The sequence below is a fragment of the Streptomyces sp. NPDC037288 genome, from assembly GCF_055603265.1.
The window spans coordinates 1-55548 of record NZ_JBVJVY010000005.1 but is presented as its reverse complement, the minus strand read 5'-3'; the positions used below and the strand labels follow the sequence as shown (position 1 = coordinate 55548).

Here is a 55548-nt window from a genome sequence, read left to right as displayed (position 1 = left end):
TGCCGACCGTCAAGGACGTCTGACCGGCCGTCCCGGCCAGGCCGCCCGGGGCATGACGCGGCACGGCCACCCGGGTGACCATGGCATGATCGGGCACATGCGTGAACGTGTGGTGGCCGCGTGCGACGGGGCTTCGAAGGGAAACCCGGGACCGGCCGGATGGGCGTGGGTGATCTCCGACGACGAGCGGACCGCCGCCCGCTGGGAGGCGGGCCCGCTCGGCCGGGCCACCAACAACGTCGCCGAACTCACCGCCCTGGAGCGGCTGCTCACGGCCGTCGCGCCGGACGTGCCGCTGGAGATCCGCATGGACTCCCAGTACGCGATGAAGGCGGTCACCAGCTGGCTGCCCGGCTGGAAGCGCAACGGCTGGAAGACCGCGGCCGGCAAGCCCGTCGCCAACCAGGACCTGGTCGTCCGCATCGACGCCCTCCTCGACGGCCGGACGGTCGACTTCCGCTATGTCCCGGCCCACCAGGTCGACGGTGACCCGCTGAACGACTTCGCCGACCGTGCCGCCAGCCAGGCGGCCACCGTGCAGGAGGAGGCCGGCAGCGCGCTGGGCTCCCCGGAGCCGCCGCCGTCGCCCGACACCCCGAAGGCGGCCGCCCCGCGCAAGAAGGCGCCCCGCCGTGCCGGCGGCGGGGCGTCCTCCCGCACGATCAAGGCGAAGTTCCCCGGCCGCTGCCTGTGCGGCGGCTCCTACGCGGCCGGTGAGTCCATCGCCAAGAACGCGCAGGGCTGGGGGCACCCGGACTGCCGGACCGCCGAGGCCTGACCGGCAGCCTTCAGCTGTCGAAGGTGTAGAACTTCGTGTGGTCCAGCAGATCCGCCGGGCGCACGTCGTTCCACGGCTTCATCGTCTCGTTCAGGTCCACGACGTCCGGCGTGCCGCCGGCCGGCACGTACGCCGCGCCCGGATGGCGCCGCTGCCACTCCGCCCACAGCTTGTCGACGAAGGCGTGGTGCAGCCAGAACACCGGGTCGTTGGGGGAGACCCCGGTGGCCATCTGGCCGCCGACCCAGACGTGGACCCGGTTGTGCAGATTGACCCCGCGCCACCCCTCCAGGTGGTTGCGGAACCCGTCCGAGGCGCTGTTGTACGGCGCCATGTCGTACGCCGGTAGGGACAGCACCGACTCCACCTCCGCGCGCGTCGGCAGCTCACGCACGCCGGTGCCGAGCGAGCGGCGCAGGAAGCCACGGCCGTCGACGCGTATGTTCATCGGCCAGTTGCCGGCGGAGTCGGCGAACGGGCCGTCCATCACCCGGCCGTCGCTGCTGCGCCCGGTGCCGCCGAGGAAGTCCGGCGCCCACAGCGCGGCACGCACCGTGCGGTCGGTGCTCCAGTCCCAGTAGGGCAGCGCGACCGAGGGGTCCACCGACTGCAGCGCCTGTTCGAAGTCGAGCAGGAATCTGCGGTGCCAGGGCAGGAAGGACGGCGAGCGGTGGCCGGTCCGCTCGCCGGTGTCGGTGTCCGACATGATGAACGCGTTGTGCGTGCGGACGAACTCGTCGTAGCGTCCGTTGCGCTTGAGTTCGAGGACGGCACCTACGAACCGGCGCTTCTCGTCGGTGGTCAGGGTGGCCTGGTTCTTGCGTACGGTCATGGTGCGCGGTGCTCCGGAAGTCCTTGCGAGGGCGGTCAGTTGGCGGGGAAGGGCAGCAGCGGGGCGCCCTGCAGCTCGTCCACCGCGGCGCGGGCGGCGGCGCGCGGGGTCGGTACCGGGTCGTAGTGGCTGACGACGCTGATCCAGCTGCCGTCGGCGTTGCGCATCAGGTGCAGCTGCACGCCGTCGATCAACACCTCGTAGCCGCCGCCGTGTTCGTGGTGGTGGCCGCCTCCGCTCATCGGACGGCCCTGTATCCGGCGGCCCTTGTAGACCTCGCCGAAGGTGTCCGGCATCGGCATGGTGTGGTCGTGTCCCGCGGCCGAGGCCGCGGGTGCCGCGAGGGCGGTGACGGTGGCCGTCGCCGCGAGGGCTGCCGTCGCGGTGAGCGCGCGGCGCCGGGTGAGGTCGGGCATGCGGGTCCTCCTGGAGGGTGTTCCGGTGGTGACGACGCATGCCTATCGGGGGCTCGGTGACGGGGGGAAATCTCCCGGAACCGGTTCGCTCCGATCCGGACAAGTGGTTACATGTCGTATAGCGTTGAACGAAGATGATCTTGTCGTGTCCGGGTGGCGATCCGCTCCGGAACGGGGAATTCCTTGCCGGGGCGACCGCGTTTCGGCTGATCCTTGCCGTCCGCCGGCCGTCCGAGTGGCCCGGCTCACCGCGCCAGACTGACGCGATCGGGTGACCTGACGGGCCCTGCCGGCATCCGCACGGCCGGCTGCACGGGAGCGTGCCGATGCCGTCGGCGCTCACCGGCCGGGCGGCGGGGCTGACCGCCGACGCCTTCGCGCCCGCCTTGGACGGCATCCGCGACCACTTCATGCGCACCTGTCCGACGGCACTGGAGAGGAACTTCGACCGAGAGCTCCCCCATCTGCTCGGGGCACTGGGTGAATGGCCATTCACCAGCTAAGGTGAATTGTCATTCACCTCGCCGTGCACGCCGACCGCTGGAGCGCCGATGGACCAGCCCGCCCCGATATCCAGGCCCCCGGCCGGACCGGCCCCGCTGCGCAGCCGGCTCGCCATCCCGGTGCTGGCGTCGGGCGGCATTCTCATGGCGGTCATGCAGACCGTCGTCGTCCCCCTGCTGCCGGACCTGCCCCGGCTCACCGGCGCCTCGGCAGCGACGGTCTCCTGGACGGTCACCGCGACCCTGCTCTCCGGCGCCGTCCTCACCCCGGTGCTCGGCCGGGCCGGCGACATGTACGGCAAGCGCCGGGTGCTGATCTGCGCACTCGCCCTGATGACCATCGGCTCGGTGCTGTGCGCGCTGTCCTCCGACATCGGCGTGCTCATCACCGCCCGCGCGCTCCAGGGCTCCGCCGCCTCCGTCGTACCGCTGTCGATCAGCATCCTGCGTGACGAACTCCCACCCGAACGCCGGGGCTCGGCGGTGGCGCTGATGAGCTCCACGGTCGGCATCGGCGCCGCGCTCGGCCTGCCGCTCGCCGCGCTCGTCGTCCAGTACGCCGACTGGCACACCATGTTCTGGCTCACCAGCGCCCTCGGCGCGCTCGGCGTCGCGGCGACCTGGTGGGCGGTCAGGGAGTCGCCCGTGCGCGAATCCGGCCGGTTCGACGTGGTGGGCGCGCTGGGTCTCGCCGTGGGCCTGGTCTGCCTGCTGCTGGGCGTCTCGCAGGGCGGCACCTGGGGCTGGCGGAGCCCCCGGGTCCTCGGGCTGTTCCTCGGGGCGGCCGTCGTCCTCACCCTGTGGTGCTGGCAGCAGCTGCGCGCCGAACGGCCGCTGGTCGACCTGCGGTTGGCCGGCCGGCCGCGCGTGGGCCTGTCGCATGTGGCCGCCCTGCTGACCGGGTTCGCCTTCTACGCCAACTCACTGGTCACCGCCCAGCTGGTGCAGGCGCCGAAAGCCACCGGCTACGGCCTCGGCCTGTCGATCGTCGCCACCGGTCTGTGCCTGCTGCCCGGCGGTGTGACCATGCTGCTGTTCTCCCCGCTGTCGGCCCGGATCTCGGCCGCGCGCGGCCCCCGGACCACCCTCGCGCTGGGCGCCGCCGTCATCGCCTGCGGTTACGGCGTCCGCATCGCCGACAGCCGCGACCTGTGGATGATCATCATGGGCGCCACCGTCGTGGCGACCGGGACCACGCTCGCCTACTCGGCGCTGCCGACCCTCATCCTGCGGGCCGTCCCGGCCGCGCAGACCGCCTCCGCCAACGGCGTCAACGTCCTCATGCGCACCATCGGCCAGGCCACCTCCAGCGCGGCCGTCGCGGCCGTGCTCGTGCATCACAGCAGCCCGGTCGGCGGCGTACCGATCCCCACCCTGAACGGCTATCTGCTCGCGTTCGCGATGGCCGGCGCCGTCGCCCTCGCGGCCTGCGCCGCCACCCTGACCATCCCCGGCGACGGCCCCTCCGGCCGCACCCGCCGCGCCGAGAGCACCCCGCGCGGCGCCCGCGACCAGGCCATGGAGGGAGCATGAGGGGCGTGAGCACTCCATCCGCACCGGGCATCTCCGCCCGCCGTGACGCCGAGGCCACCAAGGCGGCCATCCTCAAAGCGGCCCGCCACCTCCTCGCCCGGCACGCGCACGCCGACATCACACTCAGGGCCGTCGCCGAACGGGCCGGTGTCAGCCCGCCGCTGATCGTGAAGTACTTCGGCAACAAGGACGCCCTGTTCGCCCGTGTGATGTCCTTCGACACCGACGCGGACGCCCTGCTGGACGCGCCGCTCGCCGACCTCGGCCTGCACATGGCCCGGCACGTGCTGTCCAGCCAGCGCGAGCGCGGCGCCGACCCGCTGCTGCGTATCGCCTTCGCCCCCCTGCACGGCGACCACGGCGACATCCTGCGCACCAACTTCCGCACCCAGGTCACCGAACGCCTCGCCGCCCGGCTCACCGGCCCCGATCCGGGCCTGCGCGCCGAACTCGCCGTCGCCGCGCTCGTCGGCCTCGGCGTGATGTACGGCATCGCACGCGGCCCGCACCTGCGGGAGACCGACGTCGACACCATCGCCGAGCACTACGGGCCGCTCGTCCAGGCCCAGTTGACGCCGAGCGGCTGACTCGGCGAGCCACGTCCGGCTCTGTGAGCAGGGCCAACACGGTCCTGCGGAAGGACAAGGCCAGCCGGCCGTCGCGGGCGCCGGTGGGCGGGGCGATGTGGCTGGGTTCGATGCCGTGCGGCGGGATGGTGGTGGGGCCGGGTCGGGTGCGGGTGCCCGGGCGGGGCGCGGCGGTCGCCGGTGACTGGCCTGATACGACGGGTCTGCGGTGGACCGCCTCGCCACGGAGGAGGACGGGCCGGCCCCGGGCGCCCACCGGACCGCATCCGAGGAGGCGGGCGTCCCGTCGGCCGATCCCGGCGTGCGGACCTCACTGGTCCGGTTCGCGCCGAGCGCGCACGGTCGCGGGACCAGGCCTCCGTGCCGCGCCGGAAAGCGATCGCCGGAAGGGTGCCGCTCCGGGGCATCGCCGACTCGGCGGCCGGCCTCCGGATGTGCCCGTCGCCGGGATCCCGGCCGAGCGCGCCGCCGAGCACTTCGGTTCCCCGCGTGGTTCGCCGGTGTCGACAACCCCACGTCGAGCGCGCTGACCCGCAAGCCGCCCCGGTGGGAGCGGGGCCTCCTCGCGGACCTGGGCGAGGGCGCCTGCTTCTGGGCCTGAAGAGGTCCGGTCGGCGCAGCAGCCGGTCCAGGAAGGCGTTGCCGGACACCCGGTCAGGGCCCAGGCGGTCGAGGGCCGCGACCGCTTCCGCTCACACCTGTGGCCCGAAGGCGCCGGGTACGGCCGTGCCCGGCACCCCGGCGTCGCTCCAGGCGGCGTCCGCCGGATATGCCCAGCCCTCGGCCCACTCCACCGGTGCGAGGCGGGCCCACCGGATCGCGACCGGGGACCAGCCGTGCGCACAGCCCCGCGCGCAGGTCCACAGCCCGTCGGCGGCGATCTTGCCCCCGGTTGCGGTACGCCGAGCGCTACAGCCCCACCTGCGCCGGAAACCCGGGGCGTTCGGCAGCGGCCACCGCCGGGTCGGCCGAGCGGGCCCGAAGCGCCCCGAGGGGAAGAGGGGAAGGAAGGATCCGTTGGTGCTCCGGCACCGGATGACAGACTGGCGCCATGGACGAACGCGCATTCCGCAGGTCGGGTCAGTGGGCATCGGTGGTCGGTCTCGGCACATGGCAGCTGGGTGCCGACTGGGGCGACGTGGACGACAAGGCGGCCCTGTCCGTCCTGGAGGCGGCGGCCGAGGCCGGGGTCACCTTCTTCGACACGGCCGACGTGTACGGCGACGGACGCAGCGAGGAGACCATCGCCTCCTTCCTGCGCGGCCGGCCCGACCTGCATGTGCTGGTGGCGACCAAGATGGGCCGCCGGGTCGAACAGATCCCCGAGAACTACGTCCTGGAAAACTTCCGCGCCTGGAACGACCGTTCGCGCCGCAACCTCGGCGTCGACCGCGTCGACCTGGTCCAGCTGCACTGCCCGCCGACGCCCGTCTACTCCTCCGACGCGGTGTTCGACGCCCTGGACACCCTGGTCGAGGAGGAGCGCGTCGCGGCCTACGGGGTGAGCGTGGAGACCTGCGCCGAGGCGCTCACCGCGATCGCCCGGCCGAACGTGGCGAGCGTGCAGATCATCCTCAACCCCTTCCGCATGAAGCCCTTGTACGAGGTGCTGCCCGCCGCCCGCGAGGCCGGCGTCGGCATCATCGCGCGGGTGCCGCTCGCCTCCGGCCTGCTGTCCGGCAAGTACACCAAGGACACGGTGTTCGCGGCCAACGACCACCGCACCTTCAACCGGCACGGAGAGCAGTTCGACCAGGGCGAGACCTTCTCCGGCGTCGACTACGACACCGGGGTCGAGGCCGCCGCCGAGTTCGCCGCGCTCGCGCCCGAGGGATGCACCCCGGCCCAGCTGGCCCTGCGCTGGATCATCGAGCAGGACGGCGTGACCACGGTGATCCCCGGCGCCCGCAACCCGGAGCAGGCCCGCGCGAACGCGGCAGCCGCCAAGCTGCCGCCGCTGCCCGAGGAGACGCTCACCGCGATCCGTGAGCTGTACGAGCGGCGGATCAGGGACCAGGTCGAGCACCGCTGGTAGTCGTCGGGGCACGCGTCGTTTGAACGAACGGCAGGGCGGTTACACGCACCGCATGACGCAGGAAGGACGGCGCAGGGGGCGGAACGAGACCGAGGAGGAGCGGGCCGACCGGATGTGGGTCGAACTCATCCAGGAGGTCCGGGTCGCCCAGACGGGCGTGCAGATCCTGTTCGGCTTCCTGCTGACCGTCGTCTTCCAGCCGAAGTACGCCACGCTGCCCCGCGCCGACCAGGTCATCTACATCGTGACCGTGGTCCTCGGCGCCTGTGCGACCGGCGCCCTCATCGGACCGGTGTCGCTGCACCGCCTGGTGTCCGGCCGCCGGGTGAAGCCGCAGGCGGTACAGCTCGCGTCCCGGATGACGTTCGTCGGCCTGGTCATGCTCCTGGTGACGATGGCGTCCTCGCTGCTGCTGATCCTGCGGGTGGCCACCCACGACGGCTATGTGCCGTATCTGGTGACCGCCGTCGTCGTCTGGTACCTGGTCTGCTGGTACGGCCTGCCGCTGTGGGCCCGCCACCGGCACACCACCCGCTCGTCCGACGGCGCCGCGCACCCGGGGCCGGGCGGCGGCACGCCCGGCCGGGGACGGACGTAGGACCGGCGCCCCTTCGCCGCCGCGTGCGTACGCCTGCTCAGCCCGCGGAGAGGATCTCGGCCACCAGCTCGTCGACCGGGACGCGTTCGCGGCCCGGCGGGACGACCCGGTGGGTCTCCCGCAGGAACGCGGCGACCGCGGGCGCCCAGGCGAACACCACCGCGCGGTGCCGGCTCCCGTCCGGCCGGACGTCCCCGAGGAACTCCATGCACAGCTCGTGCCACGCACCGGTCGCGGCCGGCCGCAGCCGCACGTCCCCGGTGCCGACCGGCCGGACCAGACCGTCGGAGAGCATCTCCCGGTCCAGCCGCCAGCAGGCCAGTACCCGGCCGTCGTGGCCGAAGACGGCGGTGACGGCGAACGGGTCGTCGGCGTCGTAACTGAGATGGGCCAGCACGGGGCACCGGCCGGTGCCTTCCGCGCGCAACTGCACCACCAGGGTCTTGTGCACGAACGCGGTCATGCGAGGGCCTCCGGCAACAATCGGCGTAGAGCCCTCTAGTACCCCGGTGCCGCCCGGGATGCTCACCCGTGCGACTGATTCCCCGGATTCCCGCCGGCTCCGCGTAGCGCGGCCAGGCAGCCCCCGGCGGCCTGCTGGAGTTCCTCCAGCCGCCGGACCATGTCGTAGCACTTCGTCCGGCGCTCCTGGACGCGCAGGCCGGGGCCGGCCCCGACCGCCTCGGCGACGAGCGACTCCATCTCCTGCGAGGAAGCTCAAGGGGCCGCACCCGGGAGCGGGCGTGGACAGGAAAGCCCGTAGGCACCCATGGGCCGGTTTGTCAGCCGAAGGCCTCCCGCAGGGCGGGCAGCAGGGTCTTCGCCGACCAGTCCAGGAACTCCGGCTGCGCGTCGCCGCCGATCTGCACGAGCGCGATCTCCCCGAACCCCGCCTCGGCGTAGGGGCGGACCGCCTCCACGAAGGCGTCCGGGTCGTCGCCGCACGGGATCGAGGAGGCGACGTCGTCCTCGTCCACGAACTGGGTCGCGGCCTCGAAGGAGTCCGGGTGCGGCAGTTCGGCGTTCACCTTCCAGCCGAGCCCGAACCAGCGGAACTGGGAGTGGGCGCGCTTGACCGCCGTGTCCCGGTCGGGGTCGTAGCACACCGGCAGCTGCCCGACCCGGGGCTTTCCGCTGCCGCCGTGCCGGTCGAAGGCCTCCAGCAGCCCCGGCTTCGGCTCGGTCGCGATGACCAGGTCGGCGAGGTGTCCGGCGAGCTTGCAGGACTGCTCTCCGGAGACGGCGATGCCGATCGGCGGCGGCTGGTCCGGCAGATCCCACAGCCGGGCCGACTCCACGTCGTAGTGCGGTCCGTGGTGGGTCACGTGGCCGCCCTCGAACAGCGCGCGGATGATCTCCACGGCCTCCTCGAGCATCTCGTGGCGCACGTCCACCGGGGGCCAGCCGCCGCCCACCACATGCTCGTTCAGGTTCTCGCCCGCGCCCAGCCCGAGCCGGAACCTGCCCTCGGACAGCAACTGCACGGTGGCCGCCTTCTGCGCCACGATCGCCGGGTGGTAGCGCAGGATGGGGCAGGTCACGTAGGTCATCAGCGGAATCCGCGAGGTGGCCTGGGCGGCGGCGCCCAGCACGCTCCACGCGTACGAGGAGTGGCCCTGCGAGCGCAGCCACGGAAAGTAGTGGTCGGAGATCACCGAGAAGTCGAACCCGGTCTCCTCGGCCCGCACCACGTGGTCCACCAGCTCCCGGGGACCTGCCTGCTCGGTCATCATCGTGTATCCGATTTGCACCATAAGAGGTGAGTCCCCGGGTCGGCGGCCCGAAAACGGGCCACGGGCGCCGGTCAGCCCGCCGGCGTACGGAACGTCTGCAGGAACGTCTTCAGCGCCAGCCGGTTGGCGGTGTCGTTCCAGGTGGCGGCCGGGGTGGTGAAGCGCAGGGAGAAGCCGTCGCCGCCGCCCGTCAGGAAGCCGCGCCCGAAGGTGTGCACCCGCCCGTCCCCCGTACCGGCCAGCCACTCCAGGTCGGCGGCCTCGTGGCCCCGGTAGGTGGTCGCGCGGACGGTGCCGACGCGGTGGTAGCCGGGCAGCCGCCGCAGATCCGGTTCGACGTCGTCCCGCCAGACGGCGACCGGGTCGGCACCCACGTGCTCGCTGTGGGTGACGGCCAGCGTGGGGGAGGCGCCGTCCCGGCCGAAGGTGACGCGGTAGGCGCCGGTGGCCCGGCTGGTGATCAGCCGCTTCCAGCCGCCGGGCAGGGCCACGGAGAAGCCCTCCGGGGCGGTGTAGGGGCGGTAGCCCGCCGGGAGGGCGGGCGGGCTGCTCGGGGTGGGACTCGCGGAGGGCGTCGCGCTGCCGCCGCCGGTGTGTCCGCCGGTGGGAGCGGCCGAGGCCGAGGGACGGTCCGGTGCCTGCGCGGTGCCGGTGCCCGGAAGCTGGTGGGTCGCGGCCAGGACGGCGGCGGTGACGGTGAGGACGGCCAGCGCGGTACCGGCCGCCAGGGCCCGTCTGCCGTGCTCCCGCCCGGCGAGGCGCACACCCGCGTACGCGCCGCGCAGCCGGGGCACGGGGGCCGGCTGCCGGTCGGCGTCGGCGTCCTCGTCGAGGGTCCGGATCAGGGCCTCGCGGACCACCGGCCGGGTCAGCCGCTCCCGCGAGTTCTTCCGCAGCAGCCCCTGCACGGCCTGGGTGAGCGGGCCCGCGCGCAGGGGGGTGCGCAGTGGTAGCCGGTCCACGGCCTTCAGGGTGGCGTCGGGCCGGCCGCGGTCCCGGAACGGCGGCCGGCCCTCCACCATCGTGTACAGGAGCGCGCCCAGTGCCCACAGGTCGGCGGCCGGCCCGATGCGCTCGTCGCGGGCCTGCTCGGGCGAGGCGTACGACGGTGCCGTGAGCCGGGGCACCAGTGTCGCGCCCGCCAGCCCGAACCCGGTGACGACGACGGGGCCGCTGTCCCGTACGAAGACCTGGCCGGGGCTGAGCTCGCCGTGGGTGATCCCCTCGTCGTGCGCGGCCTGGAGCACATCGAGCAGCTCCAGGCCGATCCGCGCCGCCCGTGCCGTGTTGAACGCCCCCTCGCGGTCCAGGAGTTCGGAGAGCGGCGTGCCGTCGATCCATTCGGTGACCGTCCACAGCGTGCCGGCCTCCACCACGGCGTCGACGACCGGGGCGACCTGGCCGGGGCACAGCAGCCGCATGGTCTCGCAGGTCCGGATGACGCGGGCCGTGACCCGGCGCGCGGTGTCGTCGGCGGAGGGCTCCGGCAGGGCGGTCTGGGCCACCAGCCGGGGCTGCTCCGCCGCGACGTCCTCGGCGTACCACCACAGGCGGTTCGTCTCCCGGGCGAAGACCTCCAGGAGCCGGTAGCGTCCGGCGACCAACTCGTGTGCGGAGACATGCGCCTTGACCATGGTCATCCCTCGCTGGAACCCCTGTTGTGTGTCTCACAGAGGTACGCGGGAGGCGCGGGGGTGCGTTCAAAGAATCCGTGGATCGGGCCGCCTTCCTGCCTTTTATTCAACTCTTCGAAGCGGCTCGCGGGTTGGGATGGCCGCACCCGACGGTCGTTCGACCTGCGGGTAACCGAGGGTAAATTGCCGGGTGCGGCCGGTCTCAGAGCAGTGCGAAGCTCTCGGCCCAGCCGGTGAGTTCGCGCGGTGTCGTGTTGCCGCCGCACACCACGAGTCCGATCCGGGCGCCGTCGCCGACCCGTGCCACCACCTCGCGGGCCGCCGGCAGCAGACAGCCAGCGGCCGGCTCGGCCCACACCTTGGCGTGGTCGGCGAGGTCCAGGGAGCCCTGCACGGCGTCCCGGTCGGAGACCACCAGCACCTGCTCGACCAGCGCGGACACACGGTCGTACGTCAGCTGTGACACGGCGGGCGGGCTGAGCGGCGTGACCAGGGACGACAGGGGCACCGGCACCGGCCCGCCCGCCTTCAGCGCCGCGGACATGGCCTCGGCGCCCTCGGTCTCCACGCCCCACACCCGCACGCCGGGGCGGGTGGCGGCGAGCGCGGCCGCGACCCCGGCGATCAGCCCGCCGCCGCCGATGCTGACGACGACGTCCGTGGGCGCGTCGGCGTCCTCGACGTCTTCGGCCAGCTCCAGCCCGACCGTGCCCTGCCCGGCGATCACCACCGGGTCGTCGAACGGGTGGACCAGGGTCAGCCCCTCGTCCCGCAGCCGCGCCACCAGCTCGAAGGCGCTGTCCATGCCGTCGGTCAGCCGCACCGACGCCCCTTCCTGCTGCACGATCCCGATGGAACGCGCCGGCGCGGTACGGGGCATCACCACGGTCGCCTTCACCCCCAGGGCCGCGGCCATCGCCGCGAGGGCGATCCCGTGGTTGCCGCCGCTGACCGCGACCACGCCCGCAGCCCGCTCGGCCTCGCTCAGCGACAGCAGCTTCGCCGCCGCCCCGCGTGCCTTGAACGAACCGGTGCGCTGGAGCAGTTCGAGCTTGGCGGTGACCGGGACGCCGAGCAGCGCGGTCAGGCCCGGGCTCGGTACGGTCGGCGTCCGCACGACATGCCCGGCGATCCGCTCCGCCGCGGCTTCGATCTCCGTGATGCCGATCAAGGTGCTTCACCCTTCCGGCGCGGGGGTGGGGACCGCGCCCTCCGCACCCTGACCCGCGGCGACCGGCGAGGTCAACACGGTCTCCCCAGGTCATCACCGGGGCTCACAGCTCGCGGTCCGCCAGGAAGTCCAGCAGCCGGAACAGGTCACCGGTGGCCTCGGCCGCCAGCGGTACGCCCGTCAGCAGCGCCCGGGCCGCGTCCGTGTGCGCACGGGCCCCGGCCAGCGCCGCCGTACGGCCGCCCGCCGCCTCGATCAGCGCGGCGGCCTCCTCGGCCCGCCCCGGGGCGTCGAGCAGCTCGGCAAGCCTGTGGGCCGCCGGGGAGCCGAGCGCGGCCAGCACCGGATAGGTCTTCTTGCGCTCCCGCAGATCGCCGCCCACGGGCTTGCCCGTGACGGCCGGGTCGCCCCAGATGCCGAGCACGTCGTCGACCAGTTGGAAGGCGACGCCGAGGTGCCGTCCGGCCCGGTCCAGCGCGGCCACCGTGGCCTCGGGCGCCCCGCCGAGCGCCGCGCCCAGCGCGGCGGCGCAGCCCAGCAGCGCACCGGTCTTGCCCTCCGCCATGGCCCGGTACTCCTCGGGCGTCACCCGCTCCGGGCCGGTGCAGGGCCGGGCGGCGAACAGCAGGTCGTCCGCCTGTCCGCGCACCAGGTCGGCGAGCGCTCCGGAGAGCAGCCGTACGGCGCCTGCGCCCTGCGGCGCGGCGGCGAGGGTCTCCACCGCCAGCGCGAACAGGGCGTCCCCGGCGAGCACCGCGGGGCCGGTGCCGTACGCCTTCCACACGGCGGGGCGGCGCCGCCGGGTCGCGTCGCCGTCCATGATGTCGTCGTGCAGCAGCGAGAAGGCGTGCACCAGCTCCACGGCGACCGCGGCCGGGATACCGGCCCGCCCGTCGGCGCCCGCCGCCTCGGCGCCGAGCACCGCCAGCGCCTGCCGCACGCCCTTGCCGCCCGGCGCGGCGGCGGGCGCCCCGCCGACCTCGCACCAGCCGAAGGAGTATGCGGCCATCTCGGCCACCCAGGGATGCAGCCGCCCCACCGCCTCCCGCAGCGGCGGCTGCACCAGGTCCCGGCAGCGGGCGAGGACGTCGGCAGCGGCGGGCGGAGCCTGTACGGCGGTCACCGGGCGGCCTCCGCGTCGAGGCCGAACTCCTCCTGGGCCCGGGCCACCATCTCCCGGGCGTGCTTGAGCCCGCTCCGCTCCAACGTCCGGGCCAGGTCGGCGAGTTCGGCAGCCGTCTCGGCGCGGTCGCGGCCCAGCTGTGCCAGCGACTTGGCCAGACCCAGCCGGGCCAGTGCCGCACCGCGCGGCTCGCTCATCGCCCGGAACTCCTCCAGCGCCAGCTCGTACAGGTCCCGCGCCTCGGCGTAACGTTCCGCCCGGTACAGGACGTTGCCGCGCATCTTGTGGTTGTAGGCGAGCGCGCTGGAGAGGTTCATCGCCCGGCAGCCGGCCTCCGCACGGGACAGCAGCTCCAGCGCCCGTTCGGTGTCCTTGTCGCGCACCGAGAGGATGTCGGCGAGTCCGCGCAGCGCCCAGGCGTGCCCGCGCCGGTCCTCCGCCCGCTCGGCTATCTCCGCCGCCTCCTCGAACAGCGCGTACGCCCGGTCGTGGTCGCCGGAGTTGCGGTGCATCTGCGCGATGCCCTCCAGTGCCCACACCGTGTGCCGGGCCTCACCGCGCCTGCGGGCCTCGGCCAGCAGCTGCTCGTGCAGCCGGCCGACCGCGTCGTAGTCGCCCTGGATGCGCCCGGTCTCCGCGAGACCGGCCAGCGAGTACCCCCGGCAGACGATGTCACCGCCCCGCTCCCCGAGTTCGGCCGCGAGTCCGAGCAGCCGCCAGGCGAGCGGGAAGGCCCCGCGCTGCCGGGCGAGGGTGCCGCCGCTCCACAGCGCCCACGCCATCGCCGCGGTGTCGCCTGCCTCCCGGGCGGCGCGGTAACTGGCCTTCCAGGCCCGGTCGGCGTCCCCCACATGACCGAGTCGCCGGTGCGCCTCGGCGACGGCGAGCCCGCAGCGGGCCGCCTCGGCCGGGCGCCCGGACCGCTCGGCCTCGCGCAGCTTCTCGGTGCCCTCAGCCAGCACATCGACCAGCGAGGAGTTCACGGACAGGGTGGTCAGGGTGCCCTGGTACTCCGGGGCGAAAGCCTTGCCGTACATGCGTACCTTTCTATACACGCAGCGTATACATCGCGTGTATAGCACGTCGGAAATTCGCCCCGGCCGAAGGACCGGGGCGTGTCGGTCTGTTGCCGATCAAGACGCAGGCTCGGCGAACGGGGTTGCCCGTGCGACACGGATCACCATGTGAAGTTTCAGTGTTGCTGGGCCTTCTGCGGGGTCAGTTCGCTCGGGCGCACCACGACGAAGCCCTCGCCCTGGAGCATCAGCTGCACGGCCTCGCCGGAACCGCCGCGCAGCATGGACCCGATGGACTGGGAGCGGTGCAGCGAGGTCTGCAGATGCGCCGTCCAGCCCACCACCGCGTCCGTGTCGACGTACACCGGGGACTGCGCGGAGACCGGGATCACCAGCGGATTGCCCTCGCAGACCAGGCCGAGCCGGCCCTGTCCGCTGAACACGCTGTTGAACAGACCGCCGCCGGCTATGCCCGACCCCTTGACCGTCTTGATCTCGTACGTCAGCGAGGCGTCGAAACACAGCACGTTACGGCCGTTGACCGTGAACCGGTCGCCGGCCTCGACCTCGACGAGAAAACAGTTCTGCGCCTCGTGTGCGAACCAGGCCTCGCCCTGCCCGCGCACGGCCATGAGGGGCAGCCCCTCGCCGGTGACCGCGCGCTTCAGCATGCCGCCGACGCCCTGCCCCTTCCGTTCGAACTTCAGTTCCCCGCGATAGGCGACCATCGCGCCCTGGCGGGCGTACATCTCGCCGTGCACCGCGTACTTGATGCACTTCGCGTTCTCGACGGACATGCCCGGCTCCACGGCCGGCTGCACCATGTGCTCACTGGAAAAGAGATCACCCTTCATGCGGGGCATGGTGTCCCGGAGGGTGCCATTCCGCCAAGATCACGGAACGTGCCCGGTCAGCCACCGAACAGCTGGGCCCAGTAGGTGCCGGCCCGGCCGCCGCCCGCGAAGCCGACGCCCAGGTGGCCGAACTCCCGCTTGAGGATGTTGGCGCGGTGACCGGGGCTGTTCATCCAGCCGTCCACGACCTCGGCGGGGGAGCGCTGGCCGCAGGCGATGTTCTCGCCGATCGTGCGCCTGCGGGACCCGGCGGCGCGGGCCCGGTCCCAGGGCTGGGAGCCGTCGGGGCAGGTGTGGTCGTAGAAGTCGCGGGCCACCATGTCCGCGCAGTGCGCCTGGGCGGCGGCCGTGAGCAGCGGGTCCGCCGCCAGCGGGGGCAGTCCGGCCCGGCCGCGTTCGGCGTTGGTGAGCGCGACGACCTCGGCGGCTGTGCCCGACAGTGCGACCGGGGTGAGGGGAGCGGCCCACAGCGCGGTCCAGTACCGGTCGCCGCCGTCGGCGTGGGCCAGGGCGGCGTGCCGGAAGGCCGGGTCGAGCAGGGTGTGCCGGGAACGTGCCGACTGCAGGCAGTAGTCCACGAACCCGGCCGGGGTGCGCGGGCCGGAGACGAGGTGCTCGCCCACGGTGACGTACACGTATCCGGCGGCGGTGATCCGCTGGTGCACCGAGACACCGTCCCGCCCCTCGCCGCCGAGCCGCCCGGCGTCCGCCATGGCCCGGGCGTGCGACCGCGCGGCGGAGAGGAGGCGCGGATCGAGGGCGACGGCCGGGGAACGGGCCTGCGCACGGGCCGAGTTGACCAGGCGCAGGAAGTCGTCCGCGGCGCCTTTTGCGAGCCGCGGTGCGCGGGTGGCGGTCATGGCCGGCCGGGTGGTGTGGCTGCGCGCATCCGGTGCGGCGGACGCCGTCGGCCCGCCGTCGTCCGTGACCTGCACCCCGAAGTCCCGCGCGAGTCCCGCCAGCCCGTCCGCGTACCCCTGCCCGATCGCCCGCAGCTTCCATCCGGTGCCCGGCCGCACATACAACTCGGCGAGCAGCAGCACGGTCTCCGGACCGGGGCGCGGCGGCGCGAACCGGGCCACCGTACGCCCGGCACCGTCCGTGACCTCGAGCCGGGGGGCGGGCAGCCTCCCGAGCGGCGTACCGGGCTCGGCCGCGCTCACCACCACCGTGACCCGGCACGCACCTCCGCGCAGCCGGCCCGGATCGACGGCCAGGGTGTCGCCACTCAGCCGGACACCGGGCGCCTGAGCCTGGTTGTAGAACACGAAGTCCGCGTCGGACCCGACTTTTCCGTCCGCCCCCGTGACGAGAGCGGACACGTCGAAGTCTCCGGCCACCCGCAGCCGCACCATCCCACCGGGCAGCGCCAGATTGCCCCCGGGCACCAGCTCGCTCGTCACGCAATGGACAACGCCCGGCCCCTGTCGGAAGGTTCCACCTCCTCACGGGCATGAGGAACCGCGCGACAAGCCCACACGCTCCCGGACCCGCAACGGTGGACGACCCCCTACCCCTTGGCCGCCCCCTCCCCGCAGAACCCCGCCTCCAAGGCCCCCGCCAACGCATCCGACACCTTCCCGTTGTTGGAGGTGTTGGCGACAGCCGTAACCCTCCGCGAACCGTCCTGCGTGGCGAAGGCATACGTGTAGTACCCCTGCACCACCCCCGTGTGCCCGTACACCGACACCCCGCACGACAGGTCACGCCGCCGCAACCCCAGCCCGTACGCCGTCGTACCGTCGACCGGCGTGAACCGCTCCATCTCGCCGAGCCGCGCGGCGGACAGCAGCCTGCCGCCGAGCAGCGCACCGTAGAAGACATCGAGATCCCGCGCGCTGGAGATGATCGCCCCGGCGCTCTGCGCCCACGACACCGTCTGGTCGGTGGCGTCGACCAACGGCCCACCGCCCTGGTCCGGGGTGAGGTATCCACGCGCGTACCGGCCCGGAATGGCGGTCGAGGGATGGACATAGAACGTGTCCCGCAGCTTCAGCGGCTTGAAGATGCGGTCCTCGTACTCGGTCCGCACGGGGTGCCCGGCGAGTTTCTCGATGAGCATGCCCGCCACGACGAAGTTGGTGTTGGAGTAGGAGTACGCGGCGCCGGGCTCGTTGGTGAGCGGCTTCTTCAGGGAGAGGCCGACCAGCTGGCGATAGGTGAAGACCTTGTTCCGCACCGCCTCGAAGCCGGACACGCTGTCGGCGAACAGGTCGTTGGTGTAGTCGTAGAGGCCGCTGCGGTGGCTCAGCACGTCACGGACCGTGATCCGGTCGTCCGGCAGCAGTCCCGGCAGGTAACGGTTGACCGGCGCGTCGAGCGCCAGCCGGTCCTCGTCGGCGAGCTGCAGCAGGACGACGGCCGAGAACGTCTTGGTGACGCTGCCGACGCGGAAGCGGTCGTCGGCGGTGAGGGCCCGCCGGCTGCTCCGGTCGGCGACTCCGCGCGCCGCCTCGTACGTCCGGCCCGGGTCGTCGATCCGGGCCAGCGCGCCCGGCGCGCCCCGGTCCACCGCCAACCGCAGTGCCGCGGCGAGTCCGGCGGTGTCGGGAGCCGGGAGCGCCGCTGCCGCCGGCGTGTCCGCCTCTGCGGTAGCGGCCCGCGCCGGGACCGCCAGGAGCGACAGCGCGACCGCCCCGAGGAGCACGCCCCGCCCCACCGTTGCTGAGATCATCCGGCACCCACCTTCAGCGATACGCATCCCTACGGCGCTTGATGCGACGTCGGTCACATTCCGGCCCTGGAACCTAGGGGATGGGGACGACGTCTCCACAGCCGACACACAGTTGGTCAGCTACTGATCACTCTGTGGCGTGCATTTGTAAAGGATTGCCCTAGAAGGTCGCGAAATCGATCATTCCGCCTTTACGTGCACATGACTGGTCCGTAAGGGTTGCGCCTCGGGGCCCGACCAGCCCCCGTGACGCCCAACCGCGTCGCGCGCCAAGGCGGTTGGTGATCCCGGCTGCCTTCGAACGAAGGAACCCTGATCAGTGCGTAGACCGCACATACGCAGCGTCGCCGTCGCCATCGCGGTGACCACCGCTGCCACAGGCCTGGCCGGTACGGCCTTCGCGGGTCCCTCCACGGGTGCGGAGCGGTCCACCGCCTCCGCCGTCACGAACGCCACGGCGGTGGTGGAGGCGGCGCGCACCGCGGCCTTCGCCCACGCTTCGGCGACCGGCGTCTCCCAGGGCGACGACCTGCACGCCCAGGACGTGATGCTCGACCCCGAGGGCGCCCGGCACGTCCGGTTCGTCCGCACGCACGACGGTATGCCCGTGCTCGGCGGTGACCTCATCGTCCACCTCGACGACGAGCTGGCCTACGCCGGCGTGACCCGCGCGGCCGGACACACCGTCAAGCCGGCCACCACGCAGGCCAAGCTGACCGCGGACCAGGCCGCCGCCAAGGCCGCCCAGACCGCGAAGGGCGACGCGGGCACCGCCCAGCTCGTCGTCGACGCCCGCGACGGCGCTTCCGCCCTGGCCTACCAGGTGACCGTGACCGGCCAGGACGGCTCCAACACCGTCGTCGTCGACGCCGTCACCGGCAAGGTGCGCAGCAACACGCCCGACAGTGACGAGTTCCTGTCGCCGAAGCTGCTCGAGAGCCTGCGCAAGCACGGTGAGACCGCCGACCCGGCCACCGGCATCGGCTCCGCCTCCCCGGCGGCCGGCCTGCTCGGCTCCGGCGCCACGGCGAGCTACCCGTCGGCCGCCAAGGGCACCGGCAAGACCCTCTTCGTGGGCAGCGTCGGCCTGACCACCACGCAGACCTCGCGCGGCCACTACCAGCTCAAGGACCCGAGCCGGTACGGCACCGAGACGCGTGACGCCAAGGGCTCGACCACCGAGAAGTTCGGCTCGGGCGCGAAGTTCACCAGCACGACCAACGTGTGGGGCAACGGCACGACCGCCAACCGTGCCAGCGCCGCCGCGGACGCCCAGTACGGCATCACCAAGACGCTGGACTTCTACAAGTCCACCTTCGGGCGCAAGGGCATAGCCAACAACAGCAAGGCCGCCCAGGGCATGGTCCACTGGGGCAAGAAGGTCGCGAACGCCTTCTGGGACCCGACCTGCAACTGCATGCTCTACGGTGACGGCGACGGCCAGATGTTCAAGAAGCCGCTCGTCGTCCTCGACGTCACCGGTCACGAGCTGACCCACGGCGTGGTGGACGCCACCGCCAAGCTGGAGCCGACCTACGTCGACCCCGACGGCAACCAGTTCGGTGAGCCCGGCGCGCTGAACGAGTCGCTCGCGGACATCTTCGGCTCCAACGTCGAGTTCTACGCCAAGAACGCCAAGGACACCCCGGACTACCTGATCGGCGAGAAGCTGGGCCTCGCGCAGAAGTTCCTGCGCCGCCTCGACCACCCGTCGCTGGACAAGCTCGAGGGCACGATCGACTACTGGGCGCCGAACGTGTACGACGCCGAGGTGCACGCCGGCTCCGGTGTCTCCTCGCACGCCTACTACCTCCTCGCCGAGGGCAGCGGCAAGAAGACGATCAACGGCGTCAACTACGACTCGCCGACCTACCACCACGCCACGGTCAAGGGCATCGGCCGCACCAAGGCCACCGCCATCTTCTACCGGGCGCTCACCCGTTACATGGTCTCCACGACCGACTTCCACGACGCGCGCATCGCGACGCTGAAGGCGGCCAAGGACCTGTACGGGGCCAGCAGCACCGAGTACAAGACGGTGGACAAGGCGTGGGCCGCGGTCAACGTCACCGCCGCCAACACCCCGTCCCGCCACTGACGGACAGCCGCACCACCGGATGCCCCGCCCCGCGCGGGGCATCCGCATGTCAGGGCTCGCACCCGTCAGGAGAAGACCTACCCGCTTCTGAAGGGGCCTGCGAGCATCACCTATGCTCGGGAACCGGTGCGGGCGCTGTTCGGCAGCCACCGCACGGCGGCCGGGGAACTCGGCGGGGACGCCGAGTACGCCGCGATCGCCGGCGGCCCGCGCGAACGGCTGTACCTGCACGTGGTGAGTCCGAAGACCGGCCGGCTGGAGGAGTGGATGTCCCCGGACGACATCATGACCGGCGCCGCCGCCCTGCTCACCGCCCGCGGCGGGTTCGTCGTGGACCTGCACCGGCGGGACCGGAAACCCACCGAGGTGCGCGTGCGCGGCGTCGGCGGGACCATGACCTCCGTGGGATACGCAGGCACGTCCCGAACGGTCCGCACGCGACCCGGCGGGGCCGTCACACCCCGGGACCTCGCCCCGTGACCGGCCGGCTCGGACGCGTCTGCCGCGTCGTCGCCGCGCTGCTCACGGCCGTCTCCTGCCAGTCCGGGCCCGCCCGGGCGGCCACCCCGCCGCCGTCCGCCGAACGGGCCTCCGGGATCGTCACCTGGGCGGCGAGCGCCGACCGCATGGGCGAGGGCACCACCGATCGGGGCTACCGGCTGATCGTGCACACCAGCGTCGGCGGCACCGGTCTGCGCGTCCGCGTCACCAACGCCTTCGGCGACCGGCCGCTGACCCTGGACAGCGCTTATGCCGGCCTGCGCGGTCAGGGCGCCGCACTGCGCCCCGGCAGCAACCGGCGGCTCACCTTCGGCGGCGCCCGCACGGTCACCGTGCCCGCGGGCGCCGTCGCCTGGAGCGACCCGCTGCCCGGCAGCTGGCCGGCCGGCAGCGACCTGGCCGTCAGCCTGCACGCCCCGGACGCGACCGGCCCGGCGACCGGCCACTGGATGGCCATGCAGACCTCGTACACCGGCCCGGGTGACCACACCGCCGAGGAGAGCGCCCGCGCCTGGGGGCAGACCACCGGCTCCTGGTGGTACCTCGACGCCGTGTCCGTACGGCCGTCCCGCGCGGCCACCGGAGCCGTCGTCGCGCTCGGCGACTCCATCACGGACGGCTGGGCGTCCACCAGCGACGCGGACCACCGCTGGCCCGACTACCTCGCGCGGCGCCTGAACACCGCCCACGCCCCCGTCCAGGGCGTCGCCGACGAGGGCATCTCGGGTAACAAGGTGCTCGCGGACGGCGCCGGGCAGAGCGCCCTGAACCGGCTGGACCGGGACGTGCTCTCCCTGCCCGGCGTCCGTACCGTCCTCCTCTTCGAGGGGGTCAACGACATCAAGGCGCACACCGGCGTCACGGCGCAGGACCTGATCGCCGGGTACCGGCAGATCGCCCAGCGGGTGCACGCGGCGGGGAAGTGCGTGGCCGCCGCCACGGTCGGCCCGTTCGAGGGCTGGCCCGAATGGGACCCCGCCGCCGATGCCGTACGCAGGGAGGTGAACCGCTACATCCGCACCGGCGGGGACTTCGACGCGGTCACCGACTTCGACCGGACCCTGCGCAGCCCCTACGACCCCGCCCGGCTGCTGCCGTTCCTCGACGGCGGCGACCACCTCCACCCCAACGACAGGGGCATGCGCGCGCTGGCCGACACCGTCGACCTCGGCAGTCTCGACTGCACCCGCTGACTCGGCCTGCGGACCCGGTCGGCTCCGGCGCGATCAGCCCGCCCCGGTAGGCGAGCGCCACCGCCGCGTACGGCCGGCGGCGTCCGGCCCGCGTGACCAGCCCCCGACCACCCGCAGCCGCCGACGCCGACGAACCCCCTGTCCAGGAGGCACTCAATCCCGCAACGTCTCCGCCCAGTTCACCGGCACCCGCCCGGCAGGGCCCGGCACCGGCTGTTCGGCGGGATGACTCACGGGCGGCGCCAGTTCAGGCCCCGCGGCGTACAACTCGTCCTTCGCGTAGTTCCAGAACCACTCCTCACCCGGCTCGAAACTCCGGATCACCGGGTGCCCGGTGGCGTGGTAGTGCGCGGTGGCATGCTTCGCGGGGGAGTCGTCGCAGCAGCCGATGTGCCCGCACTGCGCGCACCGCCGCAGATGGAACCACCAGCCCCCGGCCTCCTCGCACTCCACGCATCCCGGACCGCTCGGCGGGACGTCCGGGTCGACTCCGTCGACAGTGCTCATGCGGTTTCCTCCACTTCCTCCGCCGGCGTCTCGGCGGTCAGCGGCAGCAGCACCTGGAAGCGGGTGTCGCCGGGCACCGACTCCACGCGCAGGGTGCCGTGGTGCTTGTTGACGACGATCCGCCAGGAGATGTCCAGGCCGAGCCCGGTGCCCTCGCCGACCGGTTTCGTGGTGAAGAACGGATCGAAGATCCGGTCCCTGACCTCGGGCGGGACACCGGGCCCGGTGTCCCGGAACTCCACCAGCAGCCGCTCGTGGTCGAGCCCGGTCCGCACGGTCAACGTGCCCGTGCCGCCGGCGCTGTTGATGGCGGACACCGCGTTGTCGATCAGGTTCGTCCACACCTGGTTCAGTTCCGCCGGGTACGCGGGCACCGGCGGAACGGTGCGGTCGTACTCCTTGACGACCTTGATGCCGGGACCCCTCTTGCCCGACAGCATCAGCAGGGTGCTGTCGAGGAGTTCGTGCACGTCCACCACGCGGTAGGGCGCCCGGTCCAGCTGCGAGTACTGCTTGGCCGCGTCGACGAGATGCGAGATACGGGTGGTGGAGTCCTCGATCTCGGTCATCAACAGCTCGGTCTCGATGGTGTAGTTGAGCCAGCCCACCGCGCCCGGCAGGATCTCCTCGTCCACCGCCGCCGCGACCTGCTCCAGCCAGTCGACGTCGAGCCCGGCCTGCACGAAGGTGGGTGCCAGCTGCCAGCCGTAGTCGATCCCGTGGTCCTCCAGCCAGTCGGTGAGCGTGTCCTCCCGGTCGCTGGCCTCCAGCGGGCTGAGCACGGGCGCCTTCGCCACCCGCTCCGCGGTGCGCTCCTGGATCTCGATCAGGCTCGCCAACGCGTCACGGGAGAAGGGCCCTTCAGCGATCACCGCGAGTTTGTGCCGCATCTTCGCGACCCGCTCGCGCAGGGTGGCGGTGGCCCGGACCGCTGCTGCCGCGGGGTTGTTCAGCTCGTGCGTGAGCCCCGCCGACAGCGAGCCGAGCGCCAGCAGCCGCTCCCGCTGCCCGATCGCCGCCTGGGTGTTCTTCGACCCGAAGAACAGGCCCTCGAGCAGGTGCGTGGCCATGGGGAACCACTCGGTCATGACGTCCGCGAAGATGTCCGCCGGCAGCACGAAGAACCGCGTCGGCTCCGTCACCCGCATCGAGTTGTTGTAGACCTGCCGCACCCGGTCGCCGAGGTAGGCCTGCATCGCGCCCGCGTACACGCCGCGCTGCGAGGTGCGGGTGACCTCCACGTCGTCGCCGGCGACCCGGCGGGACAGCACGACGGTACCCTCGATCATCACGAAGAAGCAGGTGGCGGCGTCGCCCTCCGTGTACACCGGGCCCGGCTCGAACAGCTCCACCCGCCCTTCGCCGCACAACCGCCCCAGCTGTTCGGGGCTCAGCTTCTCGAAGAGGAAGAGCGAGCTGATCTCCCGGGGACTGCACGGCATGACCCGACCGCTCATGACGTCTCCCCGCTCATGACTGCTCCAGATACCGGTGGACGAGCATCACGGCCATGGCTCCCTCTCCCACGGCGGACGCGACACGCTTGGCGGACTCGGCGCGCGCGTCGCCCGCAACGAACACCCCGGGGACGCTGGTCTCCAGGTGGTACGGCGCCCGGTCCAGCTCCCAGCCGGCCGGCGCCCGCCCGTCGGCGGTCAGATCGGGCCCGGCCAGGATGAACCCGCGCTCGTCGCGCAGCACCGCGTCCCCGAGCCAGTCGGTCAGCGGCGCGGCACCGATGAACACGAACACCCACTGCGCGTCGACCCGTTCGCTCTCCCCGGTCACCGTATGACGCAGTGTCAGCTGCTCCAGGTGGTCCGAGCCGTGCGCCGCGTCCACGACCGTGTGCGGGCGCACCGAGATGTTCGGCGCCTCGTTGATCTGCTGGATCAGGTAGTGCGACATCGAGGCCGACAGGTCGGGGCCGCGCACCAGCAGCGTCACCGACTTCGCGCCCCGGGACAGGTACATCGCCGCCTGGCCCGCCGAGTTGGCGCCGCCGACGATGTAGACGTCCTGTCCCTGGCAGGACGCCGCCTCGGTCAGCGCGGAGCCGTAGAACACCCCGCAGCCGGTCAGGTCGGTGCAGCCGGCGGCCTCCAGCTGCCGGTACTGCACGCCGGTCGCGAGGATCACGCTGTGCGCGGCGATCGCCGAGCCGTCCGCGAACCGTACGACCCGGGCGGCGCCGTTCACCTCCAGCGCCGTCACCTCACGGGCGGTGAGTATCTCGGCGCCGAACTTGGCCGCCTGCCGCCGCGCCCGGTCGGTGAGCTGGGCACCGGAGACCCCGTCCGGGAAGCCCAGGTAGTTCTCGATCCGGGAGCTCTGGCCGGCCTGCCCGCCGGTCGCCGACCGCTCCACCAGCACCGTCCGCAGCCCCTCGGACGCCCCGTAGACGGCCGCGCCGAGCCCGGCCGGTCCGCCGCCGATCACGATGAGGTCGTAGAAGTCGGCCGTCGGGGTCGTCGCGAGGCCGACGCGCGCAGCCAGTTCGGGCGCCTCGGGCTCGACCAGCGCGGTGCCGTCCGGCGTGATCACCAGCGGCAGCCGCTGCCCGTCCTGCCGGGCGGCCGCCAGCAGCCGCTGCCCCTCGGGCTCCTCCACCGAGTACCAGCGGTAGGGCACCTGGTTGCGGGCCAGGAACTCGCGCACGTCCGAGGACCGCGCCGACCAGCGGTGCCCGACGACCTTGGTGCTGGGTACGGGCCGGTAGGCGCTGGTGCGCCAGGCCTGAAGCAGGTCGTCCAGGACCGGGTAGAGCTTCTCCTCCGGCGGGTCCCAGGGCTTGAGCAGATAGTGGTCCAGGTCGACCACGTTGATGGCGTCGATCGCCGCGTCGGTGTCGGCGTACGCGGTCAGCAACACCCGCCGCGCCCCCGGGTAGACGTCGAGCGCCTGCTCCAGGAACTCGATGCCGTTCATCTGCGGCATGCGGTAGTCGGCCAGGATCACCGCCACCAGGTCACCGCGCAGCTTCAGCTCCCGCAGCGCCTCGAGTGCGGACCGACCGGACTCCGCGCGCACGATCCGGTACGACTCGCCGTAGCGCCGCCGCAGATCGCGGGCGACGGCGCGGGAGACTCCCGGGTCGTCGTCCACGGTCAGGATGACGGTCCGCGCTGTGTCGGCGGCCTGTGCCATACGTCTCCCACCCCGAGCGTTGGTTCCACGGGCCGGTGGCGTGGAGACCACCGCACCGGTTCCCAGCCATCGTATGTTCGATCGCACCGGTCCGCCCCGGGATACGGCAGGCACCGCGATCAGCCCCAGCGGTCCGCTCCGGACATGCGTGCGGCCGGCCGACGGCTCGTCGGAGAGATCATCGTGCCCGTGCGCGACCGTGCCCGATAGTGGGCAGCAGCACCACGAGGGAGCGGCGAGGACGAGGAGGCCCACGCATGACACGCCCGATCACGGCAGGGGTGGACGGTACGGAGGAGAGCCTGGCCGCGCTGGACTGGGCCGGCCGGGAGGCCGTACGGCGGGGGCTGCCGCTGCGCGTGGTGCACGCCTGGCGCTACGCCGAGGCGCTCGCCACCGCCGACCGGGACACCCAGCACGGATGGGTCTCGGAGGGCGTGACGGAGGCCGTGCGCGCCGTCTCCGAGCGGCACCCGGGCCTCCGGGTCAGCGTGGACGTCGTCGAGGGCGAGCCCGCGCACGCGCTGGCCGGCGCGGGGGCGGAGGCCGAGATGCTGGTGCTGGGCTCGCGCGGGCACGGGCCGGTGCTCGGGTTCCTGCTGGGCTCGGTCGGCCAGCAGGTGATCGCGGAGGCGACCCGTCCGGTGGTCCTGGTGCGCGCCGGGGACCAGCCGACGGCCGAGGCCGCCGGGCGGGACGTCGTCGTCGGCCAGCACGGCGACGCCGAGGACAGCGCGGCCACCCTGCGCTTCGCCTTCGAGACGGCGGCCGCCCGCGGCGCGACCGTACGGGCCGTACGGGCGTGGACGCTGCCCCCGGTCTTCGCCTACAGCCCCGGCTCGCTCAAGCTCCTCGACGACGCGGGCGGTCTGGAGCCCTACGAGAAGGAGGCTCTGGCCGAGGCCCTGCGGCCGTGGCGGCAGCGGTTCCCCGACGTCCCCGTGGCCGAGCAGGTGGAGATGGGCAGTGCCGGCCAGGTGCTGCTGTCGGTGGCCGGCCGGGCCCAGCTGATGGTCGTCGGGCGCCGGTCGCACCGGACGGCCGTGGGCGCCAGGATCGGCTCGGTCGCGCACGGGATGCTGCACCACGCCGACTGCCCGGTGGCTGTCGTCCCGCACGGCTGAGCTACTCCAGGGCGGCCCGCGCCTTGGGCAGGACGTTCTCGATGTAGTCCTCGACGGCGGTGTCGAGGCCTATGTCGTGCTGGGCGTGCTCGGACAGGTACCAGCGGTGTTCGAGGAGTTCGTGGTAGATCTCGGCGGGGTCCATGGAACCGCGCAGCTGAGGTGGCACGGCCCGCACGGTGGGCCGGAACACGTCCCGCACCCAGCGGTGGGCGAGCACCTCGGGGCGGGCGGCGAGGGGGTCGCCGGGCGCGTAGTCGTCCTGGGTGGCCATCCAGCTCTCCAGGTCGTTCAGCAGCCGCCGCGCCTGGTTCTCCTCGGCGTCCAGGCCGGTCAGCCGCAGCAGCTGGCGCTGGTGGTGGCCGGCGTCGACGACCTTCGGCACGAAGGTGACCGTGTCGCCGTTCGGGGAGTGCTCGATCTGCATCTCGGCCACGTCGAAGCCGAGGTCGTTCAGGCGGCGGATCCGGCGTTCGATGTAGTGGTACTCGCCCGCCGGGTACACCGAGGTGCGGGTCAGCTCCTGCCACAGGCCCTGGTACCGGGTGCAGATCTCGTGCCCGAACTCCACCGGGTCGACGGACGGGTGCAGCGCCCCGGACGCCTCCAGGTCGAGCAGCTCGCCGCTGATGTTCACCCGGGCCAGATCGAGGTCGTACTCCCGCTGCCCGGGGCTCAGCCGGGGGTGCAGGTCGCCGGTCTCGGCGTCGACCAGATAGGCGGCGTAGGCGCCCGCGTCCCGCCGGAAGAGGGTGTTGGACAGCGAGCAGTCCCCCCAGGCGAACCCGGCCAGGTGGAGGCGGACCAGCAGTACGGCGAGGGCGTCCATCAGGCGGTGCATGGTCGCCGGGCGCATGGTCGTCTCGAACATCGAGCGGTACGGCATCGAGCCGCGCAGATGCCGGGTGATCAGGACCGGCTCCAGCGGGCCGCCCGAGCGGTCGGTGCGGCCGGTGACCACCGCGAGGGGGTCGACGGCGGGGATGCCGAGCCGGTCGAGGTCGCGCAGCAGCTGGTACTCGCGCAGCGCGGGCCGCTCGGCCAGCTCCTTGACGGCGACGACCTCGTCCCCGGCGTGCGCGTACCGCACCACGTGCCGGGAGATGCCCCTCGGCAGCGGCACGAGGTACTCCTCGGGCCACTCCTCCAGGGGCACGTCCCAGGGCAGGGCGAGCAGCAGCGCGGGGTGCTCCGGGTTCGTGGCGTTGATCTGCAAGGCCATGACACGAACCCTAAGGCCCGGCCCGGGTGTTCCAGGAGTCCCGGTGTGTTCTAGGAGGCCCGCTCCCGGGCCAGCTCGGCCGCAGCGCGCACCGAGCCCCGGTGCACCGGCCCGTGCCCCGGCAGCAGGGTGTCGCCGTCGAGCGCGCCGATCAGTTCCAGGGAGGCCACGACCTCGGGACGCTCGTGGTGGAAGAAGTCGTGCAGGATCTGCGGGCCCTTGACCCGGGAGGTCGCGTGCCCGCTGACCAGTGCGTCCCCGGAGATCACGATCCCCGCCTCCGGCAGGTGGTAGACGCAGTGGCCGTCGGTGTGGCCGGGGGTGTGCACGGGGACGGGGCGGCCGGGCAGGTCCAGCGGGCCCTCGGCCGGGAACGGCTCGGGCGCGGTGACGGGGTTGTGGTCGGTGCCGCCCGCGCGGATCACGTGCACCGCCCAGGGCAGGACACCCGGCCGCCAGGCGTTGCGCACCACGTCACCGATGGTGGCCTGCTGCAGGAAGTCCCGGCGCGCGTGCGGCACTTCGGCCGGGTGCAGATAGACGGGTATGCCGTGGGTGGCGCGCAGGTACTCGGCCGAGCCCAGGTGGTCGTTGTGGGCGTGGGTGATCAGCACGGCGGCGACCGCCTCCGGTGAACTGCCCACCTCCGCAAGGGACTCCAGCACCCCCTGGCGGTCTCCCGGGTACCCGGTGTCCACCAGTGTGACGGCGTCGCCGTCCTTGAGGATGACCCAGTTGACGTTGTTGCCGTGCACCAGATAGGTGCCGTCGGCGACTTGGTGTACCTCTGCCCGCATGATCTCCCCGAGCCCTGTGCGGCCGATCGTCGGGGACAGCCAACCAGATGTGGCGGTGCCCCGCACCGGCGGGATGCGTCAGTGCACGCCGTGCGGCCGGAACTGGATGCTGATCCGTGGCCCTGCGGCCCTGGTCGTCTTCGGTACGCAGTGTTCCCAGGTCCGCTGGCAGGAACCGCCCATCACGATCAGGTCGCCGTGGCCCAGCGGCCGCCGCAGCGTCGTACCACCGCCGCCCGCCGGGCGCAGCAGCAGGTCCCGGGGTGTGCCGACGGACAGGATCGCCACCATCGTGTCCTCGCGGGCACCCCGCCCGATCCGGTCCCCGTGCCAGGCCACGCTGTCCCTGCCGTCGCGGTAGAAGCACAGCCCGGCGGTCGTGAACGGCTCGCCCAGTTCCTCGGCGTAGTGCCGGGACAGGGCGTCGCGCGCCTCGGTGAGCACGGGGTGGGGCAGCGGGTCGCGCGCCCCGTAGAAGGCCAGCAGGCGCGGTACGGCCACCACGTTGTCGTACATCTTCCGGTGTTCCGCGCGCCACGGCACGTCCGCCGCCAGCTTCTCGAACAGGGCGTCGGCGCCGCTCAGCCAGCCCGCCAGCACGTCGATCCAGGCGCCGGCGCCCAGCTCGGTCCGGCGCAGCCCGTCGAGGGTGCCGAGCCGCAGCTCGTCGGTCTGGTCGAACAGGGAGCCCTGGAGGTGCGTGGACATGAGCCCAGAGTACTCCTTAATCGAAAACGTGTTCCCATCCGATCATGAGTCGTGCGCGACCTTTCGATACATCGGTGTATCGGATACATTCGCGTATCGAACGGAGGGCGGCAGCCGATGCAGGACACCCCCAGACGCGTCACCCGGCGCCGGGTGCAGACCCGTGCCCGGCTGCTCGACGCCGCGTTCCAGGTGTTCGCCGCCAGGGGCTTCGGGCGCGTGTCCATCGAGGAGGTCTGCGAAGCGGCCGGCTTCAGCCGCGGCGCCTTCTACTCGAACTTCGCGACGCTGGACGAGCTGTTCTTCGCGCTCTACCGGGAGCGCGCCGACCTCATCGGCTCCCAGGTGGCCGACGCGCTCGCCCAGGACGGGCCCGGACTCGACGTGCCGGCCGCCGTGGACCGGGTCACCGAGGTGCTGCTGCTCGACGTGGACTGGCTCCTGGTCAAGACCGACTTCCTGGTGCATGCCGCCCGCGACCCGGAGGTCGCCCGGGCGCTGCTGGACCACCGCGCCCGGCTCCGGGAGGCGATCGCCGACCGGCTGTTCCGGGCGCGCGGCCACACCGACCTGCCCGCCGTGCTCCACGACGTGGACGGCGCCGCGCACGCCGTGGTCGCCGCCTACGACGGCGTCACCGTCCAGCTGCTGCTGGACAAGGACGTCGAAGCGGCCCGGGCCTGGCTGAAGCAGCTGCTCACCGCGCTTCTCACCGACGGCAGCAGCTCCCCATCGAGGATCTGAGGAAGGACACAGTCGCCATGGACGCGGACGTCATCGTCGTCGGAGCGGGCCTCGCCGGCCTGGTCGCGGCGCACGAGCTCACCAGCCGGGGCCGCCGGGTGGCCCTCGTCGACCAGGAGAACGCCGCCAACCTCGGCGGACAGGCGTTCTGGTCCTTCGGCGGGCTCTTCCTCGTCGGCTCCCCGGAGCAGCGCCGCCTCGGCATCAAGGACTCCTTCGACCTCGCCTGGAACGACTGGCAGGGCAGCGCGGGGTTCGACCGGCTCGACGACGAGGACTCCTGGGCGGTGCGCTGGGCCCGCTCCTACGTCGAGTTCGCGGCCGGCGAGAAGCGGTCCTGGCTGCGCGGACACGGTATCGAGCTGCTGCCGACCGTGGGCTGGGCCGAGCGCGGCGACCTCAGGGCCGGCGGGCACGGCAACTCCGTACCGCGCTTCCACGTCGCCTGGGGCACCGGCACCGGCGTGGTCGAGCCGTTCGTCCGGTACGCCCGCCAGGCCTCCCGGGACGGACTGCTGACCTTCCACCACCGCCACCGGGTCGACGAGCTGGTCATCGAGAACGGCACGGCACACGGGGTCCGCGGCACCGTACTCGCCGGGGACCGCTCGCCGCGCGGTGTCGCCTCCAGCCGGGACCGGATCGGCGACTTCGAACTCACCGCCCAGGCCGTCGTCATCACCACGGGCGGCATCGGCGCCGACCACGACATCGTGCGCCGCTACTGGCCCGCCCGGCTCGGCACCCCGCCGGCCGAGATGGTCACCGGGGTCCCGGCCTATGTCGACGGCCGCATGCTCGACATCAGCGCCGAGGCCGGTGTCCGGCTGGTCAACCGGGACCGCATGTGGCACTACACCGAGGGCCTGCAGAACTGGGACCCGATCTGGCCCGGTCACGGCATCCGCATCCTGCCCGGCCCGTCGTCCATCTGGCTGGACGCGCTCGGCCGCCGCCTGCCCGACCCCTGCCTGCCCGGCTACGACACCCGCAACACCCTCAAGTACCTGCGCACCACCGAGGACATCGCCGGATACGACCACTCCTGGTTCATCCTCACCCGGAAGATCGTCGAGAAGGAGTTCGCACTCTCCGGCTCCGAGCAGAACCCCGACATCACCGCCAGGGACCGGGGTGCCGTACTGCGCGACCGGCTGCTCGGCAAGGGTGCGCCCGCCCCGGTGCAGGCCTTCCTCGACAAGGGCGCGGACTTCGTGACCGCGGGCAACCTGGAGCAGCTGGTCGGGAAGATGAACGCCCTCACCGACAAGCCGCTGCTGGACCCGGCCGAGGTGCGCCGCCAGATCGAGGCCCGCGACCTGCAGATCACCAACCCCTACAGCAAGGACTCCCAGGTCCAGGGCATCCACAACGCCCGTCGCTACATCGGCGACCGGCTCGGCCGGGTGGCCACGCCGCACCGCATACTCGACCCGGCCGCGGGCCCCCTCATCGGCGTCCGGCTGCGCATCCTGACCCGCAAGACCCTCGGCGGCATCCAGACCGACCTCGACTCCCGCGCCCTCGGCGCCGACGGCACGCCGATCGAGGGGCTGTACGCGGCGGGCGAGGTGGCCGGCTTCGGCGGCGGCGGGGTGCACGGCTACAACGCGCTGGAGGGCACGTTCCTCGGCGGCTGCCTGTTCTCGGGGCGGGCCGCGGGCCGGCACGCGGCCCGGCACACGGGCTGAGACTCAGCCCTTCAGCAGCTCCAGCAGCACCTGCGCGTGGCTCTGCTCCGGCCTCTTGGACGCGGTCAGCAGGGTCACGCGCTTGCCGCGGGCCGCCTTGCGCAGGCCGTCGAGGACTTCGGCGGCCTCGGGAGCGCCGAGTTCCGCCTCGTAGCGGTGGCGGAACTCCTCGTACGAGCCGCCGCCGTGGTACCACTGGCGCAGCTCGGTGGAGGGCGTGATCCCCTTGGGCCACTCGTCGACATGCGCCTCGTCCCTGGCGAGGCCGCGCGGCCACAACCGGTCGACCAGCACACGCAGCCCGTCGTCGGTCTCGGGCGCATCGTAGATCCGGCGCACACGCACGTTCACGGTCGTCACTCCCTTCCGGGACGGCGGACGGTGACGCGAGCGTAACCCGGTGGGACCCGGTCCGCCGGACGGCGACGCGACGAGACTTGACCGCATGAAGAGCGAGGCCCGGGCGCCGGTGCCCCTAGTCTGTGGGCCAGCCGATCACCCGCCACCTCCCGAGGAGCGCCCGTGACGCCACCGTGCAGAAGGCCCGCCCGGCGCCGTACCGCCGTCCTGCGCCGTGAGGCGGTGCTCGCCACCGTCCCCGTCGCCGTGGCGGCGCTCATCGGCGCCACCGGACCCGCGGCGGGCACGGCCGGCGCGGCCGGGGCGGGCGACCCCTACTTCCCGCTCAGCGGCAACGGCGGCTACCACGTCCGGCACTACGACCTGACGCTCCGGTACACGAGCGACGCCCCGTACCTCGACGGCAAGGCCGTGCTCGCCGCCCGCGCCACCCAGCACCTCAGCCGCTTCGACCTCGACCTCACCGGGCTGAAGGTCACCGGCGTCACCGTCGACGGCCGGCCCGCGGCCTACCGGCGCGACGGCCAGGAAATCGTCGTCACCCCGCGCCGCCCGCTGCGCGCGGGCCGGGACTTCCGGGTCACCGTCGCCTACCACGGCACCCCCAAGCCGGTCACCGACCCCGACGACTCGGCCGACGGCTGGATCCCCACCGACGACGGCGCCTTCGTCGCGGGCGAGCCGCAGGGCGCGATGACCTGGTTCCCGGCGAACAGCCACCCCAGGGACAAGTCGTCGTACGACATCACGATCACCGTGCCGCAGGGCCGCACGGCCGTCGCGAACGGCGTCCTGCTCGGACAGCACACCGCGCACGGGCAGACGACCTTCCACTGGCGCGAGACCCAGCCGATGGCCGCCTACCTGGCCACCGCCACCGTCGGAACGTTCGAGGTCGAGCAGTACACCACCCACGACGGCATCCGCGTGTACAACGCCGTCGACCCGCGCGAGGCGAGCGGGGCCGCGCCGGTGCTGAAGAAGCTGCCGTCCGTCCTGGAGTGGGAGAGCAGCCTGTTCGGGCCGTACCCGTTCCGCTCCGCCGGGTCGATCGTCGACCACGCCCCGGACGTCGGCTACGCCCTGGAGACCCAGAGCAGGCCGCTCTACGACTCCGCGCCCGACATCGACACCCTCGTCCACGAGAACGCCCACCAGTGGTTCGGCGACTCCGTCTCGCTGACCGCCTGGAAGGACATCTGGCTCAACGAGGGCTTCGCCACCTACGCCGAGTGGCTGTACGACGAGCAGCACGGCGGCGACAGCGCCCAGGAGACCTTCGACGCCCTGTACGCCCACTCCGCGAGCGACCAGCTGTGGGCCTTCCCGCCCGGCGACCCGGGCAGTGGCGAGAACATCTTCGACACGCCCGTCTACGCCCGCGGCGCGATGACGCTGCACGAACTGCGCAGAGCCGTCGGCGACCGGCACTTCTTCCGGATCCTGCGCGCCTGGGCGACGGAACACCGGGGCGGCCACGGTACGACGGCCCAGTTCGTGCGGCTGGCGGAGCGGATCTCGGGGAAGTCGCTGGACACGCTCTTCCGCACCTGGCTGTACACCAAAGGCAAGCCGGACAACGCCTGAACCCTGACCGTTTCCAAACAAGTGTCGGCCAGGGTCGACACCATGATCCAACGCAGAACCGCCGTCGCGCTCCTCGCCTCCCCGCTGCTGCTCACCGGCTGCGGCGGCGGAGCCGAGGCCACCGAGCGCCGGACACCCCCCACCCCTGACGCCCGGACCACCACCCCCGATGTCCAGGCGGAGCAGGCGCCCCGCGGCATACCCGGCCTCGGCCCCGGAAGGTCGGCGGCGATACCCGGGCGGTGCGGGCAGGCCGTCGTCGTCACCGGGCGCGGGAAGGACTCCCCGCTCTCCACGGTCGTCCTGTACGAACGCACCGCCACGGGCTGGCAGGCGGGCACCGCATGGCCCGCGCACAACGCGCTGCACGGCTGGAGCGCCCATCACCTGCTGGACGACCTGCGCTCCCCGCTCGGCGTCTACACCCTCTCCGACGCCGGCGGCCTGCTCCCGGATCCCGGCAGCAGGCTGCCCTACCACCAGTCCAGCGGATTCCACTCGCCGGGCACCGGCTTCGAGGGCGAACCGCTCGACGGCTGCTTCGACTACGTCGTCGCCGTCGACTACAACCGCAAGCCCGGCACCTCGCCCCTGGACTGGACCCGGCCCCTCGGCCCGAAGCGCGGCGGCGGAGTCTGGCTGCACGTCGACCACGGCGGACCCACGCACGGCTGCGTCAGCGTCGCCAAGGCCCCCATGAAGGAACTGCTGCGCACCCTCGACCCGGCCCGCCATCCGGTCGTCGTCATGGGGTACGCCGACTGGCTGGCCGGCTGAGCCGCCTAGGATCCGAACTCGTGTGCGCACATGTACTGGTCGCCGAGGACGACGAGAAGCAGGCCGAACTGATCCGCCGCTCCCTGCTGGCCGAGGGACACACCGCCACGGTGGTGCACGACGGCGCCGCCGCGCTCGACGCCGCCCGCCGGCTCCGGCCCGACCTCGTGGTCCTGGACCTGATGCTGCCGGTCGTCGACGGCTTCGGCGTGTGCCGGGCGCTGCGCGGCGGCGGCGCCCCGGACATCCCGGTGGTCATGCTCACCGCCCGCTCCGCGGAGGACGACCTGCTGCTCGGCCTCGAACTGGGCGCCGACGACTACATGACCAAGCCGTACAGCCCGCGCGAACTGATGGCCCGCATCCGCACGGTCCTCAGACGCAGCGGGCGCGGCGTCGGCACCCGCGACGACGACCCCGTCGTACGGGCCGCCGGGATCAGCGTCGACCCCGTGCGGCACGAGGTGCGCTGTGACGGCGTACCGGTCGAGTGCACGCCCGCCGAGTTCCAGATCCTGCTGGCCATGACCGGGGAACCGGAACGGGTGTTCACCCGGCGGCAGTTGCTGCACTGCACCCGCGGCTTCGACCGGGCCTCCACGGAGCGGGCCGTCGACGTGCACATCATGAACCTGCGCCGCAAGGTCGAGACCGACCCGCGCCGCCCGGCACGGCTGCTGACCGTGTTCGGGGTCGGCTACAAGCTGAGCGGCGCGCGGCCGTGAAGCGCCGGACACCGGCGGACCGGACGAAACGCCGGATCCCGCTGCGCAAACGGCTGCTCGTCCGGCTGCTGTCCGTCTCCGCCCTGATCGCCGTGTGCTCGGTGGCCGCCACCGCCTGGCTCGCGGTGACCACCACCACCAGCGCCCTGAAGGAGGAACAGGGCCAGGACCTCGCGGCGGACAACAGCATCCTGGCCCGGCTCAGCGGGTACGCCGCCACCCACGCCGGCTGGACGGACGTACGGCGCACCGTGCGGGACCTGGCCGCCGAGACCGGACGCCGGATCGCGCTCACCACCGCCGACCGCACCCTCGTCGCCGACTCCGCGCCCCGCGGCACCCCGCTGCCGCCCCGGGCCTCCGCCACCGTCGACCCGCTGCGCACCGACACCTACAGCGAGACCGGCGCCCAGCTCAGCGGCATCGACCCGCGCGCGGTCGGTCCCTACCGGCTCCCGGCGAAGGAACGCGCGCGCCTGGACACGCTGGCCGCCCGGCGCAAGCAGTGCTACGAGCGCTACGGCGTCCAGGCCACCGTCGTACGGACGGCGAGCGGGCGGCCGGTGCTCAGCACCCCGGACGGCACCGATCCCACCGGCTACGGCGCGACGGTGTGCGAGGACGGGCGGCTGAACACCCCCACACCGACGGAGCAGAAGGCCCTGGACGAGCTGTCGGACCTCGTGCGGCCCTGCCTGAACCGGGCCGGGCCGGACCTCGGCGGGCGGCCGTTCCCCCTCTTCGACCCCAGCGGCAAGGACCCCTTCGGCGGCTATCTCGTCGCCAAGTACGCCCAGTCGGCCGAGGAGGCCACGGCGCGGGCCGCCCAGCACTGCGTCCTGACCGCCCGGCGCACCCAACTGGAGCCCTATGTCGCCCCGGTGGCCGAGCTGTTCCTCGGCATCGGCGACCAGAACCCCTCGCGCTTCGACATGTCCGCCGCGAACAAGGCCAAGGTGATCGGTGCGGCCGGCCTGGTCCTCGCCGTCACCGTCGCCGTGGCCGCCGTCGTCGCGATCCGGCTGGTACGGCCGTTGCGCGCACTGACCGAGGCCGCGCAGCAGCCGCCCGAACTGCACGTACGGGTGCCGGTGACCACCCGGGACGAGACCGGCATCCTCGCCGAGGCCTTCAACGACCTGGCCGAACGCCGCGAACGCCTGGAGGCCCAGCGCAAGGCGATGGTCAGCGACATCGCGCACGAGCTGCGCAGCCCGCTCACCAACATCCGCGGCTGGCTGGAGGTCGTCCGCGACGGGGTCGTCGAGCCCGACCCGCCCCTGCTGGACTCGCTGCACGAGGAGGCGCTCGTGCTGCAGCGGATCATCGACGACCTGCAGGACCTCGCCGCCGCCGACGCCGGCACGCTGCGGCTGCACCGCGAGCCGCTGCGCGCCGGCGACCTGCTGGACCAGGTCGCCGCCGCCCACCGGGTCGCCGCCGGCGCCGCCGGGGTCGCCCTGCGCACCGAGGCCGACGCCGCCGCCTGGCTGGACGCCGACCCGGTGCGGATGCGGCAGGCCCTCGGCAACCTGGTCTCCAACGCGCTGCGACACACCCCGGCCGACGGCACGGTCACGCTCGCCGCCCGCCGGGACGGCCCCGGTGTCCTCCTCACCGTCACCGACACCGGCACCGGCATCGCGCCCGAGGACCTGCCGCGTGTCTTCGACCGGTTCTGGCGGGCCGAGAAGTCCCGCAGCCGGCGCACCGGGGGCAGCGGCCTCGGTCTGCCGATCGTGCGGCACCTGGTCGCCGCCCACGGCGGCACGGCCGAGGCCGCGAGCGCGCCCGGCGGGGGCGCGGTCTTCACCCTGCGGCTGCCCGCGGCGGGGCCGCCCGCCGACGACACCTGATCGCTTCCGATTCCCCGCGTCCCCCAGGGGTACTCCGGTCCCGCGGCGCAGTCGAGGGAGGTCGTGCCATGGGTGCGGAGGAGGAACTGCCGGTCCTGTCCACGCTCGCCGAGGTGGCCCGCCTGGTGGACAGGCACCAGGGCCTGTACGTGCGCTGGTCCCGTGGGCCCGGACCCGACCTCGCCGACGTCTCCAGCACCGACGACCTCACCGGCGTACCCATGCCCGGCCTGTCCGCCAGTCCGCTCGACGTCGAGGACTGGTGGGAGGACCGCTCGGTGGAGCTGTGGGTGGCGCGCCGGCTCTACGACTACGCGCACCTGCCGCACGACAAGGGCCCCGGCGTACGTCCCTGGGTCCTGCGGGGCAGGGAGACGGGCCGGGGCCCCGACAACGAGCCGCTCGTGACCGATGCCGAGCCGTTGTGCTGGATCGCCGACGAGGTGATCGACGCGGCGAAGACCGAGGTGACCCGGCAGACGCGGGAGTGGGGGACCCTGCGCCGCGGTGGACGCTGAGGGCAGGGCCCGTGCGTGTCCCGGCCGGCTGAGCGCAGGGGCCCGTTCCGGTCAGCCGGAGCGCGGACGGGTGCGGGCGCGGCGGCGCAGCGCACGGCGCTCCAACTCGGTCGCCCCGCCCCAGATGCCGATGCCCTGGCCCGTCTCCAGCGCCCAGTCCAGACACTGCTCCCGGACGGGGCAGTGCCCGCAGACCGCCTTGGCGTGCCGCGTCTGCACCTGCGCCGGCCCCGTGGTGCCGATGGGGAAGAACAGGTCGGGGTCCTCGTGACGGCACGCGGCATGGTCGCGCCAGTTGTCCATGGAAGTCTCCTGGATCGGATCGAAGTCGTCCGTGCCTGTCGAATGCGTACGTCGGACTCGGGTGACCGGACGGGACGGTGTGAAACGGCGCATCCGGCAGGGATCGTGTGACGGCCGCGATCCGGTCACGGGCGCGCGCCTACGGCCCCGCACGGGCCGGACGCGCTCAACAGGCCGGGGAGCGGGGCGCGATGGCCACCGGGCCGAGGACACCCGCGCCCGACCGGGCACCGGCGGCGCGGAGCCGGGGGCGAGACCGGGAGGGACCGCCGCCCGCCGCGCCACCGCGCGACCACCGTACTGCGCGGGGCACTTGCGGCGGTGCGAAACGACCGAAACGTGACGCTCCGGTCAGCGGCGCAATTCCTCGGCCGCCGTCGCCGTCACCGCTGCGGCCAGCGCCGCCAGCGCGGGGGAGTCGAGCTTCCACTGCTGCCAGTACAGCGAGACGTCCATCCAGGTGCCGGGCGCGAGCAGCACCAGCCGCCCCTCGGCCAGCAGCGGTTGCGCCTGGACCTCCGGCACCATGCCCCAGCCGAGCCCCGCGGCCACCGCGTCCAGGAAGCCCTCGGAGGTGGGCACATGGTGCCTCAGCCGGCTCGCGGACCCGCGGCCCAGCCGCCGTACGAAGGCGTCCTGGAAGTCGTCCTTGCGGTCGAAGACCACGACGGGCGCCTCGGGCAGGGCGTCCGCGAGCGGCTGTCCGCCGATCCGGGTGCGGCTCAACTCCGGGGTGGCGACGGGCAGATAGCGCATCCGCCCGAGCGGCCGTACGGTGCAGCCCGGCACCGGATCGGACGCGGTGGTCACCGCCGCCATCACCCGGCCCTCGCGCAGCAGGGCCGCCGTGTGGTCCTCGTCCTCCCGGTGCAGTTCGAAGCAGAGTCCCGCCACCCGGGTCAGTGCCGGCAGGAACCAGGTCGCCAGCGAGTCCGCGTTCACCGCCACCGACACCCGCGTCGGCTCACCGGCACCGCTCAGCCCCAGCTCGCCCCAGGCGTCCCGCTCCATCCGGGCGAGCTGCCGCGCGTACCGCACCAGCACCGCGCCCGACTCCGTGGGCCGCACCGGCTTGGTGCGCTGCAGCAGCACCCGGCCGGTGCGCTGTTCCAGTGCCTTGACCCGCTGGCTGACCGCCGACGGGGTCACGTGCAGGGCCGCCGCGGCGGCGTCGAAGGTGCCCTCGTCCACGACGGCGAGCAGCGTGCGCACCTGGTCCAGGGGGAGATCCGTCATCACGTGAGCTAAGGATACGTAAGAATCCTTAGCTGGACGTGGGACGGGACGGCTTCTTAGGTTCGACTGCATGAACCACACCCTGACCGCCGCGGTCGCCGGATTCGGCACCGGCCTGTCCCTGATCGTCGCCATCGGCGCCCAGAACGCCTTCGTCCTGCGGCAGGGGGTGCGCCGGGACGCGGTTCTCGCGGTGGTGGGCATCTGCGCCCTGTCCGACGCGGTGCTGATCGCTCTCGGCGTCGGCGGGGTCGGGGCCGTCGTGGTGGCGTGGCCGGGCGCGGTCCGTGCGGTCGGGATCATCGGCGGCGCCTTCCTGCTCTGCTACGGGGTCCTAGCCGCCCGCCGGGTGCTCAGGCCGGGTGCGGCCGGACTGAGCGCCGAGGGGGAGGCGGCCGGTTCCCGGCGCCGGGCGGTGCTCACCTGTCTGGCGATGACCTGGCTCAATCCGCACGTCTACCTGGACACCGTGTTCCTGCTCGGCTCCCTCGCCGCCGACCGGGGTGCCCTGCGCTGGACCTTCGGGCTCGGCGCGGCGTTCGCCAGCCTGTGCTGGTTCGCCGCGCTCGGCTTCGGCGCCCGGTTGCTCGGCCGCCTCCTGGCCCGGCCGGCGGCCTGGCGGGCCCTGGACGGCCTGGTCGCCGTCACCATGCTGGCGCTGGGGGCCACGCTCGTCGCCGGATCGTGAACAATCCGCGTGCACACGGGTTGCCAAGATAGTTAGGCTCTCGAACCGAAAAGATGTAACGAGCAACCTCTGCCGGCAACAGGACATCAACAGGACACCCGTGGACACGAGCGACAGCAGTACCACCGAACCCGCCTCCGCGACGGCCGCGACGGACGCGGCGGCCCCGCCCCGGCGCGGCTGGCGCCGCTGGGCGATGGACACCCGCCCCCTGCGCATCCCCGCCTACCGGCGCCTGTGGACGTCGACCATCGTCACCGCCGTCGGCAGCCAGCTCACCGCCGTCGCCGTGCCCAAGCAGATCTACGACATCACGCACTCCTCGGCGTGGGTCGGGTACGCGAGCCTGGCCGGCCTCCTGCCCATGGTGGTGTTCGCGCTGTGGGGCGGCGCGGTCGCCGACACCGTGGACCGCCGCAAGCTGCTGCTGGTCACCAACTCCGGCATCGCGGTGACCTCGCTGCTGTTCTGGGCGCAGGCCGTCACCGGGCTGGACTCGGTCGTCGTACTGATGCTGCTGCTCGCCCTCCAGCAGGCGTTCTTCGGCCTCAACGCCCCGGCCCGCAACGCCTCGATCGCCCGGCTGGTCCCGGCCGAGGAGCTGCCGGCCGCCAACGCGCTCGGCTCCACGGTGATGCAGACCGGCCTGGTGGCGGGTCCGCTGCTCGCCGGTGTGCTCATCCCGGTCATCGGGCTGCCCGAGCTGTACTTGATCGACGCGCTGGCGCTGTGCGTGACCGTGTGGGCCGTCTTCCGGCTGCCCGCGCTGCCGCCGCTCGGCGGGGTCGCCGCCCGCCGGGCCGGGGTGCGCGAGATAGCGGCCGGGTTCCAGTACATGTCCCGGCACAAGGTGCTGCTGCTGTCCTTCCTCGCCGACGTCGTCGCCATGGTGTTCGGGATGCCCCGCGCCCTGTTCCCGCAGCTGGCCGCGCAGACGTACCACTCCTGGGGCGAAGGGCTCGCGCTCGGCGTGCTGTTCGCCGGCATCCCGGTCGGCGCGGTGCTCGGCGGTCTGTTCTCCGGCGCGTTCTCGCGGGCCCGCCGGCACGGCTGGATGGTCATCGGGGCGGTCGTCGGCTGGGGCGTGGCCGTCGCCGGGTTCGGGCTGAGCGGCAACCTGTGGGTGGCCCTGGCCTTCCTCGCCGCGGCCGGAGTCGCCGACATGGTCTCGATGGTGTTCCGCGGCGCGATCCTGCTGTCGGCGGCGACCGACGAGATGCGCGGCCGGATGCAGGGCGTGTTCACGGTGGTCGTCGCGGGCGGCCCGCGCCTGGCGGACGTGCTGCACGGCACGGCGGGCTCGGCGTTGGGCCCGCGCGCCGCAGTGGCGGGCGGCGGCGCCCTGGTCGTCGCGGCGATGCTGACCCTGACCGCCGCGGTCCCGGCGCTGCGCCGGTACCGGATCTGAGCTACAGCAGACCGGTGCGGCGCTGGATGGCGTACTGGTCCATGAGCTTGCCGCGGGTCGTCTCCAGGCGGTGGGCGAGGATCTCGGCCACCGTCCGCACCAGCGAGAGCCCGAGCAGCGGATCCTCCACGGACAGCGCGAGCACCGAGGGTCCGTCGAACTCGTAGGCGCGTACGTTGCTGAAGGCCACCGCGCCGAAGTCCCACTGGTACGGCGGGAACAGCCAGGACCAGCCGAGCAGGTCGCCCGCGCCGAGCGTGGCCACCGTCACCCGCTGCCGGGAGGTGACCTGGGTGTCCAGGTGAACCGCGCCCGAACGGATCACCCAGAACCGGTCGGCCGTGCGGCCCGCCTCGAAGATGCGCGTGTCCTCCGGGAACGAGATCTCCTTGGCCAGCTCCATCAGGCGCTCGCGCTGCGCCTGGGGCAGGGCGGTCAGCAGTTTTATCGCTTTGGTCATGGCGCGGGGCTCCTCACCGGAGGCGGTTCGGGTGCTTTCCCTCTCAGCCCATTTCAGCCGCTGCCGCCGCCACGGGCACCTCGGAGGACGTCGGTTTCCTCGCTGCTCGTGCGGTCCGCCGCCGGATTCCGGGCAAGAAAAAGCCCTGGCTGGACGGGGGAGACCAGCCAGGGCCGTATGCGGTGACGCGGGGAGGGCGGAAGGACGGCTCCGGTCCGCTCCGGCATCACGTATGCATGAACGATAAACCATCTGGCGGGCGTTCCGGAAGCGGAAGCGGGTCACGTGACCTGTTTCACGCCTTCTGTCACCGCCGGCGGCCGGCCCGGGCTGACGATCTCGTCCAGGACCCGCAGTACCGCCTCGAACGCCCGCGCCCGGTCCGCCGCCTCCCGCGCGCCGTCCGGATCCGTCGCCGTCAGGCTCTGCGCGCGTTCCCGCCAGGCCCGCTCCTCCTCGGCCGCCCGCTCCCGGCCGCGCTGAATGCGCCGCAACACCTCGTCCGCGTCCACGACATCGGTCATGCCGCTCGGGTACCCACTCGGTCCGCGGTGATGGCATCGGCACCGACCGTGTTTGACAGTGCCCCCAGGGGTCAGTCGAAAGGGGAGAGATTCATGCAAGCCGGGCACCGTTCAGGGAGGAAGGGATGCTCGAAAAGCACCGGACCAGCTCCTCCGCGACGCTGCGGGAACCGTGCCGCCGGCTGCCGTGCCGGCCCGCGGAGGCCCGCAGAACGGTGCAGCGAGTGGTCGCCGAACGCTGTCGGGCCCGCGCCATCTCCTGCGGCGCCGAGGCCATGGAGGACGCCCTGCTCGTCACCTCGGAACTCACCACCAATGCCATCCTGCACGGCGGCGGCATCACCGGTTTCGACGTGGACGTCGACTGCGCCGGGGTGCGGGTTGCGGTGAGTGACCGCAGCGACGAACTGCCGGTGGCCGCCGCGCCCGCCGACGAGCGCGGCCGCGCCCGGCCCGGCGGTCGCGGATGGCCCATCGTGTGCCGGCTGGCCCGGGATGTGCGGGTGGCGGAGCTGCCCTGCGGGGGCAAGCGCATCACGGCCGTCGTACCGCTGCACTGAACCCGTGCGGGAAGTTCCGCCCCTGCGGTGTTTGCTCCCCGGAGCCGGGGGCAGGCGGAGTTTCGTGCTTCGGACCGGAGGCGCGCGCCCAGCGGGAACCGTACGACCGCCCTGGGTCCCCTCCTGGCGGACCGGGCGGCCGGCCCGCGGCGAACCCTGACACCACCGTTCGGGCCAGGCCACGGAACCCTCGTTCCGGCCGTGCGCCCTGAAACCACGTTCAGGAGCGATCCGCATGCTGACCGACATGTCGACAAGCCGTCCCGGCACGCCCACCACGACCGCGGCCGCCGCGACACCCGCACGGCGGCCCCATGACGACGCCCCGGACACCATGGGGCTGTTCGCCCGGCTGGCGGAACTGGACGACGGGCCCGAGCGGGACGCCGTACGCGACGAACTCGTCACCGCCTGGCTGCCCATGGCCCACCGGATCGCCGGGCGCTTCCGCGACCGGGGCGAGTCCGTCGAGGACCTGCGGCAGGTGGCCGCGCTCGGGCTGGTGAAGGCCATCGACCGGTTCGACCCGTCCCGGGGGGCCTTCGAGAGCTACGCGGTGCCGACCATCACCGGCGAGGTCAAGCGGCACTTCCGGGACCGGATGTGGGCCCTCAGGGTGCCCCGCCGGGTGCAGGAACTGCGCAACCGGGTACGGGTGGCCCGCCGGGAACTCACCCAGAACCCCGGCAGCCCCGAACCCACCGTCGCCGAGATCGCCGCGCACACCGGCCTCACCGAGGAGGACGTCACCGCGGGCCTGGAGGCGCTGGAGAGCTTCAGCACCCTGTCCCTGGACGCCGAACTGTCCACCGGTGAGGACGGCTACAGCCTGGCCGACACCCTCGGGGCGGCGGATGCCGCGTACGACGTCGTGGTCGACCGCGAGGCAGCCAGGGAAGGGCTGCGTCGGCTGCCGGAGCGGGAGCGGGCCATCCTCTACATGCGCTTCTTCGAGGACATGACGCAGAGCCGTATCGCCGACCGGCTGGGCATCTCCCAGATGCACGTCTCCCGGCTGATCAGCCGCAGCTGCGCCCGCGTCCGCGACGAGGCCCTGGGACGGCGCACCGGCGGGACCAACCCGGTATGAGCGCGCGGGCGACGCCGCGTCACTTCGTCTCCCGGACCGCCCCCGTGGCGAGGCCCAGCGGCCGGGCGAGGCCCGAGACCGCCTCGTCCAGTCGCTGCAGATGACGCAACACGCGGTCGGTGACCCGTCCGTAGCGCGGAGTACGCAGGGTTCCCGGCTCCAGCATCGAGGCGATGCTGGGGCCGGTTTCCATGTTCGCCGTGGCCCGGGGGTCGGCCACCTGCGCGGCGATCGCCTCGATGTTGTGCACGATCCGCCCGCACGCCCCGCGCAGCCGGGGGTCCGCCGCGATCGACGGATGCGTCGGCAGCAGCTCGGCCGTGGCCGCGAGCGAGCGCCCGTGGTAGGCGCACGTCTCCAGCAGCGCCACCACATACCGGGCGGTGTCACGGCGTGAGCGCAGCGGGGTGATCGGATGCGTCAGCGGCTGGGTGGCCGCCCGCAGATCGGCCAGCGCCTGGTCCAGGTCGCGCGCCTGCTCCACCAGATCGGCGCCCGCCCCGCCGCTCAACTGGTCGACGGCGGCCCGCGTGACCTCCGCGAGCCGGTTCAGGACCGCGACGAGGAGTTCGTTGGTACGGCGGTCGGTGTGGATCGGCAGCACCACCGCCGCCGCGACCACCCCGCAGGCCGCACCGAGCGCCGTCTCCTCCACCCGCAGCACCAGCACCGACATGCTGTAGGTGTTCAGCAACGTGTACAGCAGCCCCAGCATCGCCGTCACGAAGAACGACATCAGTGTGTACGACAGCGGCGCCGTGTAGAACATCGCGAAGATGAACACGAGAACCAGCGCAAACGCCGTCCACGTGTGGTGACCGACCAGCCCCGCCAGGCCGATACCGGCCACCACGCCGAGCACCGTGCCCAGCAGCCGCCGGTAGCCCTTCACCAGGATCTCGCCGGTCGAGGCCGTGTTGATGAAAACGATCCAGCAGGTCAGCACCGCCCAGTACCAGCGCTGACCGGACAGCAGCTCGCCGCCCGCGATGGCCAGCGCGGAGCCGACGGCCACCTGGACCGCGGCCCGTGTCGTGGGCCGCCCGAGACCGGTCGGCTCCGGCTCCTCCGCCTCCCGCTCCTCGCCGGCCTCGATCGCGGCGTCCTCCGCGTCCAGCTCCTCGCGCGAGCGGGTCGTCGCCGGGCTGTCGTCGGAGTCGTCCTGCGGCCCGTCCAGTGCCAGCCGCAGACCCAGCGCGGCGCGGGCGGCCTCGCCGAGCCCGCGGAAGACGTCCTGCACCGCCGGGGCGGCCTTGGGCAGGTTCTCCTCGTCGCGGTAGCCGAGCAGCCGGTTGCGTACCTGGGCGAGCGCGGTGCCCCTGGCCTCGCCGACCGGCCGCAGCATCAGCAGCCGCAGCGCCCGCAGGTCCCGGCGCAGCGCCGCCGTCGCCTCGTCCCGCACCGGCAGCTCACCGCCGGACGGCAGCGCGGCGCCCGGCAGATGCAGCGTGAGGGTGTCGGTCCGCTCGGCGCTGCGCGCGGTGAGCAGCAGCAGGCCGAGCCGCTCGGCGGCGATCTCGGCGTCGGCGACCCGGCGCTGCAGCAGCCGGGCCACCGCCGTGTCGGAGGTGCCGTCCTCCAGCCGTCCCTGGATCATCAGCGCGGTCTCGTGCAGCCGCGCGGTGGCGGTCCGCAGGCCGGCCAGCACCTTGTCCACCTCGTCGGGGCCGGCGTCCAGGAGCTCGGCCTGCACGGAGATCAGCTGGGCGAGCCGGGCACGGAACGCCCGCCGCAGCCGGTCCAGGGTGCCCGCCGGGGTCTGCGGCAGCAGTACGAACCGCGCGGCGGCGCTGCACGCGAACGCCACACAGATGACCCCGTACAGCGCGGGCAGCGCGGCGGCGGTCGCGCGCACGAACAGGGACAGGAAGTAGATCTGAAAGCCGATCAGGCCCAGCGCGGTGCCGCGGTCGCCGAACCGGCGGCCGTAGACCGCGCAGAAGATCAGAACGACGAAGAACAGGTCCCCGACGACGACCAGTTGGTGCAGCAGCGCGCCCAGCGACACCGAAGCCAGTGCCACCGGCAGCCCCAGCGCGAGCGTGACCGCCTGCTGGGCGCGCTGCTTCTCCCGGATGGCGAAGGTCGACACCATCGCCGCCATGGCACCGGCGACCAGTTGCGGCACCGGAACCCGGAGGGCGGCCAGGACGGCGAGGGTGAGCGCGATCGCGGTGACCGTGCGCAGTCCGGCGGTGAGTCTGAGCAGCCCGGGATCGGACGCCGCGAGCCGGTCCCACATCCGTACCCGCCCCGACCGTCCCGCTGTGCCCACGCCGCCGCGCTCTCTCCCGTGCCCGAAATGGATCTACGGTCCAGGATCGCACGACGGCCCGGGCTGCTCGCGCTCCGGTCGCCGGGGGCCCGGCCACCGGAGCGTGGGTCACCTCAGGGGATCACGGTTCCTCCAGGGCCTTGCCCTCCACCCGCGCCCGCACCTGTTCCGGCGTCAGGTACGCGTCGGTGAACTCGAAGTCCTTGAGACGGGCGGGCTTGCGGGCCTGGAAGCCGGTGCGGACGAAATCGTCGCCCGCGAGCGAGTTCAGCAGCCAGTTGGTCATCACACGGGTCTTGGCGACGTTGGTGCGCAGCGCCGACCAGTGGTAGCCGCGGGCCACCGCCTGGGCCGGCACCCCGCGCAACTCGATGCCGAGCGGCTTGGACACGGCGTCCTTGCCGCCGAGGTCGACGACGAGACCCAGGTCCTTGTGCACATACGGCTGCATCGACTGGCCTCGCAGGGTCGCGATGACGTTGTCGGCGACCTTCTTGCCCTGGCGCATGGCGTGCTGCGCGGTGGGCGGGCAGACCGCGTCGTCGCCCTTGGCCAGGTCCGGTACGGCGGCCGAGTCGCCGAGCGCGAACACCCCGTCCTGGCCCGGCAGGCACATCTCCGGCGTGACCGCCAGCCGGCCGCGGACCGTCTCCGCGCCGAGCGTGGCCATCAGCGGGCTCGCGACCACCCCGGCCGTCCAGATCAGCGTGTGCGTCGGCACCACCCGGCCGTCGGTGAAGGTGACCTCCTCAGCCCCGGCCTTGTCGATCGACACGCCGAGCGACACGTCGATGCCCCGCCGCTTGAGGATCTCCTGGGCGCTGCGGCCGAGCTTGTCGCCCAGCTCCGGCATCAGCTTGGGCGCGATGTCGATCAGATGCCACTTGATCAGGCCGGGGTCCAGCCGCGGATAGCGCGTGACGGCGGCGTGCGTCAGCCGTTGCAGACAAGCGGCGGTCTCGGTGCCCGCGTATCCGCCGCCGACCACGACGAACTGCAGTCGCGCGGCCCGCTCGGCCGGATCGTCGCTGGCGTCCGCGAGGTCGAGCTGCGTGATGACGTGGTCGCGGATGTAGGCGGCCTCGGCGAGGGTCTTCATCCCGAAGGCGTGCTCGGTCAGCCCCGGGATGTCGAAGGTGCGGGTCACGCTGCCGGGTGCCAGCACGATGTAGTCGTACGGCTCGTTGACGATCTTGTCGGTGATGGTGCGGACGACACACACCTTCGCCTTCAGGTCCACCCCGATGGCGCCGCCCGGCAGGATCCGGGTGCGGTACTTCCTGCTGCGGCGCAGACTGAGGGCGATCGACTGCGGCGTGAGCACCCCGGAGGCGACCTGGGGCAGCAACGGCAGATACAGCTGATAGGAGAACGGCGTCACCAGGGTGACGTCGGCCTCGGCGGGAGCGAGCTTCCGTTCCAGGCGGCGGACGCACTCGACGCCGGCGAAGCCTGCGCCGACCACCAGGATCCTGGGTCGTGTCACGGTGTTCATCCCTTTCTGCGGCTCCAGGCGGTCAGACTCGACGCCGTTCGCTTGCCCCGGATCGGTGCGCAGCACTCTCGACCCCACCGTGGCCCCAGCCGTTCCGCCAGCTGGGTGCGGCGGGCAGACGAACGCATGGGCACCAGCATGCCCCCACTCCGGTGGGAGTAACCGGTTGTCGCACGGATACACGTCGCACGGATACACGTCGTACACACGGTGCGGTCACCAGGGCAGGAACACGTGGATGTCCTTGCCCTCGTCGTGGACGACCACGCTGACCTGCGTGCACAGCGTGTGCACCAGGTGCCAGCCGATACCGCCGCCGCCCGTGCGCGGATGGAAGGGCCGTGGCTCCGGCCTGGTCGTGCTCGTGTCGCGCATCGTCACATGCACGCCGTCGAAGGTGCGGCGCATCCGCAGACCGAACGGCCCGGGCGCGTACTGGATCACGTTGGCGGCCAGTTCCGTCACCACCAGCAGGATGTCGTCCCAGCACTCGTGCGCGGTCGGCGGCGACCGGGTGGCGAGCGCGCACAGGAAATCCTCCGCCGCCAGCCGCGCCTCCGTGACGTTGCGCAGCTCACCCGCGAAGGAGAAGGTGCGCTCGTACCTGTCCTCCGAGGACGGTGTCTCGTCCCAACGCGGCTCCGTCGCCATCTCGCATTCCCCGGTCCGGGCCGGTCAGGGATCCTGGCGGGTCCCTCGACCAGGACGGTCGTAGGTGCTGGTCTCCTTCTGTGCTTGCGGGTTCCCGTCCCCGCGCGGGCTATCCGTCCGCCCCGGCCCGCGGTCCCCGTGGTCCACCCCCTCAGCGGAAGACGTCGTCCGGCTCGTCCCAGTCCGCCGGCTCCTGCGGACCGCGCGCCGCCCGGGACCGCGCCAGGTACATCGCGTCGATCTCGGCGGCATAGTGCCGCACGATCGCGTCCCGGCGTAGCTTCATCGACGGCGTCAGCAGTCCGTTGTCCGCGGCGAACGGCTCCTGCAGGACACGGTAGACCCTGATCGACTCCGCGTGGGACACGGCGGCGTTCGCCGAGGCGACGGCCCGCGCGATCTCCTCCCGCAGCGCGTTCTCCTCACGGGTCTCCCGCCCCGGACTGTCGCCCTGGAGGGCCAGGGTGGCCCGCCAGTCGGCGAGGAACTCCGGGTCCAGGGTGATCAGGGCGCCCACGCAGGGCCGTTCGTCCCCGATCACGACGGCCTGGTGGACGAGCGGATGCATGCGCAGCCGCTGCTCCAGCGGGGCCGGGGCGACGCTCTTGCCGCCGCTGGTGACGATGACGTCCTTCTTGCGCCCGGTGATCGTCAGATAGCCCTCGGCGTCCAGCCGCCCGATGTCCCCGGTGGCCAGCCAGCCGCCGTGCAGCACGGCCCGCGTCGCCGCCTCGTCGCCGACATAGCCCTGGAACACCGACGGCCCGCGCACCAGGATCTCCCCGTCGTCGGCCACCTGGATTTCGGTGCCCGGCAGCGGCCGGCCCACGGTCCCGGACTTCTCCCGGCCGAGCGGCTGCATGGTGATCCCGCCCGAGGACTCGGTGAGGCCGTAGCCGTCGTGGATGAACATCCCGATGCCCGCGTAGAACAAGCCGAGTTCACGGTTGAGCGAGGAACCGCCGGAGGTGCCGCGCAGCACCCGCCCGCCGAGCGCCGCCCGCAGCCTGCGGTACACCGTCCGCTCGTACAGGGCGTGCTGCAGTCTCAGCTCGAACCCCGGACCCGGCCCCCTGCCCAGCCGGTGGCGCTCCTCGGCCGCGGCGAAGTCCCGGGCCGTCTGCGCCGCCCGCTCGAACAGGGCACCCCGGCCGGCCTGCCCGGCGGTCCGCAGGAACTTCTTGTAGAGCTTCTCGAACACGGACGGCACGCCGAACAGGTACGTCGGCCGGAACGTGCCCACCGCCGAGGCCAGCGCCGCCTCGCTCAGTTCCGGCTCGTGCCCCATCAGGACACCGCCGCGTACGCACATCAGCATGATCATGATGCCGTAGACGTGCGAGAAGGGCAGGAAGGCCAGCACGGACGGCTGTTCGCCCGGCGGGGCCGCGGTGTGCGCCCAGCCGGCCAGCAGCGTGTCGCAGGGGTAGGCGAGACCGCGGTGGCTCAGCGCACAGCCCTGGGGGCGGCCGGTGGTACCGGAGGTGTAGACGACCGCCGCCGTGGCGTCCGGCAGCACGATCCGGCGCAGCGACTCCACGGTGGTGTACGGGACGACCGTGCCCTGCCGGACGAGTTCGGGCAGCGCGCCCGCGTCCAGCTGCCAGACGTGGCGCAGCCGGGACAGCCCGGCACACACCGTGCCGACGGTCATGACGCCCTGTTCGTCCTCCACGAGCACGGCCACACAGCCGGCGTCCCGCAGGATCCACTCCACCTGGTCGCGTGCGGAGGCCGGATGGATCGGTACGATCTCGGCGCCGACGGCCCACAGCGCGTGGGCGAAGACGGTCCACTCGTAGCGGGTGCGGGACATCAGGGCCACCCGGTGGCCCGGTGATATCCCGGCGGCGACCAGGCCCTTGGCCAGCTCCACCACCTCGTCCCGCAGCTCTATGGCCGTCACCTCCTGCCACACGGTGGCGGCGGCATCCCCCCGGTGCGCGAGCACCGGCAGTGTCGGATCGCGCTCCGCGGTCTCGAAGACGCTGTCGGCGAGGCCGCCGGTGAGCGGCGGGGAAACGGCGGGAGCGAGGGCGACGTCGCGCATGCGCTGCTCCTGGGTGTACGGAGGGTCACACCGCCGATCGGCTCTGTGTCGGCGGTGCTCGAATGTAGCCCAGCGGAGCGCGTTCGGTGCTGGGAACGGGGAAGTCGTGATCGGTTGATGATGTGGGCGTGTCCTGGGGACTCGGCAGACATGAGTCATGTGAACCCTGATCCGGAACCAGAACGCACCACCGGGCTGGAGCCCGGGGGCTCGGTGCCGCCGGGCGAGACCCCGCCCGCCGAGAGCAGCCTGCCCGAGGCCGGCCCCCGGGAACCGCACGTCCAGCGCAGAGGGTGGGCGAAGGCGCCGATGACGCTGATCATCGTCCTCGTCGTGCTGATCGCCGCCTTCTTCCTGGCGTACGCCATCGCCCTGATCCTCTGACCGGCCCGCTCAGCCCTGGGTGTGCCGCACGCACTCGGTGACGACGTCCCGCAGGCTGCCGGTCCGCTCCAGCAGCCGGCGCTGCCGACGGGCCCCGTTGCCGTGCCGCAGCAGCTCCGCGACGCCCTGCTCGGCGCGCTCCGCGTCGCCACAGGCGTCGAGCGCGTCCCGGGTGTGCTCCAGCAGCGAGCGCAGCACCCGCGGGGCGGGTACGGGCCGCATGGTCAGCGGGTCGAGCAGGTTCTCCTCCAGACCGAACCGGGCTGCCTGCCAGTCGGCGAGCCTGAGCAGGCTCACGCTGTGGCCGGACGCAGGCCGTCCGGCCCGCCAGTCGCGTGCGGCCGTCTCGACGAGTGCGCGGCTGAGCGTCGCGATCAGCGCGGCGGTCTCCGCGCTGAGGCAGACGTCCGACACACGGATCTCCACGGTCGGATAGCGGGCGGACAGCCGCGCGTCGAAGTAGACCATCCCCACGTCGAGAATGGCGCCGGTGGCCACCATCTCCGTCACCCGCCGGTGATAGCGCTCGGCCGACTCGAACAGCTCCGTCGGCCCCGCCGACGGCCAGCGGTTCCACACCTGGCTGCGATAGCTGGCGTAGCTGGTGTCCTTTCCCTGCCAGAACGGGGAGTTGGCGCTGATCGCGCGGAGGACCGGCAGCCAGGGACGGAGCCGGTCGAGGACGGCGATGCCCTCCTCGTCGGACTCCACCGACACATGCACATGGCAGCCGCACACCAGCTGCTCCCACGTGGGTATCCCGTACCGCTCGGCCAGCCACTGGTAGCGCTCGTTCACGCTGAGGGCGGGACTGACCGGCAGGGGGGAGGTGGCGAGCGCGACGACCGCACTGCCGATCTCGCCGGCGTGCCGGGCCGCCTCCTTGCGCCAGCGCACGATCTCCTCGCCGAGGGCCGCCATGTCCGCCTGGGGATGCGTGGCGAACTCCAGCATCTGCCCGAACAGCTCCTTCTCGAACACGTGCTGCCCGGGGTCGTCATGGGCGACACGGGCCAGGACGGCCGCCGCCAGCGCCTTCGGCTCGCCCGTGTCCGGGTCGACCAGAAGGAGTTCCTCCTCCACTCCGACGGTGCGCAACGTGGTGCCACCCTTCTGTGTCCATGCCACGAGGGGCAGTCGTGGGTCTGTACGACCCCGACTGCCCCTCGGCGGGCCGCCGACACCTGCGCCTTTCAGCGCTCCGGTGCCAGCCAGACCGTGGCGAGCGGCGGGAGCGTGAGGCTCAGGAAGCCGTCGTCCGGCTTCAGCGGCCCCGCGTTGCCGACCCCGCCGCCGCCGTAGCGGACGTCGTCGGTGTTCAGCGTCTCCTGCCACGCCCGGATCCCGTCCGGGACCCACAGCCGGTAGTCCTGCCGGACGACCGGGGAGAAGTGCGACACCGCCAGCAGAGGGGAGCCGTCGGCGGCGAACCGCAGGAACGCGAAGACGTTGTCGTCCGCCGCGTCGCACAGCACCCACCGGAAGCCGCCCGGGTCGGTGTCCCGCTGCCACAGCGCAGGCGTCGCCCGGTACACGGTGTTCAGCTCCCGCACCAGATCCTGCACGCCCCGGTGGTCGCCGGCCGAGTGGTAGTCGTCGCCCAGCAGCCACCACTCCGGGCCGTGCGCCTCGGACCACTCCGCTCCCTGGGCGAACTCCTGCCCCATGAACAGCAGCTGTTTACCGGGATGGGCCCACATGAAGCCCAGGTAGGCGCGATGGTCGGCCCGCCGTTGCCACCAGTCGCCCGGCATCTTCGACACCAGCGCCTGCTTGCCGTGCACGACCTCGTCGTGGGAGATCGGCAGGACGTAGTTCTCGCTGTAGGCGTACACCATCGAGAAGGTCATCTCGTTGTGGTGGTACTTACGGTGCACCGGCTCCTTCTGGATGTACTGCAGCGAGTCGTGCATCCAGCCCATGTTCCACTTCAGCCCGAAGCCGAGCCCGCCGCTGTCCGTAGGCCGGGTCACCCCGTCCCAGGCCGTGGACTCCTCGGCGATGGTCACCACACCCGGGCAGCGCCGGTAGACGGTGGCGTTCATCTCCTGCAGGAAGGCGACCGCGTCCAGGTCCTCCCGCCCGCCGAACACGTTCGGCTCCCACTGGCCGGAGTCACGCGAGTAGTCCAGGTAGAGCATCGAGGCGACGGCGTCCACGCGCAGGCCGTCGATGTGGAACTCCTCGCACCAGTACACGGCGTTGGCGACGAGGAAGTTGCGCACCTCGGTCCGGCCGTAGTCGAACTCGTACGTCCCCCAGTCCGGGTGCTCGGCGCGCGTCGCGTTCCCTGGTTCGTACAGCGGATCCCCGTCGAACCGGGCCAGCGCCCAGTCGTCCTTGGGGAAGTGCGCCGGCACCCAGTCCATGATCACACCGATGCCGGCCCGGTGCAGCGCGTCGACCAGGTACTTGAAGTCGTCCGGAGAGCCGAGGCGGGGCGTCGGCGCGTAGTAGGAGGTGACCTGGTACCCCCAGGAGCCGCTGAACGGATGCCCGGCGACCGGCATCAGCTCCACGTGCGTGAAGCCCATGTCCCTGACGTAAGCGGGCAGTTCCCCGGCCAGCTGACGATACGTCGAACCAGGCCGCCAGGAGGGCAGATGGACCTCGTACACCGAGAACGGCGCCTGGTGCACGGGCGTGTCGCCCCGGTGGGCCATCCACTCCGCGTCGCCCCACTCGTACCGCGACACCGCGACGACCGACGCCGTGTCGGGCGGCACCTCCGTGCGCCGCGCCATCGGGTCGGCCTTGAGGAAGCGGTGCCCGTACCGCGAGGTGATCTCGAACTTGTACCGGTCGCCCTCGCCGATCCCGGGCAGGAACAGCTCCCACACCCCGGACGCGCCCAGCGACCGCATCGGGTACTGCGTGCCGTCCCAGTACGTGAAGTCCCCGGCCACCCGCACCCCTTGGGCGTTGGGCGCCCACACCGTGAAGCGGGTGCCCGGCACGCCCTGGTGCGTCATCGGCTCGGCGCCGAGCGCCTGCCACAGCTGCTCGTGCCGGCCCTCCCGGATCAGATGCAGATCCAGCTCACCGAGAGCGGGCAGGAACCGGTACGGGTCGTGCACCTCCTGCTCGGCGTCGTCGTACGCCACCAGCAGCGTGTACGAGGGGATCTCCGGGTACGGCAGCACGGCCGCGAAGAGACCGTCGCCCTCCGACCGGAGGGCGCCCCGCACCCCGTCGACCACGACGCTCACCGAGCGCGCGTTCGGGCGCAGCGCCCGGAACAGGACGCCGCCCGGGACCGGATGGGCGCCCAGCAGCGCGTGCGGATCGTGGTGGGCGCCGCCGAGCAGCCGGGCGCGGTCGGCGGGGTCGAGCGCGGTGAGACGGGGGTCCCCCCGCACGGAGTCCGGGGCAGGGACGGCCGCGACCGGTGGGGGGCCGGCCGCCTCGGGGCGCGCGGTGTCGCGCAGGGCCATGTCGTCAGCCTCCCCACACGGCGAGCCGCTTGATCGCCGCCATCGGTACCGGCAGCCAGTCCGGCCGATGTCTCGCCTCGTACAGCACCTCGTACACCGCCCTGTCCGTCTCGTGCGCGCGCAGCAGCGCGTGCTTCTTCCGTGGATCCCAGCCCGCCCGGGCCGCGTAGCCCGCGCAGAACGCCTCCCGGCAGCGGCGCGCCCATTCGGGTCGCCAGGGGCGGCGCTGCCGGGCCGCGTAGTCGAAGGAACGAAGCATCCCCGCCACATCCCGGACCGGGGAGTGCGGGGCGCACCGCTCGGCGAGCGGCCGGGACGGCTCGCCCTCGAAATCGATGACGAACCAGTCGCGGCCGGCCCGCAGCACCTGCCCCAGGTGCATGTCGCCGTGGATGCGCTGGGCGGGCGGCCCGGTGTCGCAGGTGGCGAGGGCCCCGAACGCGGCCCGCAGCCCGGGCGCGTAGGGCCGCAGCCCCGCTACGGCGTGCGCGGCCGCGTCCAGCCGTGCGCACATCGCCCGTGCGGTACGGCCGTTCTCGCCCGGCCCGGCCGGACCGAACGCCTCGGCCAGCGCGAGATGCACCTCGGCCATCGCCTGGCCCAGCTCATGGGCCTCGGCGGTGAAGTCGTCGCCCGCGGCGAGCGCGCGCAGCGCCAGCGTCCAGCCGTCGGAGGCGTCCGGCAGGAACGGCTGCAGCACGCCCAGGGTGGCCGGCTGCGGGGCGGTCGTACCGAACCAGGCCACCGGCGCGGGCACCCGGGTGCAGCCCTGTGCGGCCAGCGCGGCCGTCACCTCCAGGTCCGGGTTGACGCCCGGCTGGATCCGGCGGAAGACCTTCAGGATGTACGCGTCGCCGTACACGATCGACGAATTGGACTGCTCGGCGTCCAACAGGCGCGGCGGCAGGCCGCCGGGCAGCTCGGCGCCCGGGTCCGCCTCGAACCGCAGCGGTCCGGCCGCACCGGGCTGCCTCAGCCGCTCCAGCAGCAGATTCGCCGAGCGCGGATCGTGCAGTGCGTCGTACACCGCGAGCCCGGCGAACGGGCCCTGTTCGGCGCGCCCGATGTACGCCCGTTCCAACCGGGGGGCAAGGTGCTCGCGCAGGCCGAGCAGCAGCTGGTAGCAGTCGCCGGACGGGGGGTTGCCGCCCGGCGTGGGTACGGGCGCGTGCGAGGCGTGCACCAGCAGGTGCACACACCCCGGGAACAGCTCGGTCACGGACAGCGCCGACAGATCGGCGACGGGCCGGTCCTTGCCCGCGAACCAGCGTTGCCTCGGCAGCCATTGCCGCAGCAGCCCGCCGAGCGACACCAGGGGTCCTTCGAGGCCCGCCGCGCTTCTCGGTCGTGCGGTGATGGTCTTCGGCATGACGCGTCCTTTCCTCGGCGCCGGGCCTTCAGCGGCGGCGGCCGATGCGGGATGCGACTCGGGTGAGCCGGAACCAGTAGAAGCCGTGGCCCTGCAGGGTCAGCAGGTAGGGAAGCTCACCGATGGCGGGGAAGCGCACACCGCCGATCAGCTCGACGGGGTGCCGTCCGTCGTACGCCCTGAGGTCGAGTTCCGTGGGCTGCGCAAAGCGGGAGAAGTTGTGGACGCACAGGACCAGGTCGTCCCCTCCGTCCTGTGACAGGGGGGCTTCGCGGAGGAAGGCGAGGACGGCCGGGTTGGAGGACTGCAGCTCGTTGTAGGACCCCAGTCCGAAGGCGGGATTCTGCTTGCGGATCTCGATCATGCGGCGGGTCCAGTGCAGCAGCGACGACGGCGAGGACATCGACGCCTCGACGTTGGTGACCTGGTAGCCGTAGACCGGGTCCATGATCGTGGGCAGGAAGAGGCGTCCCGGATCGCACGTCGAGAAGCCGGCGTTGCGGTCGGGCGTCCACTGCATGGGGGTGCGCACGGCGTCGCGGTCGCCCAGCCAGATGTTGTCGCCCATGCCGATCTCGT

54 protein-coding genes (1 of these 54 only partly in view) are annotated in these 55548 nt (G+C 72.8%); 23 read left to right on the top strand and 31 right to left on the bottom strand.

Features of this window, described 5'->3' with window-relative positions; translation table 11 throughout:
• Together ACZ7GZ_RS07695 and ACZ7GZ_RS07690 are read left to right on the top strand one after the other, a co-directional pair.
• Positions 1-23, top strand: the 3' portion of a protein-coding gene (locus ACZ7GZ_RS07695; RefSeq protein ID WP_471021852.1) for a VOC family protein. 772 nt of this gene lie to the left of the window's left edge; the window shows 23 of its 795 coding nt (coding positions 773-795); the start codon falls outside the window, past its left edge; its stop codon occupies positions 21-23.
• A 62-nt stretch (positions 24-85) separates the two neighbouring features.
• A complete protein-coding gene (locus ACZ7GZ_RS07690) occupies positions 86-778 on the top strand; it encodes a ribonuclease H family protein (RefSeq protein ID WP_471021850.1) in 693 nt (230 codons plus the stop codon).
• A gap of 10 nt (positions 779-788) precedes the next feature.
• On the opposite strand, the gene melC2 is transcribed toward ACZ7GZ_RS07690, so the two are convergent.
• Both melC2 and melC1 read right to left on the bottom strand, forming a co-directional pair.
• Positions 789-1610 carry a tyrosinase MelC2 gene (gene melC2 / locus ACZ7GZ_RS07685; protein ID WP_471021847.1) on the bottom strand — a complete coding sequence of 274 codons (822 nt, stop codon included), beginning with the start codon at positions 1608-1610 and terminating at the stop codon, positions 789-791.
• A 35-nt stretch (positions 1611-1645) separates the two neighbouring features.
• Positions 1646-2026: an apotyrosinase chaperone MelC1 gene (gene melC1, locus ACZ7GZ_RS07680; protein ID WP_471021845.1), complete on the bottom strand. Its 381-nt coding sequence runs from the start codon at positions 2024-2026 to the stop codon at positions 1646-1648.
• Between the two features lie 326 nt (positions 2027-2352).
• Between melC1 and ACZ7GZ_RS07675 the strand changes: the two genes are divergently transcribed.
• The 5 genes from ACZ7GZ_RS07675 (at position 2353) to ACZ7GZ_RS07655 (ending at position 7282) form a co-directional block, all read left to right on the top strand.
• Positions 2353-2529, top strand: a complete 177-nt coding sequence (locus ACZ7GZ_RS07675; protein WP_471021844.1) for a hypothetical protein — start codon at positions 2353-2355, stop codon at positions 2527-2529.
• A gap of 48 nt (positions 2530-2577) precedes the next feature.
• Positions 2578-4062 (top strand): MFS transporter, encoded by a 1485-nt coding sequence (locus ACZ7GZ_RS07670; RefSeq protein WP_471021842.1) that lies wholly within the window; start codon positions 2578-2580, stop codon positions 4060-4062.
• On the top strand, positions 4059-4649 hold the full coding sequence (locus ACZ7GZ_RS07665) for a TetR/AcrR family transcriptional regulator (protein WP_471021841.1): 591 nt from the start codon (positions 4059-4061) through the stop codon (positions 4647-4649). The genes ACZ7GZ_RS07670 and ACZ7GZ_RS07665 overlap by 4 nt, the downstream gene beginning before the upstream one ends.
• Before the next feature lie 1051 nt (positions 4650-5700).
• Complete coding sequence (locus ACZ7GZ_RS07660; RefSeq protein ID WP_471021839.1) at positions 5701-6684, top strand: aldo/keto reductase; 984 nt, start codon at positions 5701-5703, stop codon at positions 6682-6684.
• A 52-nt stretch (positions 6685-6736) separates the two neighbouring features.
• On the top strand, positions 6737-7282 hold the full coding sequence (locus ACZ7GZ_RS07655) for a DUF6328 family protein (protein ID WP_471021837.1): 546 nt from the start codon (positions 6737-6739) through the stop codon (positions 7280-7282).
• Positions 7283-7319: 37 nt separating this feature from the next.
• Here ACZ7GZ_RS07655 and ACZ7GZ_RS07650 read toward each other — a convergent pair whose 3' ends face one another.
• The 10 genes from ACZ7GZ_RS07650 to ACZ7GZ_RS07605 form a co-directional block, all read right to left on the bottom strand.
• Entirely contained in the window at positions 7320-7745 is a 426-nt protein-coding gene (locus tag ACZ7GZ_RS07650; protein WP_471021834.1) for an SsgA family sporulation/cell division regulator, read from the bottom strand.
• 62 nt (positions 7746-7807) lie between these two features.
• Complete coding sequence (locus ACZ7GZ_RS07645) at positions 7808-7984, bottom strand: hypothetical protein (RefSeq protein WP_471021833.1); 177 nt, start codon at positions 7982-7984, stop codon at positions 7808-7810.
• Positions 7985-8064: 80 nt separating this feature from the next.
• Positions 8065-9036, bottom strand: a complete 972-nt coding sequence (locus ACZ7GZ_RS07640; RefSeq protein WP_471021831.1) for an LLM class F420-dependent oxidoreductase — start codon at positions 9034-9036, stop codon at positions 8065-8067.
• 50 nt (positions 9037-9086) lie between these two features.
• Positions 9087-10655, bottom strand: a complete 1569-nt coding sequence (locus ACZ7GZ_RS07635) for a serine/threonine protein kinase (protein ID WP_471021829.1) — start codon at positions 10653-10655, stop codon at positions 9087-9089.
• A gap of 196 nt (positions 10656-10851) precedes the next feature.
• Positions 10852-11820, bottom strand: coding sequence for a threonine/serine dehydratase (locus ACZ7GZ_RS07630; protein WP_471021826.1), 969 nt, complete (start codon positions 11818-11820; stop codon positions 10852-10854).
• 103 nt (positions 11821-11923) lie between these two features.
• On the bottom strand, positions 11924-12943 hold the full coding sequence (locus ACZ7GZ_RS07625) for a polyprenyl synthetase family protein (protein ID WP_471021825.1): 1020 nt from the start codon (positions 12941-12943) through the stop codon (positions 11924-11926).
• Positions 12940-13980 (bottom strand): tetratricopeptide repeat protein, encoded by a 1041-nt coding sequence (locus ACZ7GZ_RS07620; RefSeq protein ID WP_471021824.1) that lies wholly within the window; start codon positions 13978-13980, stop codon positions 12940-12942. The genes ACZ7GZ_RS07625 and ACZ7GZ_RS07620 overlap by 4 nt, the downstream gene beginning before the upstream one ends.
• A 155-nt stretch (positions 13981-14135) precedes the next feature.
• Positions 14136-14813, bottom strand: coding sequence for an AIM24 family protein (locus ACZ7GZ_RS07615; RefSeq protein WP_471021822.1), 678 nt, complete (start codon positions 14811-14813; stop codon positions 14136-14138).
• Positions 14814-14869: 56 nt separating this feature from the next.
• On the bottom strand, positions 14870-16168 hold the full coding sequence (locus ACZ7GZ_RS07610; protein WP_471022221.1) for a CAP domain-containing protein: 1299 nt from the start codon (positions 16166-16168) through the stop codon (positions 14870-14872).
• Positions 16169-16323: 155 nt separating this feature from the next.
• Positions 16324-17487, bottom strand: a complete 1164-nt coding sequence (locus ACZ7GZ_RS07605; protein ID WP_471021820.1) for a serine hydrolase domain-containing protein — start codon at positions 17485-17487, stop codon at positions 16324-16326.
• A gap of 319 nt (positions 17488-17806) precedes the next feature.
• Here ACZ7GZ_RS07605 and ACZ7GZ_RS07600 point away from each other — a divergent pair, with 319 nt between their 5' ends.
• From ACZ7GZ_RS07600 to ACZ7GZ_RS07590, 3 genes are all read left to right on the top strand, one after another.
• Positions 17807-19585: a M4 family metallopeptidase gene (locus tag ACZ7GZ_RS07600; protein ID WP_471021819.1), complete on the top strand. Its 1779-nt coding sequence runs from the start codon at positions 17807-17809 to the stop codon at positions 19583-19585.
• A gap of 126 nt (positions 19586-19711) precedes the next feature.
• Positions 19712-20065, top strand: a complete 354-nt coding sequence (locus ACZ7GZ_RS07595) for a hypothetical protein (RefSeq protein ID WP_471021817.1) — start codon at positions 19712-19714, stop codon at positions 20063-20065.
• On the top strand, positions 20062-21279 hold the full coding sequence (locus tag ACZ7GZ_RS07590) for an SGNH/GDSL hydrolase family protein (protein WP_471021815.1): 1218 nt from the start codon (positions 20062-20064) through the stop codon (positions 21277-21279). The genes ACZ7GZ_RS07595 and ACZ7GZ_RS07590 overlap by 4 nt, the downstream gene beginning before the upstream one ends.
• A 153-nt stretch (positions 21280-21432) precedes the next feature.
• On the opposite strand, the gene ACZ7GZ_RS07585 is transcribed toward ACZ7GZ_RS07590, so the two are convergent.
• Genes ACZ7GZ_RS07585 through ACZ7GZ_RS07575 form a run of 3 tightly spaced genes read right to left on the bottom strand, consistent with a single transcriptional unit; the run spans position 21433 to position 24933 of the window.
• A complete protein-coding gene (locus ACZ7GZ_RS07585) occupies positions 21433-21786 on the bottom strand; it encodes a UBP-type zinc finger domain-containing protein (RefSeq protein WP_471021813.1) in 354 nt (117 codons plus the stop codon).
• Complete coding sequence (locus tag ACZ7GZ_RS07580) at positions 21783-23243, bottom strand: ATP-binding protein (RefSeq protein ID WP_471021812.1); 1461 nt, start codon at positions 23241-23243, stop codon at positions 21783-21785. The genes ACZ7GZ_RS07585 and ACZ7GZ_RS07580 overlap by 4 nt, the downstream gene beginning before the upstream one ends.
• A gap of 13 nt (positions 23244-23256) precedes the next feature.
• Positions 23257-24933: an NAD(P)/FAD-dependent oxidoreductase gene (locus ACZ7GZ_RS07575; RefSeq protein WP_471021811.1), complete on the bottom strand. Its 1677-nt coding sequence runs from the start codon at positions 24931-24933 to the stop codon at positions 23257-23259.
• A gap of 257 nt (positions 24934-25190) precedes the next feature.
• On the opposite strand from ACZ7GZ_RS07575, the gene ACZ7GZ_RS07570 reads away from it, so the two are divergent.
• Positions 25191-26057 (top strand): universal stress protein, encoded by an 867-nt coding sequence (locus ACZ7GZ_RS07570; protein WP_471021808.1) that lies wholly within the window; start codon positions 25191-25193, stop codon positions 26055-26057.
• A 1-nt stretch (position 26058) separates the two neighbouring features.
• On the opposite strand, the gene ACZ7GZ_RS07565 is transcribed toward ACZ7GZ_RS07570, so the two are convergent.
• The 3 genes from ACZ7GZ_RS07565 to ACZ7GZ_RS07555 all read right to left on the bottom strand — a co-directional run bounded on the left by ACZ7GZ_RS07565 (position 26059) and on the right by ACZ7GZ_RS07555 (position 28784).
• Positions 26059-27279 (bottom strand): DUF4032 domain-containing protein, encoded by a 1221-nt coding sequence (locus ACZ7GZ_RS07565; protein ID WP_471021807.1) that lies wholly within the window; start codon positions 27277-27279, stop codon positions 26059-26061.
• 50 nt (positions 27280-27329) lie between these two features.
• On the bottom strand, positions 27330-28076 hold the full coding sequence (locus tag ACZ7GZ_RS07560; RefSeq protein WP_471021806.1) for an MBL fold metallo-hydrolase: 747 nt from the start codon (positions 28074-28076) through the stop codon (positions 27330-27332).
• A 78-nt stretch (positions 28077-28154) separates the two neighbouring features.
• The gene (locus tag ACZ7GZ_RS07555; protein ID WP_471021804.1) at positions 28155-28784 is read right to left on the bottom strand and encodes an alpha-ketoglutarate-dependent dioxygenase AlkB; all 630 of its coding nucleotides are present in this window, start codon (positions 28782-28784) and stop codon (positions 28155-28157) included.
• A gap of 117 nt (positions 28785-28901) precedes the next feature.
• Between ACZ7GZ_RS07555 and ACZ7GZ_RS07550 the strand changes: the two genes are divergently transcribed.
• Positions 28902-29528 (top strand): TetR/AcrR family transcriptional regulator, encoded by a 627-nt coding sequence (locus tag ACZ7GZ_RS07550; RefSeq protein WP_471021802.1) that lies wholly within the window; start codon positions 28902-28904, stop codon positions 29526-29528.
• Positions 29529-29545: 17 nt separating this feature from the next.
• On the top strand, positions 29546-31219 hold the full coding sequence (locus ACZ7GZ_RS07545) for an FAD-binding dehydrogenase (RefSeq protein ID WP_471021801.1): 1674 nt from the start codon (positions 29546-29548) through the stop codon (positions 31217-31219).
• Positions 31220-31222: 3 nt separating this feature from the next.
• Here the strand turns inward: ACZ7GZ_RS07545 and ACZ7GZ_RS07540 are convergent, their stop codons facing one another.
• Positions 31223-31570 carry a DUF488 domain-containing protein gene (locus ACZ7GZ_RS07540; RefSeq protein ID WP_471021800.1) on the bottom strand — a complete coding sequence of 116 codons (348 nt, stop codon included), beginning with the start codon at positions 31568-31570 and terminating at the stop codon, positions 31223-31225.
• Between the two features lie 171 nt (positions 31571-31741).
• On the opposite strand from ACZ7GZ_RS07540, the gene ACZ7GZ_RS07535 reads away from it, so the two are divergent.
• The 5 genes from ACZ7GZ_RS07535 to ACZ7GZ_RS07515 all read left to right on the top strand — a co-directional run bounded on the left by ACZ7GZ_RS07535 (position 31742) and on the right by ACZ7GZ_RS07515 (position 37042).
• On the top strand, positions 31742-33166 hold the full coding sequence (locus ACZ7GZ_RS07535; protein ID WP_471021798.1) for a M1 family metallopeptidase: 1425 nt from the start codon (positions 31742-31744) through the stop codon (positions 33164-33166).
• Between the two features lie 42 nt (positions 33167-33208).
• A complete protein-coding gene (locus ACZ7GZ_RS07530; RefSeq protein WP_471021796.1) occupies positions 33209-33943 on the top strand; it encodes a L,D-transpeptidase family protein in 735 nt (244 codons plus the stop codon).
• A 20-nt stretch (positions 33944-33963) separates the two neighbouring features.
• Positions 33964-34668 (top strand): response regulator transcription factor, encoded by a 705-nt coding sequence (locus ACZ7GZ_RS07525; protein WP_471021794.1) that lies wholly within the window; start codon positions 33964-33966, stop codon positions 34666-34668.
• The gene (locus tag ACZ7GZ_RS07520) at positions 34665-36524 is read left to right on the top strand and encodes a sensor histidine kinase (RefSeq protein ID WP_471021791.1); all 1860 of its coding nucleotides are present in this window, start codon (positions 34665-34667) and stop codon (positions 36522-36524) included. The genes ACZ7GZ_RS07525 and ACZ7GZ_RS07520 overlap by 4 nt, the downstream gene beginning before the upstream one ends.
• A gap of 68 nt (positions 36525-36592) precedes the next feature.
• A complete protein-coding gene (locus ACZ7GZ_RS07515) occupies positions 36593-37042 on the top strand; it encodes a DUF6098 family protein (RefSeq protein WP_471021788.1) in 450 nt (149 codons plus the stop codon).
• A 51-nt stretch (positions 37043-37093) separates the two neighbouring features.
• Here the strand turns inward: ACZ7GZ_RS07515 and ACZ7GZ_RS07510 are convergent, their stop codons facing one another.
• Positions 37094-37345 (bottom strand): WhiB family transcriptional regulator, encoded by a 252-nt coding sequence (locus ACZ7GZ_RS07510; protein ID WP_471021787.1) that lies wholly within the window; start codon positions 37343-37345, stop codon positions 37094-37096.
• Between the two features lie 351 nt (positions 37346-37696).
• Complete coding sequence (locus tag ACZ7GZ_RS07505) at positions 37697-38584, bottom strand: LysR family transcriptional regulator ArgP (protein WP_471021786.1); 888 nt, start codon at positions 38582-38584, stop codon at positions 37697-37699.
• A gap of 67 nt (positions 38585-38651) precedes the next feature.
• Between ACZ7GZ_RS07505 and ACZ7GZ_RS07500 the strand changes: the two genes are divergently transcribed.
• Positions 38652-39269, top strand: a complete 618-nt coding sequence (locus ACZ7GZ_RS07500; protein WP_471021783.1) for a LysE/ArgO family amino acid transporter — start codon at positions 38652-38654, stop codon at positions 39267-39269.
• A 100-nt stretch (positions 39270-39369) separates the two neighbouring features.
• Positions 39370-40677, top strand: coding sequence for an MFS transporter (locus ACZ7GZ_RS07495; RefSeq protein WP_471021782.1), 1308 nt, complete (start codon positions 39370-39372; stop codon positions 40675-40677).
• 1 nt (position 40678) lies between these two features.
• On the opposite strand, the gene ACZ7GZ_RS07490 is transcribed toward ACZ7GZ_RS07495, so the two are convergent.
• Together ACZ7GZ_RS07490 and ACZ7GZ_RS07485 are read right to left on the bottom strand one after the other, a co-directional pair.
• The gene (locus tag ACZ7GZ_RS07490; protein WP_471021780.1) at positions 40679-41137 is read right to left on the bottom strand and encodes a cyclic nucleotide-binding domain-containing protein; all 459 of its coding nucleotides are present in this window, start codon (positions 41135-41137) and stop codon (positions 40679-40681) included.
• Between the two features lie 281 nt (positions 41138-41418).
• Positions 41419-41661, bottom strand: a complete 243-nt coding sequence (locus tag ACZ7GZ_RS07485) for a hypothetical protein (protein ID WP_471021778.1) — start codon at positions 41659-41661, stop codon at positions 41419-41421.
• 125 nt (positions 41662-41786) lie between these two features.
• On the opposite strand from ACZ7GZ_RS07485, the gene ACZ7GZ_RS07480 reads away from it, so the two are divergent.
• Together ACZ7GZ_RS07480 and ACZ7GZ_RS07475 are read left to right on the top strand one after the other, a co-directional pair.
• Positions 41787-42221: an ATP-binding protein gene (locus tag ACZ7GZ_RS07480; protein ID WP_471021777.1), complete on the top strand. Its 435-nt coding sequence runs from the start codon at positions 41787-41789 to the stop codon at positions 42219-42221.
• A gap of 235 nt (positions 42222-42456) precedes the next feature.
• Positions 42457-43311, top strand: coding sequence for an RNA polymerase sigma factor SigF (locus ACZ7GZ_RS07475; RefSeq protein WP_471021775.1), 855 nt, complete (start codon positions 42457-42459; stop codon positions 43309-43311).
• 19 nt (positions 43312-43330) lie between these two features.
• On the opposite strand, the gene ACZ7GZ_RS07470 is transcribed toward ACZ7GZ_RS07475, so the two are convergent.
• The 4 genes from ACZ7GZ_RS07470 to ACZ7GZ_RS07455 form a co-directional block, all read right to left on the bottom strand.
• Positions 43331-45553, bottom strand: coding sequence for an FUSC family protein (locus tag ACZ7GZ_RS07470; RefSeq protein ID WP_471022220.1), 2223 nt, complete (start codon positions 45551-45553; stop codon positions 43331-43333).
• A gap of 154 nt (positions 45554-45707) precedes the next feature.
• The gene (locus tag ACZ7GZ_RS07465) at positions 45708-47081 is read right to left on the bottom strand and encodes an NAD(P)/FAD-dependent oxidoreductase (protein WP_471021772.1); all 1374 of its coding nucleotides are present in this window, start codon (positions 47079-47081) and stop codon (positions 45708-45710) included.
• A 216-nt stretch (positions 47082-47297) separates the two neighbouring features.
• Positions 47298-47732, bottom strand: coding sequence for an ATP-binding protein (locus tag ACZ7GZ_RS07460; RefSeq protein ID WP_471021771.1), 435 nt, complete (start codon positions 47730-47732; stop codon positions 47298-47300).
• A gap of 151 nt (positions 47733-47883) precedes the next feature.
• Positions 47884-49782 (bottom strand): AMP-dependent synthetase/ligase, encoded by a 1899-nt coding sequence (locus tag ACZ7GZ_RS07455; protein WP_471021769.1) that lies wholly within the window; start codon positions 49780-49782, stop codon positions 47884-47886.
• A gap of 150 nt (positions 49783-49932) precedes the next feature.
• Here ACZ7GZ_RS07455 and ACZ7GZ_RS07450 point away from each other — a divergent pair, with 150 nt between their 5' ends.
• The gene (locus ACZ7GZ_RS07450) at positions 49933-50166 is read left to right on the top strand and encodes a DUF6480 family protein (protein ID WP_471021767.1); all 234 of its coding nucleotides are present in this window, start codon (positions 49933-49935) and stop codon (positions 50164-50166) included.
• A gap of 9 nt (positions 50167-50175) precedes the next feature.
• On the opposite strand, the gene ACZ7GZ_RS07445 is transcribed toward ACZ7GZ_RS07450, so the two are convergent.
• From ACZ7GZ_RS07445 to ACZ7GZ_RS07430, 4 genes are all read right to left on the bottom strand, one after another.
• Positions 50176-51264: a glutamate--cysteine ligase 2 gene (locus ACZ7GZ_RS07445; protein WP_471021766.1), complete on the bottom strand. Its 1089-nt coding sequence runs from the start codon at positions 51262-51264 to the stop codon at positions 50176-50178.
• A 95-nt stretch (positions 51265-51359) separates the two neighbouring features.
• Positions 51360-53600, bottom strand: coding sequence for a 1,4-alpha-glucan branching protein GlgB (gene glgB, locus ACZ7GZ_RS07440; protein WP_471021764.1), 2241 nt, complete (start codon positions 53598-53600; stop codon positions 51360-51362).
• Positions 53601-53604: 4 nt separating this feature from the next.
• Positions 53605-54969, bottom strand: coding sequence for a maltokinase N-terminal cap-like domain-containing protein (locus tag ACZ7GZ_RS07435; protein WP_471021763.1), 1365 nt, complete (start codon positions 54967-54969; stop codon positions 53605-53607).
• A 28-nt stretch (positions 54970-54997) separates the two neighbouring features.
• The coding region (locus ACZ7GZ_RS07430; protein WP_471021762.1) for an alpha-glucosidase C-terminal domain-containing protein at positions 54998-55548 on the bottom strand (551 nt) is incomplete at its 5' end.

Excerpts from the sequence above, each read along its gene's own strand:
- ACZ7GZ_RS07485 (WP_471021778.1), bottom strand. The coding sequence starts at position 41,661 with ATGACCGATGTCGTGGACGCGGACGAGGTGTTGCGGCGCATTCAGCGC.
- glgB (WP_471021764.1), bottom strand. The coding sequence starts at position 53,600 with ATGGCCCTGCGCGACACCGCGCGCCCCGAGGCGGCCGGCCCCCCACCG.
- ACZ7GZ_RS07585 (WP_471021813.1), bottom strand. The coding sequence starts at position 21,786 with ATGAGCACTGTCGACGGAGTCGACCCGGACGTCCCGCCGAGCGGTCCG.
- ACZ7GZ_RS07605 (WP_471021820.1), bottom strand. The coding sequence starts at position 17,487 with ATGATCTCAGCAACGGTGGGGCGGGGCGTGCTCCTCGGGGCGGTCGCG.
- ACZ7GZ_RS07665 (WP_471021841.1), top strand. The coding sequence starts at position 4,059 with ATGAGGGGCGTGAGCACTCCATCCGCACCGGGCATCTCCGCCCGCCGT.
- ACZ7GZ_RS07515 (WP_471021788.1), top strand. The coding sequence starts at position 36,593 with ATGGGTGCGGAGGAGGAACTGCCGGTCCTGTCCACGCTCGCCGAGGTG.
- melC2 (WP_471021847.1), bottom strand. The coding sequence starts at position 1,610 with ATGACCGTACGCAAGAACCAGGCCACCCTGACCACCGACGAGAAGCGC.
- ACZ7GZ_RS07455 (WP_471021769.1), bottom strand. The coding sequence starts at position 49,782 with ATGCGCGACGTCGCCCTCGCTCCCGCCGTTTCCCCGCCGCTCACCGGC.
- ACZ7GZ_RS07465 (WP_471021772.1), bottom strand. The coding sequence starts at position 47,081 with ATGAACACCGTGACACGACCCAGGATCCTGGTGGTCGGCGCAGGCTTC.
- ACZ7GZ_RS07640 (WP_471021831.1), bottom strand. The coding sequence starts at position 9,036 with ATGGTGCAAATCGGATACACGATGATGACCGAGCAGGCAGGTCCCCGG.
- ACZ7GZ_RS07480 (WP_471021777.1), top strand. The coding sequence starts at position 41,787 with ATGCTCGAAAAGCACCGGACCAGCTCCTCCGCGACGCTGCGGGAACCG.
- ACZ7GZ_RS07435 (WP_471021763.1), bottom strand. The coding sequence starts at position 54,969 with ATGCCGAAGACCATCACCGCACGACCGAGAAGCGCGGCGGGCCTCGAA.
- ACZ7GZ_RS07670 (WP_471021842.1), top strand. The coding sequence starts at position 2,578 with ATGGACCAGCCCGCCCCGATATCCAGGCCCCCGGCCGGACCGGCCCCG.
- ACZ7GZ_RS07510 (WP_471021787.1), bottom strand. The coding sequence starts at position 37,345 with ATGGACAACTGGCGCGACCATGCCGCGTGCCGTCACGAGGACCCCGAC.
- ACZ7GZ_RS07565 (WP_471021807.1), bottom strand. The coding sequence starts at position 27,279 with ATGGCCTTGCAGATCAACGCCACGAACCCGGAGCACCCCGCGCTGCTG.
- ACZ7GZ_RS07460 (WP_471021771.1), bottom strand. The coding sequence starts at position 47,732 with ATGGCGACGGAGCCGCGTTGGGACGAGACACCGTCCTCGGAGGACAGG.
- ACZ7GZ_RS07470 (WP_471022220.1), bottom strand. The coding sequence starts at position 45,553 with ATGTGGGACCGGCTCGCGGCGTCCGATCCCGGGCTGCTCAGACTCACC.
- ACZ7GZ_RS07615 (WP_471021822.1), bottom strand. The coding sequence starts at position 14,813 with ATGAAGGGTGATCTCTTTTCCAGTGAGCACATGGTGCAGCCGGCCGTG.
- ACZ7GZ_RS07550 (WP_471021802.1), top strand. The coding sequence starts at position 28,902 with ATGCAGGACACCCCCAGACGCGTCACCCGGCGCCGGGTGCAGACCCGT.
- ACZ7GZ_RS07620 (WP_471021824.1), bottom strand. The coding sequence starts at position 13,980 with ATGTACGGCAAGGCTTTCGCCCCGGAGTACCAGGGCACCCTGACCACC.
- ACZ7GZ_RS07530 (WP_471021796.1), top strand. The coding sequence starts at position 33,209 with ATGATCCAACGCAGAACCGCCGTCGCGCTCCTCGCCTCCCCGCTGCTG.
- melC1 (WP_471021845.1), bottom strand. The coding sequence starts at position 2,026 with ATGCCCGACCTCACCCGGCGCCGCGCGCTCACCGCGACGGCAGCCCTC.
- ACZ7GZ_RS07635 (WP_471021829.1), bottom strand. The coding sequence starts at position 10,655 with ATGACCATGGTCAAGGCGCATGTCTCCGCACACGAGTTGGTCGCCGGA.
- ACZ7GZ_RS07575 (WP_471021811.1), bottom strand. The coding sequence starts at position 24,933 with ATGGCACAGGCCGCCGACACAGCGCGGACCGTCATCCTGACCGTGGAC.
- ACZ7GZ_RS07500 (WP_471021783.1), top strand. The coding sequence starts at position 38,652 with ATGAACCACACCCTGACCGCCGCGGTCGCCGGATTCGGCACCGGCCTG.
- ACZ7GZ_RS07545 (WP_471021801.1), top strand. The coding sequence starts at position 29,546 with ATGGACGCGGACGTCATCGTCGTCGGAGCGGGCCTCGCCGGCCTGGTC.
- ACZ7GZ_RS07660 (WP_471021839.1), top strand. The coding sequence starts at position 5,701 with ATGGACGAACGCGCATTCCGCAGGTCGGGTCAGTGGGCATCGGTGGTC.
- ACZ7GZ_RS07570 (WP_471021808.1), top strand. The coding sequence starts at position 25,191 with ATGACACGCCCGATCACGGCAGGGGTGGACGGTACGGAGGAGAGCCTG.
- ACZ7GZ_RS07555 (WP_471021804.1), bottom strand. The coding sequence starts at position 28,784 with ATGTCCACGCACCTCCAGGGCTCCCTGTTCGACCAGACCGACGAGCTG.
- ACZ7GZ_RS07655 (WP_471021837.1), top strand. The coding sequence starts at position 6,737 with ATGACGCAGGAAGGACGGCGCAGGGGGCGGAACGAGACCGAGGAGGAG.
- ACZ7GZ_RS07610 (WP_471022221.1), bottom strand. The coding sequence starts at position 16,168 with ATGGTGCGGCTGCGGGTGGCCGGAGACTTCGACGTGTCCGCTCTCGTC.
- ACZ7GZ_RS07645 (WP_471021833.1), bottom strand. The coding sequence starts at position 7,984 with ATGGAGTCGCTCGTCGCCGAGGCGGTCGGGGCCGGCCCCGGCCTGCGC.
- ACZ7GZ_RS07475 (WP_471021775.1), top strand. The coding sequence starts at position 42,457 with ATGCTGACCGACATGTCGACAAGCCGTCCCGGCACGCCCACCACGACC.
- ACZ7GZ_RS07560 (WP_471021806.1), bottom strand. The coding sequence starts at position 28,076 with ATGCGGGCAGAGGTACACCAAGTCGCCGACGGCACCTATCTGGTGCAC.
- ACZ7GZ_RS07650 (WP_471021834.1), bottom strand. The coding sequence starts at position 7,745 with ATGACCGCGTTCGTGCACAAGACCCTGGTGGTGCAGTTGCGCGCGGAA.
- ACZ7GZ_RS07450 (WP_471021767.1), top strand. The coding sequence starts at position 49,933 with ATGAGTCATGTGAACCCTGATCCGGAACCAGAACGCACCACCGGGCTG.
- ACZ7GZ_RS07690 (WP_471021850.1), top strand. The coding sequence starts at position 86 with ATGATCGGGCACATGCGTGAACGTGTGGTGGCCGCGTGCGACGGGGCT.
- ACZ7GZ_RS07675 (WP_471021844.1), top strand. The coding sequence starts at position 2,353 with ATGCCGTCGGCGCTCACCGGCCGGGCGGCGGGGCTGACCGCCGACGCC.
- ACZ7GZ_RS07580 (WP_471021812.1), bottom strand. The coding sequence starts at position 23,243 with ATGAGCGGTCGGGTCATGCCGTGCAGTCCCCGGGAGATCAGCTCGCTC.
- ACZ7GZ_RS07490 (WP_471021780.1), bottom strand. The coding sequence starts at position 41,137 with ATGACCAAAGCGATAAAACTGCTGACCGCCCTGCCCCAGGCGCAGCGC.